A 54,359-nucleotide genomic window follows, 5' to 3' on the forward strand; every position below is an offset into this window, starting at 1 on the left:
TCGTCTGAGCTGGCTCATCCCACTTGAGTCGCCCGTACATCGACTTGTACGAGTGGTTGCCCTGGTGGCAGGCGGGGCGCAGCTCGTTCGGGAGGTCGTACTCGTTGCGGTCGAGCAGGTACTGCATGCGCTCGCGATTCGGTCCTTTCGCCTGAGGTGGGCGATCCATCGGATCATCGCTCACGATGTCGACGAGGTCGCCGATCGCCCACCGTAAGTCTCGGCGGGTGTCCGATCCGATGGATTCGAAAAGTGACGTCGGGAGAACGCGACCTTCCGCGGCGATGGCAAGCAGGATGTGGCGACGACGACTCTGCGCGACCCCCAACGCGTCGAGATCTACGACGGCTTCAGCTACCTCGTAGCCCAGGTTGGTGAGATGCCGCGTCGCTCGTGCAACAACACCTTCGCCGTCATGTCGGTCGTTCCGTACGGCGGGCACGTTTTCGATGAGGACGACGGTCGGCCGGAGCACCTCTGCGGCGCGAACCATGCGAAGGTACAGAGCGTTCTTGTCGTCGACGCGCCGCGTGTGGTTGTTGAGATTGCTGTGCCCCTGGCAAGGAGGTCCGCCTAGAAGGACATCGATGGCACCGGCAGATGCTTTCGTCCGCTTCTCGGTGAGCGTGATCGGGGCGCCGAGCTCGCCGTCGAAGAACGCCTCGACCGGTTCGGACTCCACCTGCTCAGCGAATGGGAAGTTCCGACTGTAGACCTCGGCGGCGAGCGGCTCGAAGTCGACCGCGAGCGCGATCTCCAGCTTTCGTTCGTTCGCGGCCGCGGCCTGTGCCGCGCCCAACGTAAGCCCACCACACCCGGCGAACAGGTCGACGATACGAAGCGGTTCAGATCCTGCATCGAACGGTGGTCTCGTGCGAACGCGAAGTCGGTGGGAGGGAGTGACAGAAGGCATCTCGTGAATCACTCTAGTAATGCGGACGACACGGCACGGGAGTGTCGTGTCGCGCCGATACGATGACGATTCCGGCACCGCAGAGAAAGCCCGATCGTCACATGCCCAACGTCGTCTGGACGAATCTCAAAGGCCCCGACCACGACCGGCGCGTCCGCGCGAAGATCTACTCGTTCCTCGACAAGCTGCGTGCCGACGACACGTCGTCCGGACTTCACATCGAGAAGATGCAGGGCGCCGCCGACCCGCGGGCTCGCACCGGCCGGGTCGATCAAGGTCTTCGGGCGGTGCTCTACCGGCTGGACTCGGCTGGAGAGCGCACCTACGTCTACATCGGCACGTTCGAGCACGACAAGGGCAGCGAGTATGCGAGAACCAGGGTTCTCGACTACAACCCGGTGAACGGCATTGCCGAACTGATCACGGCCTCCGTCCCGGACGTCGCGCCTCACCTCGTCCAGTCGGCCACTGCTCCCGTTGCGCCAAGCGAGGACGTGCCGACCTCGTTTCTGGAGGGACGGGGTTACCTGCGCTCCGGCCTTGTCGACGAACTGGGATTCGACGACGTTGCCGCTGACTTGCTGTTCAGCGCCGCGGACGCCGAAGCCGTGCTCGCGATCGGTGAATCATTCGAGAACGCGTGGCAGCGGTCGGCCGCCCTCGGGCTCGCGGTCGGCGACTCCGTGGAGAAGATCCGCGAGGACCTCGCGATTACGGAATTGCCGGACGAATCGGCCGACGAATCCTCTGACGATCGCATCCTGCGTGCGCTTCAGCATCCCTCCTCAAAGATGCAGTTCACGTTCGTCGAAGATGACGACGCGTTGCGAGCGGTCATCGAGGGCGGTGACTTCGATGCCTGGCGCGTGTTCCTGCACCCTGAACAGCAGAAGTACGCCACTGGTGACTGGGGCGGACCGTTCCGACTGAGCGGCGGGGCAGGGACGGGAAAGACGGTTGTGCTCCTGCACCGCGCGAAACACCTGGCCCGGCTCGAGCCTTCCTCGTCGATCGTGCTCACGACCTATACGCGGGCACTCGCGGAGAACATGAAGCGTGATCTCGATCGTCTCGATTCCGAGATCCCGAAGTCCGACCGTCTTGGCGAGCCAGGCGTGCATGTGCGAGGGCTCGATCAGTTGGTGACCGCTGTTCGAGCCCGTGCTGGACGGACCTTCGGTGCCGCAGCCGTCGCAGTGTTCGGAGAGGTGCGCGATCGGATCATCGACACGATCGGGAACTTGGAAGGCTGGGCAACAGCCATCACCGCGGCTAAACCGGACCTTCCGGCCGAAGTCGCGACCCCGGCCTTCTTCGAAGCTGAATACCTGCAAGTCGTCCTGCCCGTGCGCATCACGATGCAGGACGAGTATCTCGAGGTGCGGCGACTCGGCAGGAGGACGGCCCTCGACGCTGCCAAGCGCGCCGAGGTGTGGCGCGTGATCGAGGCGTATCGTGAGCACTCGCGAACCGCGGGAACAATCACCTGGGCCGAACAGGCAGCGATCGCGGCCGCATGGCTTGATACCTACGGTGCGCAGGCGGGCGCGTTGGTGGATCATCTCCTCGTCGACGAGGGACAGGACCTCACCCCGGCGCACTGGCAGTTCGTTCGTGCGCTCGTGCGCGTTGCTCGGAACGACCTCTTCGTGGCTGAGGATACGCACCAGCGCATCTATGGGCCGTCCATAGTGCTCGCTCGGTACGGCATTCGAATCGTCGGACGCTCTCGAAGGATGACGCTCAACTACCGCACCACTGCGGAGAACCTGCGTTATGCCGTGAGCGTACTCGATGGCGGGGAGTACATCGACGGCGAGAGCGTCGAGGAGGGATCGGCCGGCTACCGGTCTGCGCGCCGCGGGCCCAGGCCGGAGACGTTCGAGGCGCAGACGAGCGCTGAGCATCTCGAGTTCGTCGCACGGCGGATCGACTCTTGGGTCGAAGCGGGTGTCGACCCGGCGACCATCGCCGTCCTCACGCGCACCAACGAGCTCACCACATTTGTGCGGGACGGGCTCGCTGCGCACGGCGTCGCAGTCAACGTCATCAAGTCCGCTCAGCGTGGGGGAGACCGTCCCGTCGCCCTGACGATGCACACCTCGAAGGGGATGGAGTTCAGCCGGGTCATCCTGTTCGACATCTCCGAGGGGGCGGTGCCGCTCGGTGGGTCAGCCGTGCTTGGCGACGACGAGCGGGAGGACGCGCTGCTTCGCGAGCGGTCGCTGTTGTACGTGGCGGCCTCACGGGCACGCGACGTGTTGGTCGTTACGTGGTGCGGGCGACCCTCACATCTCCTTGCCGTTAGCGAGACCGGTTCATGAACGACGATCATGTACTCCGCGCGATCGAGACCGCGATCGACAGGGTCGGGGTAGTGCGTTTCTTCTGGAGATGCTCGTGCGGCCGACGAAGTCCGGGCGCCTCCAGTGCAAAGATCGCACGTTTGGGTTTCGAATCCCATCGGCGAGCGATCGGCGCGAACTGGGCGGACTACCGTTCACGCCGGGATCAGGAATCCTGAGCAGAAGGCAGGGAACCGTCTGCCGGCGAAGCTGTCCGCCGACGGAACGAACCAATTCACCTGGTCCCAAGCCCGTCGCCGCATGAATCTCAAGCGGACGTCCCATGTACGAGGCTCCAAGTCCACTGGCGGCCTGAATTGCAATGCACGCAGGCACTTTCTGTGGAACGTCTGGCGAGTTAAGCATTTAAGTTCTACTCTTGACCCATGCGCGGAGGCTTGGAGCGCTGGAAGAGGGGTGTCGGATCGCAAGGGGTTCGACAAGCAATCGCGTACGCTTTCGAGGGGTCGTGCGACTCTCACCTCCGCACGGCGGCCGGCGTCGAGGCGCTTGCCACCTACGGTGCTGCCGACCCCGCCTGGGTCACTCGATTCACCGTCGAAGCCGGCGTCATCACCCCCGACACCCTCGATGGGCAGCAACTTCGGCGCTGGGTTGACGGCCGCGATCCGGCGACGGATGAGCGTCGAGGCCGAGACCTCACCTCGCCCGACGCCGACCTGATCCTCGACGGCACGATCAACGCTCCGAAGTCATACAGCATCGCGGCGATGATCGAGCCCGACCTCGCTCGAGAGTTCGAAGCCCTGCAAGATCGGTTGCGCGATCGCATCATCAAGACCTGGCTGAGCGAGCTCAACGCACGCCGCGGTGCTGGCGGCAGCATCCGCGAATCTCTACATCGCGTCGAGGTGGTCGAGCTGCAGCATCGGCGATCGCGGGCGCTCGACCCGCACATCCATCGGCACCTGTGGCTGAACGTCAAGGTGCTGGGGGCGGACGGAAAATGGTCGAACGTCGACTCCCGCGTCGCGATGAAGATGCAGACGGTCATTAACGCCGAGGGCGAGCTTGCGGCGCGGACGGATCCACAGTGGGTCAGCGCGCTCGCGCGGCACGGATTCACGCTCAACGTCGATGGCGAGATCGCGGAGCTCACGCACGCGGTGCGCCCGCTCTCGCGCCGGTCGACTCAGATCGAGGCCAACCGGGCGGTGCTTCTCGCTGCGTGGCGCGGCGATCATCCGGGACTCGAGCCGAGCCCGGACGAGCTGCACCGCATCGACAGGCTGGCATGGGCGAAGGCGCGTCCGAACAAGCCCGGCGACATCGATGAAGCGACGTGGGAGCGGCTCATCGCCGACGAACTGGTCGCGATCGACGACACGATTATGCATGTGCGCGACGAGGTCGCGCTGAGGTCCACATCGGTTGACGATCTGGACCTGGGACTGCTTGCCGCTGAGGCAGTGGTCGAGGCCGATGCCCGGTCGGCCAGTTGCGGCGGGCGCTTCAGCCTGTTCGACATCCGGGCCGGCGCGACGCGGGCGGTCTCAGCATCCGGAGTCGCTACTGCACGCGAGGATCTGCAAGCGGTCATCGACGACGTCATCGATCGTGCGCTCGAACAGACGGTCGACCTGCTCGAAGGGGAGGCGGAGCGCCCCGCCCACATCAAGGGTTACATGGCCTCAGTCACCGCTGCGGCCAAGGTCGACCTGGCCGCCCGCTTCGACGCGCTCACCCAAGCTGGCGTCCGCGTCGAAGACGAGGAGATCGCGGATGCCGCATCCGCAGTCCTGACCGCTGGCATTGAGCTTGAGGATCGCCAGGTTGAAGCGGTGGGAGCGATCGCTGGTACGGATCGTCTGGTGTCAGTGACTGGGCCGGCGGGCGCGGGGAAGACGACGATGCTGCGCGTGGCGAAAGCGGCGCTAGCGCGCCAGGGACGCCGCATGGTGGTGGTCGCACCCACCAAGAAGGCTGCATCGGTGGCCGCACGCGAGATCGGTACATCGGCCTCGAGCCTGCACGCGCTTCTCGGTGATCACGGGTTCCGATGGGGGCGCGACGCCGCCGGTGCCGAGGTCTGGACGCGGCTGGCTGTCGGCGAGATCGACCCCACAAGCGGGATCGCCTACGCGGGTCCGCACCGATATCCGCTTGTCGCGGGGGATCGGATCGTGGTCGACGAAGCCGGAATGGTCGACCTCCACACGGCCAACGCTCTCGCCACGATTGCGGCCGAGTCCGGCGCCGGCATCGCGATGGTCGGCGATCACCTCCAAGCTCGCCCGGTCGGGCACTCCGGCGCGATGGCGACGATGACTCGTCGCGCGACCGCCGTTGTCGAGTTGACCGCTGTGCACCGCTTCAGTGATCCGGGTTACGCGGCGCTCACGCTTCGCATGCGGGAACCGGCATCCAAGGATGCGGCGCTCGAAGTCGCGACAGAACTCGCCCATCGCGATCAGGTGCACCGCGTGTCGGATCACGTGCAGGCGCGCGACGTGATGGTGGAGTCATACTTCCGCTGGGCTGCCGGGCTCCGGCGGGTCGCGCTGGTGACGAGCACCAACGAAGAGGCGGATGCGATCAACGAAGCGATCCAGCAGCGTAGGGTCGACCGCGGAGAGCTCACGCTGACACGGATCGCTGTCGGGCGAGGCGAGCAGCGGCTACTTGAGGGCGACACCGTTCAGACAAGGAAGAACGATCGCGCGACGGGTGTCGAGAACCGTGCGCTGTGGGTTGTGCGGCGGATCAGCGCTGACGGGGTTGAACTGGCGAGCGTGAACGACTCCGTTGACGTTCGCGTAGTCAGCCGCGACTACGCCGCTGATCATGTCCATCTCGCGTACGCGTCAACCGTGCACGGCATCCAGGGAGAGACAACGGATGCCTCGATCGTCGGCCCCGGAGTGGATGCTGCTGGTCTCTACGTCGGGATGACCAGAGGTCGAACGCACAACGAGGCAATCGCGGTCGCGCGAACGGATGCGGCGGCAACGCAGCAGATCGCGGAGAGCATGATGCGCGGCGTCCCGGAGGTCAGCATCGACGACTCGGTCCGCGCGGCGAGGAGCGAACTCGGTCGCGCGGCCCGGCCAGCCGCGCCAGACGTCGGCGACGACCTGCGTCAATTGAACAAGTGGATGCACGCGACGAGGCGAACGCTCCTTAGGCTCGACAGTCAGATCGCGGGCAACGACGCAAGCGCCCACGGCCGCCATGCTGACGGCTCGGCCGAGAGGAATCTCGTTGAGGCACGAGATGCACTTCGTGATTGGTACGAGTCTGCCTCGCGACGGCATGAGGATTTGCTCCGGCGTCACCGTGGCCTAGACGGCGACGCGGTTTCCCGCGCATACTTCGAGGACACCGCCGCTCCGAGCGCCTCACCCAACGCGAGTCGTGCTTCGCTGCGGGGGTTGTGAACCCAGCCCGCAAGGCCGAATTCACAATCGGAGCGAGTGGCAAGATGATCCGTATCTGATCCTCGAGCAGCGGTGCAGTTCGGTAGACGCGGAGCCTCCAGGGTTTCTGGCAGAGTTGACGTCGCACCTTGAGACCCGGCGTATCGACTGCGTGGCAAGTCATCTCGGTGAGGTCGGGCCGAGTTCGAGTCTGTCCTGAGCGACGATGGTCGAGGCCTCTTGGCGAACGCGATGAATCTGGGGAGATTCGATGACGAGCGAAACGGAGCGCCCGCTCCACTACATCCAACTCAAGAGTCGCCGCCGGCAGGAGCAGGACAGTCGCTCATGACCACCAGTGCGCAACCCGAGTATCACAAGATGCCGCGCGAGCTTCGCGGTGCACCCCTGGACGCTGTTCGCCGCCTGGCACTGCGTGACAGACAAGACCGCGAGGCGAAAGATGCTAACGAGTGGTACTGGGTCCTGCGCTTCAATCACACTCTTTACCGGACGGTCCACTGGAGCGTATTCCTCGGCTCCGAATGGCGTTACCCAGCAGACCTTACTCGTGACGAGATTGAGAAGCTATCGCGCGACGACCTGGCAGTTCTCGCGCTGAGCGAGAGCGCGGCAGGACGCAGAGTTGCTGCGCAGAATGCGGCGACGCCGCCATCGTCTCTGGCAATGCTCGCAAGAGATCGCGAACAGGCCGTCTACAGAGCAGCAGGCCACAACTCCTCGACACCCGCCGAGGCGATCGCGGACATGCGCAACCGAAACCGCGCCGACGACGTTAGCTCGCACAGACTTCGATTCCTCTGGGCGGAGCTCCCCACGTATGAGCGCATCGACCAGAAGAGTGCGATCGACGTCGCCCGCGGCTACCACGGAGACGAGCTTCGAGTTGCGCTGGCACGTCGCGGTTACGACGACGGAGGGGCGCTGACTGAGCTCGCGGGGTCGTACTCCCTCCCGGCCGAAGCGGCTTCGCTGCTCGTGGACCACCCGTCGGACTCCGTCCGGGCCGCACTCGCCAGGAACGAGGCACCCAGCGTGACCGCCTCGATGCTCGACAGCTTGTCCGACGACCGATCCAGGGACATCCAGCTTGCGGTCATCGAGAATCCCAACACCCCGGAGGCAGCCCTCAAACGGATGATCAAGGATTGGAAGTTGAGGTCGGCTGTTATCGCGCGCGGAAATCTGAGCACTCAGCTACTGATCGAACTTGAGAAGGACGATTCGACGCGACGGGACGTAATCGATCGCCTCGACAACAATCCGATGGGCTGGGGAAGGAGCCAGTACGGTACGCCACCGGACGACTTCGTTGAGCTCCTACGCACATGGGCACACTCTCCCAACCAGCACACGCGCATCGCTGTCTCCCGAAACGCCGCGACACCCCTGGAGGTACTCGAGGAGCTTTGTGGCGATGAGACACTCGCCGAGCATGTCGCGAGCGGGTTCGGGACAATTCTTGCGAACAACCATTGGTCGGATGGCTACCAATTGGGCAAGGTCGGCTGGTACAAGCGGTACCTCAGCGACACGGACCTGGCGTTCATGGCCGCTTCCCCAAGTCCGATATTGCGCGGAGCGCGAGCCGGGCGTCACGGAGATAACCCGACGGTACTGGATCAGCTCGCACAGGATTCGGAGCCGTCTGTCCGCGCGGCGGTGGCCAGGAGCGAATGGGTCGGATTCCCACAGCTTGTGGTACTCGCCGACGACGATGACGAGAGCGTTCAGTCGGCGGCTGCGCAATCCATTCGAGATCTACTGCGCAAGGATCAGGAGCCGGACGAGGAGTGGTCCGGAGAGTGGCTTCGCGATCAGACGAACTTCGCCGCCTACTTTCCGACAGGGCACGATGGGCGGGTTGACATGTCGTTGATGCGGCGCGTGTTCCTCGCGGGTGAGCCGAGCTGGATGTGCTCTTCTGCCAAACTCGACCGTCTAGCTCACTCAAAGAGCGCTGTCGTCCGGGCGGCTGTCGCAGCGTTCCAAGACAGTTACGAACCTCGCGGCATACTCAGTTACTCCCTTAGTGCGGACACCATGTTCGGGTTGCTTTCCGATCCAGATGAGACCGTTCGTATCGCCGCCTATGGCAACGCTGGGAGTTCTGCGGTTGCTGTCGCGCGCCGTGAGGACATCCCAGAGCAGGCGGTTCTTGAGTACGCACGCTCCTCCAGTGACGCAGTGCGCTCGGCGATCGCCTCGAACAGCGCTGCGCCCGCCCCCGTGCTCGCGAACCTCGCGCGCGACCGCTCGGCCGAAGTTCGTGTGGCCGTTGCGATGAACCGGGCCACACCACCGGCAGCGCTTGTGGCGCTTACGCGAGATGACGACGAGGACGTCCTGCTAGGCCTCCTCAGCAACCCCAATACGCCGACAAGATTCGTTGAAGAGCAAGCTGATCGCACCGGCGACTATGGCGAATGGGAGCGGCATCGCAGGATCGCTGCCAATTCGAGTTCGCCGACCGATGTACTCCGCAGGCTTGCATACAGCAAGCGAGCAGATGTCCGACAACTCATCGCCCAGCACCCGGCTGTGCCGGCAGACACGCTGGAGATTCTGGCCTTCGATGAGGTTGCGCAGGTGCGTGACGCCGCGTCGCGACCGGACGACTCGGCGAATGGCCGAACTGAATGAGCGACTACTGGGTGACAATCGGCCTCGCCGCCCTTATCGGGGTCGCCATCGGTGCGATCGTCAGCGTCTGGACCGTCACCCGGAACATCAAGCACAAGTCCGTCATTGAAGAGCGCCAGAAGTGGCGAGACGCGCTGCGGGAGCTTATTCCGCGTCTCGTAGACGCCGCTGGTCAGGACGACCGCGACAGGGTGCGCAACTCGATCATCCTGCGACTCAATCCGCATCAAGACCAGCCGGCGACGCTCGTCGTCGACCATTATGTGGAGAATCCATCTCGTCAGACTGGTTCGCTCGTAGTTGCCCACTTTCAGGATCTGCTGAAGCGAGATTGGGAGCGCGCCAAGATCGAAGCGAGCTTCTTTCCTTTCTGGGCGACGTCAAGAGCTGATCTTCGAGTTCGTCGCCAGGTTGCCGCCTCGCGTCGGCGAACACCACAGTCAGGCGATGTGACATAGGAAAGGAAGTGCGGCGCAGGAGTACGATGACTCCCACGCCGCTCTCCTGTTGCGATGGGTCAGCGGACAACTCCGGCGCCGGTGGAAGAGACCGGCTCGGCTACTGGCCCCGTGGCGGATCGATCCGCAGCGGGGCCGCTAGCTTTTGGGGCGCGGTCGACCTGGACGGTCGCGAACTTCAGCGACGCGCCGATGTTGTCGGCGACGATGTCGCGGGTCTCGCGGGTGTTGCCGGTCTCCTTGTCGGTGTAGGTGCCGAATCGAAGGTCGCCGGCGACGATCACGCTGTCGCCCTTGCGGAGCGATGTGGCGACGTGACGGGACTGCTGATTGAACACCACGACGCGGTGGAACACCGTGCCTACGTCCTCCCAGCGGTTCGTCGTCTCGTTGAGACGGCGGTCGTTGACGGCGACGGTGAAGCGGGCGTACTCGTTACCCGACTCGCTGGCGCCGTGCTCGGGGTCACCGGTGAGGTTGCCCTCGATGGTGACAGGGATTCTCGTGGTCATCCTTCTTCCTTCCGTTCGGAGACGCCGCGGCGCCTCACCCGGCGTGAGCCTGATTGGCCCACGCGTCCCATTCCTGATCGTCGACCGCGTTCGTCCACGAGCGGGGCTTGTACGGGCTGTGACCACGTGAGCATCCGCCGGCGTACGCGTTCCTGAGACGAGGCATCGCCAGGCTGAGGCGTTCATGCCACCCGATCGGTCCGAATCCGGCGTCAGAAGAATCGAACGCGACGCCGTGCGCGATGTGCAGCGCCGAGAGTTCCTCGACGAGGTCACCGTGCTTGAACCAGCACACCGGCACGATCGATTCCGAGATCTGGTATCGCACGGTGAACCACTCCACCCACTCGCGCAACGAATCCCATGCCGCACGAGCGTCAGAATCGGGCAACGTCCGCCAGTTGATGATGCGGGCGCCGATCGGCTCCGATGGGCCCGACCGGATGTCGGGATGGAAGTCACTCATCTCCTGAGCCATCAGGTCATCGAGGTCTGGCGGGTCGTCGTAGTCGGTCATGACGCAGTCCCGTTGAGCGCCTGGAGTTTGCGGCGGAGCGCATTCAGAGCGATCTCGGATGCTGCGCGACGGGTGCGATGGCGCGACAGCACCGCGTCGCGATCGATGAGTCGGTGCAGCAATTCGTGGCAGTAGGGATGCATCGGCACGAGGTCTGCGTGACGCTCGCGTGCGACCCAGTGGCCGTCCTCGGTCTGGTACACGCCTGCATAGTCGAGATGATGCAGTTCGAGTGCCCGCCTGCTCGCCGGTCGATCGCAGCCGGCGCAGGTGAGGGGATGCGTAGTCAGGGACTGCGCCGCGAACCACTCGTCGCGACGCGCGAACCACGCGCGTGAGCGAAGGAAGGCCGACCGGTAAGCCTTCGCGTGCAGAGGCTTTCGTCGGTTCGTCATTCTTCGCTCACCGCCTCGGCGCGCTCGGTGAAGGGCGGCGGAGCGATCGTCGCGCGACGAGCCTCCTCGAACGTCGTCTGCTGCTCCCGCTCGGTCTCGCGCTTGCCGGTCTGGATCGCGCGGGCGTCGCGGCGCTCGTCCCACCCGGCGAGGTCGAGAAGCACGCTGCGCCGGTTGCGATAGGCGAGGAGACCTGCGCTGGGCGGGAGCCGGCGGATCTCGTCGACCGACATCAGCGGGCGACGCTCATGGTGCTCGCTGGTCGAGTATCCGGCATCCCGAGTCGACCACGAGCGCTGCTCACGTCGCGTTTCACGCATACCGAGGAGCGACTCGACGTCGCGCAGGTGGTCGACGTGGCTCGCGCCGCCGAGGAGTACCTTCGCGGTCGCAGCGGCCCAGATTGTGTCCGCCTCAGCACGAGACCACGACGTCTCAGCCTGGGACAACGCCTGCAGCACGATGAAGGTGCAGATCCCGCGGCCGCCGCCGTCTGCCATGATTCGCGGCAGGCTGCCCCAGCGGAACATGTTCGCGATCTCGTCGAGGATGAGCCCGAGCGGGTGGGCGAGGCGTGCACCCGGCGAGGCGAGTGCCCGGTTGCGGGCAACCTCAACGATGTCGTCGAGTACCGCGCCGAGCCATCCACCCATCGCTGATGCGCCCGCCGACGAGCCGATCAAGTACAGCGTGTTGGCGGAATCCAGGAACGCGCCGGGTACCAGCTCGAGGTCGCCGGGCCGAGGTGAGAGCGCGTCACGGATCTGTGGAACGGCGAGCGGTGCGACCGCACCGCTGACTCCGAACCAGATCGACGACACGAGCTTCTCGTCCCCGGCGATTGTCGCACCTAGGCTGTCGCCCCAGCCGGGTGCGCCGTCGGCCTTGAGGATGTTGACTGCGTCGCGGGTCTGCGCCGGGCTCGTTCCCCAGTCGTAGAGCTCGGCGATCGACTTGCCGCCCACGGCGGCCGCGTGGAGAAGTCGACCCAGTACGACGCCCGCTGCCTGTGCCCACTCGCCGTTTGTGCTTGAGGCGCCGAGCGCGGTGCCGGTGATGATCGCGTTGCCGCGCTGCATCGCGACCATCGGGTCTTCGCAGCCTGCGATTGGGGAGATACGAAGTGGCTGCCTCGCGCCCGACAACCTCTGAGGATCGAACACGTGAACATCGCCGCGCGTCTGCCGCATCCGCATCGTCGCAGTGAGATTGTCGTTCGTCGTCGAGGTGGTGATGAGTGGTCCAGACCAGTCGACGATTGCGGAGATCAGTACCCTGTACCCCTTGCCGGAGCGGGGTGGACCTTCGAGCGCGACGGAGTCTTCGATCGAGACGTACACGTCCTGCCCGCGCGACTTCCCGACGCGCCATCCCACGTCGGTCGGGGTCGGCTTGGTGAGGTCGGGGCGAAGATGCTTCGCTCGGCGGAGGACGGCCTTTGCGGAGAGATGATCGCGGACTTCGGTCGACGTGGCGAACCCGGGGCGAGCTCGCAGATCGGCGAGGAATCCGCGGTCGGATTCGCGGTACCTCCGCAGGGCAACGAGCCCCCACGCCACGAGCGCGCCGACAACGACGATCACCGCGATGTCTACGACACGGATCCAGACGACCGGCATCACGCATCCCGCAGGCGACGAGTACTCCGACGGGTCGCCGGTGATCGCGAGAGCGAGTCCCGCGAAGAGGTGCTCCGGCGTCGGGCGGGCGCCGCACACCAGTTGCGTGAGCGCTTCCGCCAGGAAGCCGAATGCAAGCGAGAGGACCACTGCCACCGCGACGAGGACGGCGATGGCCTTTCCGAGCATGCCCTGATTCATCGCACTCACAACCCCTCGGCTGTCGCCGCCGCTGCTGCGAACCACGCATCGCAAGTGCGTCGTCGGAGGGAGTCGAAGCGCAGCTGGCCCGCTTTGAGTGCAGGATCGAACGGGATGACGTGAACCGCTCGGACGTGGCCGGCGAAGCCATCCGCGATCCGGCGAGCCTCGGCCGGCGCGGGCTCGGACTGCGTGACGATCACAACCGCCCGCTGTGCGAGGACGCTCGACCGCTCGTCGCGTCCACGCAACGCGTCAAGCAGCAGCGCGGCCGATTCAGCCGACTCCGGTGTCGCAAGCGTCGGGATGACGAGTTGGTACGAGTTGTCGACCATGCGGAGCCAGCGCTCGGCCGATTCGTCGTTGCCGGAGTCGAAGATGACGAGCCGGTAGAACCGGGCGGCGACCTGCATCAGAAGGTCGAACTCCGCTGCCGCGATCCGCTGATCGGTGGCGAGCAACTCCGGGTTCGAGCGCAGCACGTCATACCGATCTGTGGCTTGGTGGTGCACGAACCGCGTGATGTCGGAGACCCCCGCCCCGAGCGTCAACAGACGAGATGCCTCGGGCAGCAGGTCGCGGAGTGTGGTGTCGTACACCCCTTGCTCGGTGCGCCAACCGAGCGTGCCTCGAGTGTCGTTGTTGTCCCACGCGAGCACGTTCCCGCCGCCCTCGCGCGCGTAGACGGCGGAGAGCATCGCGGTGGTCATCGTCTTGCCGACACCACCCTTGCCGTTCGCGATAGCGATGGTGCGGCATCCCGCCCACTGCCTTGAGACGACGGATGCCCACTCGGCGCGGTGACGATCCGCGGCCGACGGTCGAACCGTGATTCCGATGCGTCGTGCCACGCCGCGCCAGCCCGTCGATGCCGTGGGTGCGGTCGTCGGCATCTCGAGGAACGACGGACGAGCGGGCGGCTCCGCAGCCTGTGCGGTCGGGGTCTCCGTTGCAGCCGGCTGCGGAGCCTGTTCGCTCACCTCCTCTCGATACGTCTGGGTGCGCCCGCTGGGTCGGTCGGGCGGGTTGGATGCCGGCGCCGGCGGCTCGAGGGGCGTCACCTGCCCGTCGGGTGCGACGAGGAGTCGGTGCTTGCCGTGGTCGCCCGAGGTGATCAGTTCGAGCGGGGCACCTGAGCGGCGAGCCTCGCTGGTCGCGCGTCGGACGATCGCGTGGCGAACGTCGTCGTCGGTTTCGGCCTGGATCTCTTCGCCGTAGCCGTCGTGCGTGATGAACGTGATGTGTCGCCCAGTCACGTCGGCGTATGCGCGAGGGTGGCTGATGATGGTGCTCATGCTCACTGCTCCTCGGTGTTCTCGCGGGGGTTGGCGGTGAGCCATCCCTCTATTCCGGTGTCGGTGTCTCGTGCGTCCGGCCACAGGGCGTCGAGCGTCGTGGCGTCAATGACTGGGAGTTCGGCGTCATCGCGGTCAGCGGCGGTAACGGCGTCGTCGGTGGCGAAGAGTCGGTACTCCCACTCGGTCGACGTGGCGAAGCAGTCGACGAGGTAGGCGTACTGGCCGACGTAGGCGACAAACTCGCCCTTGCGCAGGTGTCGAGCCATCTCGACATGCGGCGCCGGCAGATTGAGGCGTGTTCGAAGCGCCGCTTGCTCCTGGTGGTTCACACGGAAGATGAACTTGTTCTCGATGTCTCCGACGATCGAGTACGCGAGCGACCGCTCGAGCGAGCCCTCATCGCCCACGGCGTCGAGGTCGCCCATCTTGTGCAGGATGACGATGTTGCTGATGCCGTAGTGGCGCGAGAGCTTGAGCCATTGCTGGAACATCTGCAATGACGACAGCGAGGTCATGTCGCGCCAACCCTCTTCGCGCACCACGTAGCGTGTGCGCTGAGCTGCGCGGTCGGAGATCACGGCTTGGATCCAGGCGGTGGAGCACACCTGGGTGAGTTGCGCCGCGAGGTCGCCGCGGGCGAAGAGCTCGGAGGTGTCGGTGACCACGATCGGAGCGGCCTGGTCGAACTCGACCGTCGACTCGTCCTCGAAGAGACCCGCAAGGTCTCCTTCGACGAAGCGGCGCAAAACGAATCGCGGCTGGATCGCGCCGTCGGCGGCGTGGAAGTCAGCGCTCGTGTCCCTCGCGATCGACCCGAGTTCCTCGTACACGCCCCGGAGCGTTGGACGATCGGCGGTGCGATCGATGCAGCGGTCGAGCGCGTCGAGAAGCGCGGCGTGTTCGACCGCGGACAGACGCGAGCCCAACGTCATCTCGATGAGAGAGATGAGCGTGTTGATCCGGCGCTGTTTGACCATTTGCTCGTGCTGCTCGTCCGTCGCGTCGGTACGGCGCGGTCCGCGGTCGAGCGGGTTGAGCCTGGTGCCGGTGCCACCGCCGAGGCGGATCACGCGACCACCCGGAATGGCTTCGGCGACGGCGACCCACTCGCCCTTCGGATCGGACGGAACGACGACCTGGTGCCCGAACGCGATGGACCGAGTGACGAGGGTCTTCACTGTCGCGGACTTGCCGCCTCGGTATGCACCGAGCACGAGGATGTTCGTCGAGAACGTGCCGCGCTCGGACTCGTCGACGTAGGTCTCCCAGGGCGAAAAGTGCCAGAGTGCGTCGGCGTTGAGGTCGACCCCGAGGATCGGCCCGCGGTGGCCGAGTCCAGAGTCGGCTACAAACGGGTAGATCCCTGCGATGTGCTGAGAGGTCGCTTGATGCGCGGGGATCCAGGCCCTTGCGAGGTTCCAGTACCCGCCGTTGATGAGGCCGGGACCGAACGGACCGGGGACACCGGCCTCAGGCAGGCCGCGGTCGCGACGCGACGTGCGCGCCGGCATCTGGTCCTGGCGGGCTCGGCTAATCTCCCGCTGCAGGTCGCGCCTCTCACGCCGCGTGAGTTCGACGGGAGTGAAGGATGCCGCGTGCCGCACCATCACTTCATCCCCATCCCGATCGGCAGCGCGTTGACCATCAGCGCCTCGGCCTGCTGGCAGTAAAGGATCTGCGCCTCCATGCCTGCGCGGGAGAGCGCGTTGCGCATGCCGGCGATCGCCTGGTCGAGGCGTTCCTCATCAGGTGCGGTGACCGTGAGATAAGCGCCGTACTGGAACTCGCCGTGGCCTCGAGCGATCTCCTGCTCGCGCTGTTCGAGAGCACGCCAGTCTGCAGCATCCGCCGCCGACCCGTCTGCACCCCGCTTCGCGCGGAGGGACTCGTTGCCGCGCCACACCTTCTTTTCGTCGCGGATGCGCTTCAGCGCCTTCGACACGGGCACCGGAGTCAAGACGATCGAGAAGATATGGGTGATCGCTTCACCGGTATGCGGATGCCGCGCGAACACGACCGGCGACAGGAAGCCGACGGGGGAGTCTGAGCGCGGCCACTCGTGGATCCACATCGTCGTGTGCATGCCAGAGTCGGTCATGACGATGCCATTGCGGCCCTTCGGCTCCTCGAGGTACATCGGACCGATCGCAGCCGGATCAACACCCGCAACCTTCTCGGGCCGGTTCTGAACGATCGGTGCGAACTCGGGGTCGAACGACAGTCGACCCAGGGCGGCGACGTCGCGCGGCGAAAGCCAGCGGCGCACCGTGATCTTCGCGGACGTCAGGGCATCGGCCAGGTTGCCAGCCTCGATTTGCGCGAGAGTGACGATCGCTTCCTTGCCGCCACCGAGTGCCTTGAGTTGTGAACCGAGCGAGACCAGGTCGAGCGTGAGCACGATGTAGTTGCGGTGCGCCACCTCGAAACGCTCGGAGCGATCCATGACGTCTTGGTAGTTTTGCGCGACAGGGGAATCGGGGTTGAGCTTGCGAAGGCGTTGCACCTTCTCGTAGTGCTCGCGGGCCGCGCGGATCGTCGTGGGCAGTGTGCGCTCCTGCAGGGTGATCCGCTTGACGCCTGGTCGCTGCGTGAAGGGCCCCAGTACCCGGTCGAATTGCTCGGCGAGATCGAAACGCTCGGGCAGATCCTGCATGAGGAATCCCTGTACTTCGAGTTCGGCGATCACCGACACCGAACGATCGCGCGGGTTGTATGTCGCTGCGACGTTGTTGACGTCCCAGAGTTGAATCGACGCGCGAGTGCCCGGAAGGTTGAGGGTTCCGGTCATCCGTGGCCGCTCAGGGCGGAACTTCTCCGTCGTCGCGCCCGTCGCGTGGCGGAGTTGCTTCATGAACCACAGCCCCGCCATCCGCGGGGCGGAGACGCCTTGGATGCTAGTGAGGGCAGTGACACCGAACGCCAAGTAGATCGGTGCGCCGTAGAGCAGACCGGGCGGCCCGAAGCGGTTCACGAAGATGAGCAGGACGAGAGCGGCCGCGGTGACGAACGCGAGTTGCCACGGGTCCATGCCCATGACGACGCCTTGCCGCGACCGGCGCGGCAGACGCACGGGGCGCGCGTACTCGGGAGTGCTGGTCATGACGAACTCCGATCAGGCTTGGGGGTCTGGGGAGGCTGTGGTGATCGAGGCGATGAGGTAGAGGTCGGGGGAGTCGGGGTCTCCGCTGCGCGCTGTGGTGTCGTAGTTGACGTCGTGCGCGTCTGAGACAGCGTCGATGCGCCGCGCGGAGTGGTGGGCGTCGACCGGGTTGTCGCGGGCTTCGGTGACGGAGCGGTCGATCCCGGTCGACTACCCGCAGGGCGGATGCCCGAGGGGAGCGCGCCGAGGCGGGTCGGTATCCGCGCGGCGGAGCGAGCTGCGCCCGCGGCCATTCGTCCGCCGTGGGAGCCGAGGCGTGATCCAACCCCGTCAGCAGCGACAGCGCCCGCGAAACTGAACAGGCCGAAAAGTGCGAACGGAGCGAAAGCGACGAGGACGAGGCCGATGATCAGTGGCCACGACTGCGGATTCCAGATGGTCTTCACCGATGCGAGGCCGTTGATGATCAGCGTGACGAATCCGATCGTCAGCGGCCCGGTGAGAAGCAGCACCACGACAGCCGACGCGTAGCGCACGACCCACTGCGGCCCGATCCCGCGCACAGGGAACAGCATCCATGCCACCGGCCCGACCATAATCAGCGCCGCGAGCACGATGTTGCGGAACGCGAACACGAGCATGAGGAGCAGCATCCCGAGCATGAGCATGAAGTGGATGAGGAACGCGAAGAAGTAGTTCGCCTGACCGCCCGCCCACATGACCGACTGGAGTGTGGAGTAGAGGGCATCGCGGCCGTCGCCGGTGAGGATGTACCAGGTCATGTCGTCGACGGCGTTGAGGAGATGACCGGTGAGCCACAGGGTGATCGGCACGGCGGGGATCGCGATGAACGAGCGAACGAGGGCGCCGACGAGCTCTTCGCGGTCGCCCGAGACGACGGCGGCGGCGATCGCCCAGACCATTGCACCGAAGGTGATGATGAGGATCGCCCATTGCCAGAACGACCATTGATCGAGCGCGGCGCTCCACAGGAGGGTGGACGTGTCGAAGCGCATGTTGTCGGCGACGGAGAACATCATCCCGGTCGCAGCGAGGGCCATGCCGCGGCCGGCATTCTCGAACGTCACGCAGACGGCATCGCCGATGCTGCAGCCGTATTTCACCTCAAGCGCGCGGCCACCGTCAGCTTGAATCGCCCGCGCATGCCCCTCGAAGGTGGTGCAGACCGTGTTCTTCTCTCCTGCGATGTTGACGCCGATGAAGCACTGCTGCGCGGTGACGCTGTTCGGGTCCATTGGCGTGCACGTGACCTGGTCGACTGCGCCCTGGCAATCGACGGGGTAGGCGGGTGCCGACCATGGTTCGCCGCTGACAGCAGCCATCGGCATCGGGGCTGCGGCATCCGTCACCGTCGCGTGCGCGGCGGTTCCTGAACCGAGCGCGAGCGCGATCCCGACGGCGAAGCCGAGGCGGAGAACTCGGACGAGGTTCATCAGAATCCGAAGTCGAAGTTCACGAACCAGGCGAAGAGACCGGATGCCGCGCCCAGCACCGCGGCAGCGATGAAGATCCAGAGGATGTTCTCACCCGCCCACGTGCGGACCCGATCGGATGCCAAACCGCGGAACGCGAGAGCGGCTCCCGCGATGATCAACATGATCAGAACGACGAGCATCGCTCCCGCCAGAATGTAGGACGCGATGACCTGGAAGCCCTGAAAGAACGGGGCCGAGAAGTCCGGCTGAATATCGGGAATATCGACATCCATCGGTGCGGCGTAGGTGTTCATGATCGTTCTCCTTCGCGGTGACTACTTCAGTGGCAGGCCGAGTGCGGCCATGAAGGGCTCGGGAGGTATCGGGTTACCTGATCTGCGGACTTCGAAATGGAGGTGGCAGCCGAAGGACTTGCCAGTGTTGCCTTCGGCGCCGATGGGTGTGCCGGCGGTGATGTCGTCGCCGACGGAGACGCGGAGCGATTCCCACTGCATGTGGCCGTACAGCGTGACCACGTCGTCGCCGTGATCGATCCGGACGGTGTTGCCGTAGCCCTGATACGAGCCGGCGGTGATGACGCGCCCTGGGCCGGCGGCGAAGACCCTGGCCCCGCATCCCTGCGCCATGTCATAGCCCTGGTGATTCACCGAGCAGTAGCCGCATCCGACGACCGGGTTGTGGCCGAAGCCACGACCCTTGGAATAGCCGCCCGCGAGCGGGTAACTCCAGTCGCCGATGACAGCCGGCGCGGCATCCGTCTTCGTCTCGGTTGTGCTCGCGGCCGCGCCCATGATCGCGAAGGGCACCGCAATGAGCGGGGTGACAAGGAACCCCGCAATGAGAAGGACGCCGACGAGTGCCCCTGTCAGGATCTTCCGACCAGTCCTCGTGTTGAGGGCTGCTGCGGCGATCACCGGGGCTCCCATGTCAGGGCTCCAAGGGCTCCGTGAAGTAGCGAACCACCTTGCAGTCGCCTGCATGCTGGTCTGAATTGGCCGTCGGCACGGATGCCGCGCCGCAGAGCACCTGCACGCTCACGCGCACCTGCTCGTCGTACGACGTCTCGCCACCGGAGCTGTCCGAGCGAGTGAAAGTGAGGGTCACGTCGGACGTGCCGATCGACATGTCACCTGACACATCGTCGGGCACCGGGACGTACGCGACCTCGCCCGTCGGTACTGCCGAGACGCGGCCATCCTCGCCAGCGAGTGAGTCCCACTCCTCCTGTGGCAGCACGACGCCCGTCCGGAGTTCGACCTGCGAATCCTCCATCGAGGACAGCTGATCTGCTTCCGATGTGTAACGCGTGTCGGGTGTGAACCAGCTGTCGAGGTAACCGAGCCATTCCTCGCGGGTGCTGAGGGTGGTGTCGAAGGTAGAGGCTGCGGCCAGGGCAGCGGCGATGTAGGTATCGGCATCCGTGGTGATCGGCTCGGGTGTCCAGCCACGGTCAGCAGCCGACGGATCCACGGACGTACCGGCGGGCTTGCTGGACTCTGTCGGCATAGGTGTGCTCGACGAGGTTGGCCCGCTTGTCGGAGTGGGATCTGGTTGCGCGAGGATGGCGCTCACGATGATCGCGACAATTCCGGCGATAAGGACAAGTCCGCCGATGATCGCCCACGCGACACCGCGTCGTCCTGAACTGTCGCTCATCATCATCGGTCAGCCCTCCTGATCCTTCAGGACAGCCACCGTGCACGGACGATTCTGCTCGCGCGACGGTCGCCGTGACCGCATCCTAGACACGCGATGCGCTCGCGGAAAAGGAATCGACGCAAGGTTGTGGATAACTCTGGTGCCGCTGTCTCCTGTGGAGGAGTGGACCGATGCTTCCCCGGGGACCGCGTAGTTTATTAGCTGGATCAGGATGTTGTCTGTCGACCGAACGGGGGACACTGTCGAAGGCACATTTGCTGTGCGCAGTCCAAGAAGTACCCGACGGATTGACATGCCCACACGGTATACGAGTGTGGAGGGAAAGTAAACAACTAAATTGGATGCTTTGCTGGACTTCCCGGCGGCCACTGCGACACAATGGCGACATGCCACGTCTCGCGCAACCAGCGGGCTCTGAAGATGCTCACGACCCGATCGCGCTATTGGGCAATCTCGTCAAAGCGGCGATCCTCCGCTATCTGCGTTCTAACCCTGATGTGACGGTTGGGCCGATCTGCGACGCGCTGGATCTGGGGCCGACGACGATACAGCCCCGGCTCAATGAGCTCGAGGCGGCCGGCCTCGTGATCGCTGACCCGCCCAGCGTTGCGGGGGAGTCCCGAAAGGGCGTCTGGGTCAAATACAGCGTGAACAACGAGGCCGTGACCGACCTCTACCTGCGTCTCGGGATGGCGATCGGCGAGTTCTGAGCCGTCGAGTGTCGGTGGCCGGCGGTATGCCTGGGGTTAGCCCTGGGAGGTGGTCGCGGTGGAGATCTTGACCTGGGTGCTGGTTGCTGGCCTTGTCCTCGTTGCGATTGCTGCCGTCTGGTTGAAACGGCGCGCTCGCCGCGCCTACGTGATCGATCATGTTCGAGTAGAGATGCACCCTGCCTGCGTCGTGGAAGACCGCGTTGTTGAGCAGGTGTGGCGATCCGCTCTCTCGATGACGAATCAGTCACGTCGGCCGCGCGCTGTCCCGACCTTCGCCGAGCGGTCTACCGTGCGCGCCGGTCGACGTGAGTATCTCGCGAGCGTCTACTTCGATGCAGACGACCTCGAGATCAACCCGCGCGCGGTTGCGCTGGCATGGATCGAGTACGTGCTGCCGATGGATGCGGTACCCGGTCGGGCTCGCCTTGCGCTCCTAGGAGCATATCGACGGCCTAAGTCGTTGGCCTTTGCGGCTCCTCGAGAGAACGACGTGAGGCGGTCTGTGGTCGGGCGCGGGAAGGCGGGTCCCGAACTTCGAGCAACATGACCTGTGCAGCGACTCGGGTGGGACCTATGTCGGCACTCATCACTACGTGCCCCCGGAGGGATTCGAACCCCCGACCCGCTCCTTAGGACGGAGTGGCTCTTCCACTGAGCTACGGAGGCCAGCGTCTTCATCTTACCTGTGGGTGTTTGCCTGGATGAATGCCGCTAGCGTCGCCCGCGAGATGTACTTGCCGGATCCCACTTGGGTGTGCTCGATGACCCCATCTTTCATCAGCGCATGCAACGTCCCGTAGGAGATGCCAAGTTCGCTCGCCGCGTCTTTCAGCTTGAGCAGCATCGGCCCCGACGCCGACAGTTGGCGCTGATCGGTGGTACCCGGCTCAGGCTGCAATTCGACCACCTGGACGTCGGTGGCCTTCGTCTCCCACCGACCGGCGAATGCCCATGAGGTGGTCAACTCGTCCTTTACCTTCTTCGCCGCGGATTCTTCATCGGCGGCTCGAATCCACAACTCGGCCACTTCGACCTTCGTCACCACCACCTTGAACCGCATGGTCCCTCCTGCGAACGAAGGCCCCGGGGTTGCCCCCAGGGCCCGAGCAGCTCCGTCCTTTGAGCATCGTACGCCCCAAATGCGCCAGTGCGCGGCCTCCCTTGGCGTCTCTCTCGACCTGAGGGATGCCAGGCCATTTGGTTGGGCCCCGGGGCGGGGGGTAAATCCGATGCGCGCCAGAGTTGATCGGATGGTTTGTGCCAGGCGTTTTGATGTCGGAGGCGGCAGGGCATATCCCAGCGGATGCGGCGAGTCGACCGGCGCCTACCTTCGCCGATACGATGCGGGAACGCGCATGCGACAGCCAGGAAGTCTCGACAACTCGATCAGGGGAGGCGCAGTGCCCGGTGACCTCGACATTGAGGCCGCAGTACGTCGTATTCGCGAGCACGCCGACCACGGCACAGAACACTTCGTTGCGCGACCCGATGCGGACGCCGCTCCTGAGACCGTTGTTGAGGGCGCGATCTATCGGTATCCCGAGGTGTCTGCGGATGGCGAGACCGAGGTCGCCTTGACGATTTACGTCGGAATTGGTGAACTCGGAGCGACTCTCTGGCGCCAGGAGGCGTTGACGTTGGAGCGAATCGGCAATCTAGGGCATGGGGCTCTTCCCACGATGCTTGACAGTGGCTACCTTGCGGCCACAGCTGATGAGCCCGGAGTTGCCTTCATTCGCACTCGAGCCGTGTTGCCGACGGTCGATATCGACGGAAACCCGGTCGATCTCGCACAGTTTCTCCTTGATCGGCCAAGCGACGCGGTGAAGCACTTGTGGTTGCTGGCGGATGCGCTAGCGGCTATTCATGATTGCCGAATCATTCACCGGAACTTGTGGTCCGGAGCCGTCGAGTACGAACTCGTCGGTGCGTCAGCTCAGTCCGAAGACTCGGAGGTTCAGGCGAGGGGACTACGGGTTCAGCTCGCGCGGTTCGAGATGAGCGGCATGTTCTCGAACCTCCTGCGATCGTGGCGGCCAGGTCGGGTTGGGCCGACTGAGGTGCGGAACTTCCTAAGGGCGCAGCCGCCCCGTAGCCGAATCTTCGCGTCGCCTGAACGGCTGAGGTTCATCTTTGGCACTGAGGCCTCCAGCGAGCAGGACTTCGCCGGCGACGTGTTCGGCCTCGGGATGATCGCCGTGGAGTGGCTCCTAGGTCCCGAGACGCTCGGGGATGAGGGGGACTTCGGCTCACTGGAGTCGCTACTCGTAGCTCAGGACCGCATTCGAACCGCGGTTGGTGCCAGCAATCTTCCGAGCGAACTGAGGTCGCTCCTATTGCGCATGATCGATGCCACCCCGCCAAGGCCCACTGCATTCGATGTCGTTCGCGAACTCGGCCGCGTCTACGATGCCGCGCTCGTCGATTTCCAGTCCGGGACCGGACTGGCGGAGCCCTATCTCGTGGCGTACCAGCCCGGAGAGCACCGATCCGACAAAACCCTCAAGGAGTGGGGCTACTTGTCGGAGTCCACTTCGACGCAGTCGGGAGAGGCCGAACTCGCCGAACTCATCAAATTCGACATGCGGGGGGCGCGACTTCTCCGCTCGGAGGATGGAGCGAGCCCATTCGTAAACGACGGCCGACCTGATAGAGCCAAGAGCGCGAAGACGGTGATCGAGGGTCGACGTTTCGTTTGGTTCCTCGACACAATGTTCAAGCAGCAGGGGCTCCAGAAGCGAACGTTGTACCCGGAGATCCAGATCGTCCGCTATGTGGTCGACAAAGGGTTCATGCCGAGGTCGTTGGAGACGTTCATTACCAGCCACATGTCGAGGGTGCTTCCCGAGGTCGAGGCAGTGAGCTTCAATCTCGCCAAGCCCGTACACGATGCGAAGGTGAAGGGGCGGTTGTCTTGGCTTCCGCTCCTCGCCAGTCTGCAGGTCGAGGCGCCGTCTGAGGACGCACTCCTCCACAGGCGCCAAGCTATGGAGTGGTACGTCGACTATCAAGCAGCGATACTCCGTAGCAGGGAGTATGCCTACGAAGTTATCGACGATTCCGTTCCGAGTCGCCCCCAGATCGTCGCGAATCATCCCGAGGAGCAAGATCGCGCAAGGCGATCGTTTGATTCCTTGACCAGGATGCTCCTGGACGACCCGGAACGCCCGTCTCTTAGCGATTTCATCAGGAGCCAGGAGGCGGAGCAAGTCTCGACGATCGAAGTTCGGATTGCTGAAGAAGGTTCTCGCCTACGTGATGGGATGCGCGCCACCGTCGACTCTGTCCGAGGGACGACAATCGTGCTCCGCGCTGATCGGCCGATTCCCCAGCGAGGCTGGATCATGGTCGCAGGAGATCGTGCGTCATCCTCACAGGTGCGCGCGCAGCGTGACGCCGTTGATGAGCTATCTCGCCGGCGCGACCTCCTAACGCAGCTCTCAAGTCCTACTAGCGCTCCGCGGGGCCGACCGCGGTGGGATGTCACTGCATCGGGCAAGCTGGTCGGCGAGGGCGCCAGCGTCGTTCGAGAAATGCTTGCGCACGAGACGTTCTTCGTTCTCCAGGGTCCGCCAGGAACCGGAAAGACGACGATTACGGCACAAGCGGTCGCGGCCTTTCTCCGGAGAGAACGAGGAGCTCGGGTGCTCGTGTCGGCGCAATCCCACGATGCGCTCGACAACCTCGCAGAGCGCATTCTCGACACGCTCGGACTCGAGTCGAACGGCTCCAACCGGACCCACACAGCGCTGCGCGTGGCCAGTCAATTCGGCGAGTCTCGAGTCTCCGCACGCGTGAGCGAGTACCTGGAGCGGGCAGCCGTGGAAGCGTTCGTAGTGTCGATCAAGCGGCTCGTTCGAAACTGGCTAAGCCAGCGTCAAGCAGAGCACGCTGACCTGGTTCCTATCCTGAAGGAGTGGCTCTCGACGATCGATGGGGTTGGACTCGACCTTCGACTCCGACTACGTCGCGGCGCGAATCTGGTTTTCGCAACCACCGGCGCTTCGACCGAAGGCAACTTGGTCACGCGCGGTTCAAACGAACCGTTCGACTGGGTGATCGTCGAAGAAGCTGCCCGCGCCTGGCCGTCCGAACTGGCGTTGCCACTCACGCGAGGCACTAGATGGACGCTTGTCGGCGACCAGGCGCAAATCGGCGCGTACGGCCGATCCGACGTCGAGCGCTTGCTGCATCGTCTCGAACACGACCCTGACCCGGACCTGCAAGCACTCTTCGAACGCCGGGTCGACCTCGCCGAGGGGTTCGACATCTTCGGCGGATTCTTCACCGTGCCGGGTGACCACAGCTGGCGTCACACTCTCCACGAGCAGTACCGCATGGACGAGCGGATTGCCGAGGTTGTCTCTTCTGCGTTCTACCAAGCATCGGGCGGCCTCGAGTCGCCGCGCCGGCGGCGACCGCATGAACTGCGCCACCCAGAGTGGCTTCGCGATGAGGCGCTCGTCTGGATCGACAGCGAGAATCGCAATAGGGCCACACCATACTGGCGAAACGATGCGGAGGCCAGGGACGTCGCGTCAATCGTGAGACTGCTCATCCCCGACCTTCAAAGACATGGGAAGAGCCTTGCGATCCTCACTCCATATCGGGAACAAGTCGAACTGCTACAGGCATCGACCGCCGAACATGCGCAACTTGTTTCCACTATTGACGCCTTCCAGGGTCGTGAAGCTGACGTTGTCATCGCTTCGATGGTCCGAGATCACGTGAGCGATAGGGATGCGCCGTCCGCGAGTGCGGGCCACGTCGCAGACTCCGGCCGCGCGAACGTTCTCATGTCGCGGGCGCGATCTCTACTGATCATCATCGGGAATCTCGATCTTTATGAGAACCATGCTGGACCCGAATGGCAGCAGATCATCGCGACCACGCGATCCCAAGGACGAATTGTGAGCCTTCCTGAGGCGGAATTGGCATGAGCGAGATCGTGGTCTATGCCCAAGCCGCCGTGATTGACGTCCGCATCGAGCTTGCTCCGGTTCACGCAACTGCCGAGTTGGAGCGGCTGGTGATGCGAGCGATCGCAGCAGGAATCGATGAGCTGGATGCCCTCGCGGACGTATTCGGGGTGACCCCCAGGATCATGGCGGATCTCCTCGGCGATCTCTGGACCAGCGGGCAAATCACCGTTGACCTCGGGGTCGACCGGGAAGCGATTGCACTTTCAGCCGCCGGCCGTCAGCACCTTGGGCGGGCCGACAATCCAGAAAGCGCGCACAGAACCGTCGCCGTGAGCTCGGTGCTGTTGGAGAAACTCACTGGACGTGTACTCGGTGAGCGCGATGGGACCTTCGCCCGCGATCGCCGACTCATCGTCCCCCCCATGGACGATGATCGGGACGTTCGGCAAGTGCGAGTATCCGAACTCGAAGAGGCTGTGCGACGAAATCTTGAGCCTCGCGGCGGTTCTATCGAGTTCTTCAACGAGCAACGGATAACGAAAGTTCGACCGGTGCCAAAGCAACTTGGAGCACCGGTTCGGCACAGGTACGTGCCAATACGACTCGCTGTTTGGCGCGACGGCGAGTCGCTGAGAGTGCGGCTCCCAGACGATCCCTTCATAGGTCTTGAGATCCGTGAGCGCGCAGCTGGGCGACTACAGAACGTCATCGCCTCGAACCCCGACAGCGAGTTTGTTCGCGCACTTCATTCGTACGCATCGAAGCAAGCCGACCGCGTAAGAACGGCTCCGGAGCTTGCCGCCGAGCTGATCCGCTCGACCGACGGTCTCGCCTCCGTCGACCCCGGGTTGAGGCAGAGCACACACGACCGGCTGTCGGCGATCGCGCGCACGCTCACTGACTACATCGCGAGTCTCGTTGACCGTGAGATGGATGTCGAGGTCGTTGAGAACGACGACGACCACCTGAACGCCATGCAACGGCTATTAGATGCAGCGCAAGTGCAAATCGTGATGGCGCTGCCTCACGTGCGAGTCAAGGGCCTTGCGAAGCTCCGGCCCGCCCTAGAGCGCGCGGTTGCACGCGGGGTTCGCATATTCGTCATCTGGGGCCTCGAGGCGGGCGAAGACGAACTGGCCAAAGATGTGAAGCAGGAACTCTATGCCATCGCGCGGCACGGCAAGCAAGGAGGCAACGTTCGATTCGCAGGCACACCAGCAAGCATCCATGCCAAGGTATTGATCGCCGACGACCGCGGCGCGCTGGTGACCAGCAAGAACTACCTTTCCGAGTCGCGCTTTGCTGAAGTCGGGGTTGTCGTTTGGGCACGCGACGATCGGCCTTCCCCTGCTATTGAGGAGTTGCTCAGTTGGGCTAGTGGAGTCCTTCCCAATTTCGAGCTCGCGCGACAACTGCTGACGTCGGCAGAGGATTTTGCAGTCCGGGATGGCGCGCTCGACTACACCCGACCAGTAACCCCAACCTTCTCGCAGGAACTCCTGAGACAGGACGCGGAGAGCGCCGCCGTGCGGTTGTGGGGGGCGGCGTGGCGTGCGGCCGCAATCGAAATCGCTCGGGGCCTGACTCGCACGAGGCCTGTCGTTCGTCCCTTGCGCGACGGCGAGCACCACGACCTCGTGCGTGACCTCCTGTCCACGGTCAAGCACCGGATGGTCGTGACGTCGCACCGAGTCTCGGGACCCGTAATCGCCAGGGATCTCGCATCCCGAGCCCTATCCACGACCAAGCATGGGGTAAGCGTCGAGCTGATGTTTGGTGAGTACGCAGCGGACACGTCACAGGCGGACCTCGACGATTTGGTGGGCGAGGGCGGGAACGCGGAGGGCGCGTTCCTCCACATCCGAGCCAGGAACCATGCCAAGGTGCTCATCGCTGACGACATCGCTGTCGTCGGGAGCTTCAATTACCTCGCGTTCAGTGGCAAGTCACGGCGCCGTATGAGCAGTGAGGTGAGTCTCGAAATCGTCTCGCCTCAGATTGCCGACGAAGTCGCCTCGATTCTTGGCGCACTTACAGCGAGTTCTCCTCGACGTGAGCAAGTCGCCGAACCACCTAGCTCAGCCGCGACGCTCGAGGAGGCTCGGCAACTCGTAGGCATCCTGGAGTCGGCAGAGTCGGACGTACACGACGTTGTCGACCATGCCCGGCGCGCCGGCGTTGAGGAAACACTTGCAGCCATTCGTGGCGCCGGAGATCCGGTTGCGTGTGAACGCCTGCTGCTGGCCCTGGTGGCAACGGAGACTGAGGCGCCCCACGCCGATTGGCTGTGGGATCTCACCGAGTTGCATGCGAGTCGGGGTGATTGGCGGATCGCCGCCATCTTCCGCCAGGCGATCCTCGACGCAGAAGCCGAGCCGCGAGCCGCCCTGTTCGACGCGCTCGCAAGCGATTCAGAGGATCTCGCTGTAGTCGCGGACTCGCTGAGCGGCGAGTTGACAGCTGCCGAACTAGAAGCGTTCACCGCCCACCTTGTAGCGTGGCATCTCCTGGACGGAAACACAGACCTCACCGCGGTCCTGAACCTGCTCCGCGTCGAGGGTCCTCCGACGATGAAGACTCTGATTGGCGCGGCGCTTACACACGCGCGCGACTTTGGAGCGGTCGACGTCGCTGCATTGAGAGTCCATGAGACACGTGTTGACCGAACGGCCCGAGTCGACGATGGGTGGGGTGAGCTCGAGCACGCGGTCATGAGCCTCCGAAACGTTGACTACCGTGTTCAAGCTGGCAAGCTCACGATCGACTTCGCGTTCAGTGACGGCGAGGAGTTGTGGGAACTCGAGTCGATCGTTGAGCGGCGCGACGTGGGGCAACTCGGGGACTGGATCTACTCTCACGAGCCGGATGATCAGCGCTGGGTTGACCAAACAGCCAAGAGAGCGGGCGCGCCGCCGATTGTCGGCGGTCTTCGAACACGGTTCGCGACACGGCGGCGAGCAATTCGCGCCGCCGCGCACAGCCTCCTCGATACCCTCGGGACCCAACTAAGTGCGTCGCGCGTGTTGCTCCCGGGGGAGCGAGAATCTCTCGACGCGATCTCGACGATCGCGACAGCCCTCGACGTGTCGGACTCTCCACCCACACTCGTGACCACGATTCGCGCGCGCGCTCTCTCACGCCTCGTCTGGCCTGCGGAGCCGCCGCACGACGGACGCACTCCGGAATGGCGCACGCCGCGACTGAGATCGGTGTCCGATGCGCGGCCGATTCAACGCGCCGCCATCGTTGCGCGCGACTTGTTCGAAGTTCGCGTCGCCGAGGACGCGCTACAAGTTCTGCTGGCCGATCCGGACTTGTCGGCGGCTACCGAGTTCATCGACGCAACGACGAATTCGGGACACGCGGATGGACGGGCGCTTGATCGCATGCGGCGGCTGTTCGAGATCGAGCGCGACCGTCGGATTGAAGCGTTCGATGCCCGAACTGCTCACGCTGCCTCACTTGCTGAGCGCCTCGGCGAGGACTTGCCGCCGGCGGTGGAACGGCGTCGGCCCGGTACCGACTTTGGACCTGACCTGGAGGCAGCGTTGAGCACCGCGGAGTCGACCCTGGCTCGCATCCAGCAGGAATTTTCGGAGCGCATTCGTGCAGAAGTGACAACGCGAGCGGACGTCGACGCGTCCGCGGCCGCATACATCGAGGAGCTCATCGAAGCCGGCGAATATGCGAGTGCACGCGACGCTGTGTCGCACCCCGCAGGCCTTCCGTCTTCGGACGGTACGCCTCCTCCCCCCTTCCGCTGGCACAGTTGGCGTCTACACGAACTCGTCTACCGCTTGACTCATGACGACGAACGGCCATCTGGATTCGATGCGTTCATTCCAACGGAGGATGACGCCGCCGGCTGGCAAGTCATCGATGCACTTAAGCAACTGGCCGCGGGAGACGAGGGCGCCGAGCAAGCCTACGTATCGGCGGTACAAGCGCTGGTACGGCCGGATGCCCCCGCACCGCGACTAACCGCTGGCGTCGCCGGAGCCACGGTGCGATTCCAGCTACCTGTGCCACACAGCACACCATCGATCAGCTGGAGCAACGAGTCATCGGTGACGGTCGCCGTCGGGGACTCGCGAACGTCGGCGCTCTTTCGCCTCGCAACAGACCTGGAATGGAATGCCGAGGGGCCAGTCATTGGCGTCGGTGACATACTGACGCTGCTCAACGCACCCGAGCCGACCTCGCGTGTCGACGTCCGGCAGCGAAGACTCCTAAGGCTTGTGGCATCGCGACTGCCGTTCGACCAAGTGCTCGATCGCGCGGCGCGGAGTCCGGGCGCACCTCCGATCGGTCCAGAGAATCTCCGACGACTTCTGTACGTGCTCGGCGTGGACGTTGGCCGGGTGGAGCGCGACGCACTGGTGGAGATGCTTGGCGATCACCCGTTCGTCCTTTGGCGGATCGTGGAGAAGGTCAAGGCGGAGTCCGCCGGATCGATTTCCTTCAGGGAACGACGCGCGAATCCAGGATTTGACAAGTGGATCGCAGATGCGGTGCTCGAAGACCTGGGGTCAGCGTCGAGCATTGTGGTCCTCGGCACAGTCGCGGAATACGGCGAGCGCGCCGGACTAACCCGTGAGGACCTTGAGCAGATGCTCGCAATCCTGGTCGAGGAAAGCTGGGGCGGCGAAAAGGTTCCGACGGACCTGAGTCTGTTCGACATTGACGCAGAACTTGCCCGCTTGTCAGATCAGCGTTACATCGAACCGGATGCCGAGGGGCGCTACCGGATGGTGGCGAAAGCGCCTTGGTACGCGCTGCGGAGGACCCTCCTCGACGACTCGTGGTTCGGCGACGACGTGGGACTGACGTGGTTCGCACACCACGTCCAGAAGCTGGTCCGTACCGCGCTGTCAGACTACCGGCGACGTATTGACGAGACCTTGCTCCGACAACTGCTCCACAACATGCGGGGAACGATAGTGGAGAACGGATTCGCGGACGATCGTGAAGTGCGGGTGGGTCTGGACGATCTCCGCGACCCCGAGTGGCCAGTGAACGTCGCCAATCTGCTTAAGGTTGTCGCGCGCAACTTCGGCGGCGTTCGCGGGATCGAGTTGTTCCTGCCTGATGTCGACGAAGATCTTCGTGTGAGCGGGCCGTATGCACAGCTTGCGGTTGTGCTGCAGGACGCACTCCACAACTCGGTCCAGTCCATTCGCCGTGCATCCCGGGGTGCGCCAGAGGGGTTTGTCAGAGTCGAAGTCGCCGACGTGGGGAGCGATGTCGCGTTCACCGTTCGAGACTCCGGCCCCGGGTTTAGCCGCGAGGTCATAGACGCCTTCGCTAGAGGCGAGGTCGTTTCATCGCCACGGGGCGCAGATCACGGCCATGGAATGAACGCATACCGCTGGTTCGAGTCGGACATGAGTCGTGTCGAACTCGCTAATGACCCTGAGGGTGGCGCGGTCGTAAGGTTCGTCGTCTCGCGGTGGGTGGCTGACTGATGTCGGCGACGGCGCGATCAGCGCGTCATCGACACCACTGCTCGTAGAACTCGCTCGAGAGGCGCCTCAAGCGTCTGAGCTCCCGTCGTGCGAGAGCGTCGACGAGATAGCCGAACTCCCTCTCCATCCGCGACGACTGAGCCTTGCGCTCCGCCGCGGTCGCGCGTTCAGAGGCGATTCGCAGCCTCGCTCGCCGAGCGAGCGCTTCATTTCGCTGCGCGTAGTGGTCGAGCATCAAGCTCTGGGAGTTGAGGAACCCGATCGCGGTCGAGACGATCTCATCCACGGCGCTCGTGTCTGAAGATGATCCCTTCGCGACAAAGGCCCAAAGATCATACTTCAGCGACGTGTGTTCATCGTCGCGCCTCCCGGGCCGCGCCCAACTCATCCCAAGCACCGGAACCACCGTCGCGCTGCTCTTGATGCGATCGGCCACAGTCAACCCGAGGAACTGGTCGTCGTTCCCGCCGAGGTGGAAGTCGACTAAGACGACGTCGAAAGTCTCGAGCTCCTCTTCAACTTCGAGGAATTGCTCGAAAGAGTCCGCCACCAGGACTTCGATCTCGCCTCGATAACCCCCACGAAGCCCTTGCGCAAGCTCCGGCCCGAGCAGGTCCTCGACAACAAGAGCGCGCTTCGGCCGCAACGCTGCTAGCGACCGCATCTCTTCCTTGAGATCGACGACATCGAGAAGCAGCGGCGATCGTGCGACGCCTGTGGGTAGGTCGCCTGACCACAGGTCGAGTGACGCCCGCGCGCCCTCCGCTGATCGACTGTCGCGAGCTTCCCCGGCAAGGGACGTGAACCGCGTGATGTCGAGGTCTATGCCACTCGCTTCGAGGCGGTAGCCACGATCACGTTTGGTCTCGATCGGAATGTGTTGAGCACGCAGTCGTGAAATCTGCTTCTGGAGGGCCTCGTCGCTGGGCGACCACCCCAGCCGCTCTGTAATTTCCCAGCGCCGAAGAAACTCGGGCCACGCTGATGCGAGGCATGCAACTAGAAGGTGCGCGATATCGCCGGTCGTGACGGCGTTGATCCCGGGTCCGGTGACTCTCGCTTCGCCCCCGAGGACGACAACGGTCAGCGCGCGTGGACCCCCCGCCACCGGTTCCGGCAAACCTGACATCGCGCTGACACTAACACCATGCGAAGCACGAGTGCGTCAGGGACGCCACTCCTGTCGGGTCAGGTGGCCGAAGTCATCGTTGCACCGGGCGCACGACACCGTGTCTGCCACAGCCACGAACCAACCTCAGGAGATCCAGTGACTCAGACCTACGACATCCGCATCCCGCTCACCCGACGACCGATGAAGAGCCGGCGAGGTATCGGCACGATCGGCCAGCAGCACAAGACCCTCTGCCCGTCCACGGGCAAGACGCGGTACCGGGACCGTGCAACCGCACGCGAAGCGCTCGACAGCTGCCGGTGGCAGCGCGCGTGGGAGCTCGCCTCGTACCAGGTCAGCTCGCGAACCGAGACCCGGATCTACAGGTGCCCTGATCCCGCGTGTCATGGGGGCTACCACCTGACCTCGATGGGCACGTGGCACGAGAAGGCCGCCTGACCGTGGCGACCAACGAGATGTGGCCCGCGCAGATGACCGACGGGGTGAAAAGCGCGGCGTCCCACGCGCGCGTATCAACCACGCTCGACGGCCCAATGATCGCGGCGGTGGCAGGTCTGGCTCTGGTCGGGGCCGGCCTGGGCATCCTGCTGCAGGTCCCCGCCGTACGCGAGGCATGGGGCCGCGCCCTCACGAACCCGAGCGTACGTCGCGCGTTCCTCGCCGAGGTCGAGATCGTGTTGCGTCGGTGCGGCGGCGCGTAGGGACCTCGTCGACATGCGCAAGGCTCCCTTCTCTCCATGTGTCCGCCTGAGTCGATCAGACCCGGCACTCGGCAGGGTGAGCGGTTCGATCCGGGTCCACGAGAGGGGGTGATCCACGTGGCCAGTCACTGCTCCTACTACGACGGTTCCGACCGCGGGGACTCGTCCTTCCGCGCCGCGAGCGACGCCCGTCTGCACCACCACTCCAGGGGTGAGCACGCCTTCGGCGGCTGGGAGAAAGTCAACGACGGCGACGGCGAGTTCTGGGTGTGCGAGACCGACTGATCGGCCCACTCTTACCCCGTCCAGCGCAGCCCCCGCGCTGGGCGGGGTCACTCGTTCAAGCGCACAATGCAGACAACGGCATCGGCACGCGAACCGTCCGTGCTCGCCGCAGTCGGGTTGCGTGCCCTTCGACGACGACCCCCACGAGTTAACACCGCGCGGACACGCCGTCCGAACAGTTGCTGCTTGGTGGGCAAAGACGCGTCAGTGGATCGGCGAACCTGACATCTCACTGACGCGAGCGCGGCGGGCGCATGACGGAGTCAGCCTTGCAGCGATCCGGCGTCGGGTGCGGTCGCGGATCGTATTGCTCGACCCGTTCGTGCACGAGCGATCGGCCCAACGAAAGGAACTGCCGACAGTGTCCAACCTTGAGATGCGAGAGTTCGAGTTCGAACTCCTTTCGCCGCCCAACCAGGTCCGCCGCGAGCCGCGGGACGCACGGATCCCGATCCGCGACCTCGTCACGTCCGGGATCGGCCTGGGGCCGATCCCGTTCACGAAGATCATCAAGACGAACACGATGGTGCACGAGAGCAACCGGCTCGGCGCGGCGGGGGTTGACATCCTGACGCCTGCTGAGAAGCTCACGCGGACCCCTCCGCTCCGCAAGGCACTCGACGGGCTGGAGCGTGTCTCGCGAGGCCCGGGCGAGTCGCTGGTCAACGAGATCAAGAGTCTCTTCGCCCGCATCAACCTCATCGACGACATGATCGAGCAGGCCGAGATCCTACCGGTCACCGGGCCGAACGGTGAGCGACTCGACCCGTCCGAGGCGGAGGTGCGCCACGATGCTCAACGAGATGTCGTTGCGAGCGAGACGGAGAGCGGCTCGAAGAAGCACTTGATCCGCCGGCGGCGCACGAAGGCCAAGGAGATCGGGCTCCTCATGATCGACTACCCGGTCTTCCTCCTCGCGATGTTCAGCCTTCTGAACGTCAGCGTCCGGCTCCTGTTCGTCGGCGACGGCCCCACGATCATCATGGCGGTGACTGCTGCGATCTTCGCGCTGCTCGGAACGCTCCTCTTCGCGTACCTGATGCGTGCCATGGGCCACCGGCACCGTCGCTTCAAGAACGCAGACGGCGGCGTGAGCGCGCTTGGGGCCACCAAGCACCGCATCTTCGTGGAGCAGATCATCACGATCGCCATCACGGCTGCTGCTGCCGCTGTCATGGCCATGCGGATCGTGAGCGATGGCGTCGAAGCGGAGGCTCCGCTCACGCTGACCGTCGTTCTCGCCGCGTTGTTCGCGGTGCTCGTCGGGGTGTCGGGGTACGTCAACTACATGTCGGAGTTCGAGAACGGCTCCGAGGAGGTAGATCGCGTCCAGCATCTCGCGGCACAGCTCGCGCGACGCACTGCCTCGATCAACAGGCTCGCCACGCAGCGATCGCTGCTGATCGAGGAGGCGGGCGCGAGGATCGCCCGGCTTCACCGCCTTCTCACCAAGGCTGAGGAACGAGCGATCAAGACCGTGACCACGTGTAGTGCAGAGAAGGCGATCACGATCGCGCGTTCGTACCACGGCAGCACCACCGCGGTGCCAACGCCTTCTCTGGCCAGCTCGACGTTCTCCGTCGCGAAGGAGCAGGCCGTGCAGCTCGCTGCACACCACGCCACCATCAAGTCGCGCATTAAGGACTGATGACGGTGGGGATGAAGGACGCCTTCAGGCGCGGAAGTGCCGTCGCCGGGATCGTCGGCGCGCTCGCAGGGAGCACGAACGGTGCGGTGCTGCACAGCACGGCTCCGGAGCTCACCAAGCAGTACGGGAAGTACGCGAGGCACGTGCGGCTCCCCGAGACAGGGCGCGCCATCGGGCGGGAGCTCGACCGCGCCACGCGCGACAAGGCCGCCCGCGAGCGCGGGAACGCGCTCATGACCAAGAAGAACATGAAGAAGCTCAAGTAGAGCCCGTCAAGCACGCTGGCCCGCGGACACCCTGTCCGCGGGCCAGCGATGCGTCGCTTCCGACCTTCCCTGACATCACGCTGACTTGTGTGGTCAAAGAGCGGCGCGGATGTCAGCCGCGCGCACGGGGGACGTCTGCTGAGACCGAACACTCTATTGCCCAACGCGAACCATCGACGCGAGTAACCGCACCATCCCACGGAGGATCAGGATGCCCCACACCACTCCCAGCCGCCTCGTGGCGGCCGCCACTGCGATCATCGCTGTGGCCGCACTGCTCACCGGATGCAGCTCCGTCACTCGTCCCCCTGCGCTGACGATCGCAGCGACCGCAACAAGCGCCGAGTTCGCCCCCCAGATCGACGCCGTCCGTGACCAGGTGATCGAGCACGCCCAGGACGCACTGTTGCCGGGCGACGGCATCGTCAACGTCGTCGGTCCTGACTCGATCGAGGAGATCGATTTGACCCCGATGAGGGGTGACGACGTCGAGTACGACGCCGTGAAGGCCGCGAAGAAGCTCGAAGAGAACCTCGAGGTGCTCACGGGCGCTGTTGGTGATCTCGCCGCCACCGCCGAGGGGCTTGATTCGATCGGTCTCCTCGATCGCGCACTCAGCTTGACCCCCGCCAACGGCACGGTCGTTCTGATCACGAGCGGCCTGTCCACGGTGGCGCCCCTTGACCTGACTCAGGCTGGTGACTGGATCTCCAACCCCGGGGCGCTCGTTGATGCCACGGATCTCGCAAGTCTGCCCACCGCCACCGGCCGTCACCTGCTGTTCGTCGGACTCGGGCAGGCCTACTCGGACAGCGGTCAACCCTCGGCCGGTCCCGCGGCGCGGGCGGCGCTCACCTCGATCTACTTAGGCATCTGCGCACGCATGGACGCGCTGAGTTGCAGGGCGCTCCCGAGCGTTGCCGGGTCGAGTGCCCCGCTCGCCGTCAACGACGTCCCTCTCCTAGAGTTCGACCCCGTCGCGACCGCGTGCGTGAGAACGTTGACGGTCGATGCATCGTTCGCGTTCGGCGGCGATAGCGCTGTGCTTGAACCCGCCGCGGATGCGATCCTCGGCCCCATCGCGGATGCTCTCGCGGAGTGTGCCACAACCGGTGCCATCGACGCGACTGGTTACAGTGCCGATGTGGACTGTGACCACGACCCGACTGATGCCGCTGGCCTTGAGTTCAACCGCGCGCATGCTGTGCTCATCCGCCTTGAGCAGCTCGGCGCGCCTCGCGGGTCGATCGGCGACGCGGCCGCTGGGGGCCATCTGATCGATGACTGTCCCGCCGGACACTTCGTGGAGGACCTCGGTCGCAGCAACCGAGTCGTGGTTCTCACGGCCCGCGACTGAGCGGAACGGAGCGGGTCCACAACTGCCATCTCGCTGGCGCTCCGGCCCTTGTCTGCTCATCCGACGATCGCCGGCGAGCCGCGCGATGCGCTCGCAGATATCGGCATCCGAATCCCATGAGCGGGAAGCCGCTTCGTTTCCGTACTGATTCGAACGAGAGAGTCGCGCGCACCGCAAACGAGTCTCGCGCGCACCGCAACAAGTCCGGCCTATCGGAGGGGCTCGACGAGGTCGCGATACACGGCGCCATCGCGAATATATCTGTTGAATGGCAGAGTGAATCTGCAAGAATAAGGTCGAGGTGTGGCATGGGAAGCATTGAGCACTACGACACGGCCTCTGGCCGCCGCTATCGCGTGCGCTACCGGCGTCCCGATCATCGTCAGGCGGCAAAGCGCGGTTTTCGCACTAAGCGTGACGCTGAGCGGTACCTGATCTCGGTCGAGTCGCAGATGCTGACGGGCGACTTCATCGACCCCGCGAGCTCTCGCGTGACGGTCGGCGAGCTCGCGCCCGACTGGCTTGACGTCAAGCGCATGAAGCTGAAGCCGTCGAGCTACAAGCTGCTCGACGATGCCTGGCGCGTCTATGTGGAGCCTCGGTGGGGCTCAGTGCAGCTGGGAGCAATCGCCCACTCCGATGTGCAGAAGTGGATCACGGAAGTGAGCGCGGGGACGGCCCCCACCGTCCGCCGCTATCACGTCAGGACAGCCGAACAGGGCAACCGGCCGAAGAGCGCAACAGTCGTGATTCGTGCCTACGGCGTTCTCGCAGCCGTGCTCGACGTGGCAGTGAAGGACCGCCGCATCCCGCGTAATCCGGCTCGCGGTGTTGACCTGCCGCGGAAGGGCAAGAAGCGGCACGTGTACCTGAGCCACGAGGAGATCGACTCCCTCGCCCGCGCCGCCGGCCCGGACCACGCGACCATCGTCTTCGTGGCCGGCTACACAGGGCTGCGCTGGGGTGAACTCTCCGCGCTACGGGTCCGCGATCTCGACCTCGAGCGTCGCCGGCTATCGGTCAACGAGAACGCCGTGCGCGTCGGGTCGGAGCTGCACGTCGGGTCTCCGAAGACGCACGAACTGCGTTCGGTGGGGTTCCCGAACTTCCTGGCCGAACCCCTCGGCGAACTCGCCAGCGGCAAGGAACCGCGCGCCCTCCTCTTCGGTGATGGGGACGACCACATCCAACGCCCTCGATCGTCCGGTGCATCACGCTCGTGGTTCATGCGCGCGCTCAGCGACGCCGGCCTGCCCCGAATGACGGTGCACGATCTGCGACACACCGCAGCATCCCTTGCCATCGCGTCCGGAGCGAACGTCAAGGCAGTCCAGCGAATGCTCGGGCACGCCTCGGCGGCTATGACGCTCGATGTCTACGCCGACCTCTTCGATGACGATGTGGACGCCGTCTCGGCCGCCCTCGACCGGGCCCGTACGACGGCGCTTGTGTCCAAACCGCGTCCAGGAGCCCCGTCTGACGAAGTCTGAAGGGCCGCGATCACTTGAAAAAACGGGGATCGCGGCCCTTTCACCTTGGACGCGACGGCGGGAGTCGAACCCGCAACGCTCCCGGTTATGAGCCGGTGCCCGGGACCGCCCGGATCGCCGCGATGACCCCACGCTAGACGTGATGTGCATGGATCGCCTGTGAGTGTCGGAGCGTGTCGGGCGATGACGAAATGCGACGCAACGCGAGCCTGTCGGCCACCCGCGGCCGAGGCATCCGTCAGTGTCCGTCGTGGGTGACGACGGGGAGCACGGTGCCGTCGGCGTCGAGGAGCGCGGCGCCCTGACAGACGCCGAGCGCCGGCACCACGACGAGCGTCACCAGCGCCGCCGCCCCGACGAGACCCCACAGGTTCGAGCGCGGGGACGGATGCCGCATGCCCCGCACGACCCCGCAGGCTACTGTGACGCCGAGCGCCAGCATCAGCGCCACCGCGAGGATGCTCGCGCGCCCTGGCGCAGTTGCGAGCAGCGCCACCGCGACGCTCGTCCCGACGAACAGCCCGACCACCGCAACTCGCGGCGCCGGTGTCCGAGCGAGCCAAAGCCCGGCCGCGCCCCACCCCAGCGCACCCAGCCCTGCCGCCACCGACAGGGCGCCGAGCACCCGCGACAGCGCGTCGGCCTGCACCGCCACGATCGCCGCCGCGCCCAGCCCGACGGCGACGAGCCCGAAGCCCCACGCAGCGACGGGCACCCACGACGGGGCGCGGCTGACGCGCCCCGTCGTGGACCCCCGAACCATGATCACGCGGTCGCGACCTGCGACGTGCGCTCCGCGGCCAGCCCCACGCCGAGCAGCACGATGGCGCTGGCGAGGTGCAGGAAGTGGTCGGGCGCGTTGAGCGCGAGGATGTTCGCCGGCGTGCCGACGAGGAAGAAGCCGACGACACCCAGCAGCAGGTACGCGGCGCCGACCGTGATGTTCACGATCTTGGCCGGGCGTGCGCCGGCGATGCCGGCGATCAGCAGAGCCGCTCCGATGAGCAGGTGCGCCACGTTGTGCAGCGGATTGACCTCGAAGATGCCCAGGAGCAGCCCGCCCTCGGTCGCGATGAAGCTCACGGGACCGGTGACGAAGAACCCGAGAAGGCCGACGAGGAGGTAGACGGCGCCGAAGACCGTGGCGACGATGCGATTCGGTGACGAGCCCATGAGAGACCTCTCTTTCCCAGCGGCGATCTGCCGTGCTGTGAAAGGTCTTCGTCGCGGGTGGGGAAACGGATGGGATGCGGCGGGCACGGGGCTGCGCGCTGGTCCCAGGCGTTTCGTCTCCCTTCGCTCGCTCAACAACCGGGCGTTCTCCTTCGTGCGACGCCGCGGAAGCAGTTCCCAACAATCGACCGGCTGCAGAGGAGGGGGGTGCCGGCGCCCGGCCCAGATCACCCCTCCCGTCAGGAGCGCGCAGCGGGGACTCAAGTGGGCCAAGGCGCCACCCGAGTCCCCGCGGACGCAACCGGCCTCAGCCCGCCATGACCCGGGCGTGAAGGGCCTGTACGGCGTAGCGCGCCGACCAGAAGGCGCCGTGCTGCCAGGCGGAGATCTCCGACATCCAGTCACCCGCGAAGTACACGTTGCCGGCGCCGGTCTGGAGCTTCTTGAAGCCCGCGGAGCTCGTGTTGGGGAACGCCCACGCCCCCTCGATGTACGGCACCCGATGCCAGGCGATGGAGAAGGACTGCTCGAGCTCGGTGCGGTACTTCTCCCCGTGGATCTTCACACCCTGGGCCACCGCACGGGCCTCGCGGTCGCGGGGGCTCAGCGTTGCGTAGGTGCGGGCGGCGTTGCCGGTGTTGTAGTAGCCGACGACGAGACCCTTCTTCTCCCCGTACCCGGACGACGGGTACCAGATGTGCTGCAGGTCCATGTCGGTCTCGGTGATCCCGCCGTAGATGCGGTGGTCGTTCTCCCACCACCGCGAGCGGTACTGCAGGCCGATCTTGCCCGCCGGCGATGCAGCCGAGAACTCACCGAGCGCAGCGTCGATCTCGGATCCCCAGTTCGACTTCCACTTCCGCATGAGGTGCGCCGGCGCGCTCACGATCGCGAAGTCCGCCTCGATGACGCGCTGGGGGCCGTTCGGCGGCTGGTACGTCACAGACACGCCGGACGCCGTGTTCTCGATGGCGCTGACCGGGGACTGAAGGAGCACGTTCTGCTTGCCTATCGCCCTCACGAAGTAGTCGTAGATCGAGTCCATGCCGCCCGTCGGCTGGAACATCAGCATCGCCTGCTCCCAGTTGATCTCGAACGGGAAGTAGTTGCCCATCCTCGTTCCGAGGACCTCCGAGATCGTGCCAGGCCCAGGCAGGGGAGTCCCGTGCTCGTTCCAGGCGGACGGGTAGACGGAGTAACCGCGGTTGGAACCGCCCTTATAGGTGCCGTCAGCCTGGAGAGAGCCCCAGCGGCTGAGGAAGTCGCGCAGCCGCTCCTTGTCGGTCGCCGTGAGCTTCTGATCGAGCGCGCCCTGGTCGGTGGCATGCCGGAGGAGCTCGGAGGTGTAGCCGAACCAGTCGGCCTTGGCGGTGCGGTAGCGGGTGGGGTTTCCCGGAGTCGAGCCGGAGTTCTCGTTGTAGAGGTAGGCGTCGGCGTTCGCGTTGGTGAAGACTTCGAAGGGCACGCCGAGCTCGCGGATGTAGTCCATGGTGACCATCCACTGCGCGATGCGTCCCGCGCCGGCATTCATGTAGATGCCCTTGTCCCAGTTCGCGGTCTGCGTGTTGCCGTCGAGGTCGGTCTCCTTGTCGCCCGGTCGGAGGGTGAGGGTCCGCCCACCCGCACGGTGGCGTGCCTCGAGAACCGTGACCTTGTAGCCGGCCTTCTGGAGCTCGTACGCGGAGGCGAGCCCCGCAGGGCCGCCGCCCACGATGACGACCTTCTTCGAAGAGCGTCCCGTCAGGGTGAAATCGCTTCCGCTGGGCGGCGTCCACGCCATCTGGGCGGCCTGAGCCTCGGTCGGCGCGAGGCCGAGCGCACCCATCGTCGCGAAGAGCACGCCGGCGCTGGAGCCCGCGCCCACGGCGTGCAGGAAGCTGCGGCGGGAGACGCCGGCCGTTTTCAGAGTTTCCACGTAATACCCTCTCGATCTCGCGCACCGCCCCGCGAGACGACAGCCGCCTGCGAGGTCTGATCAGCGCTTCATGTGCGCCCGTGGGCAATATGTCAGGCCGGTGAATCGCGGCCATTTCCTCGCGTTGCAGCGATGTAAACGCCGGTGGTTCCGGCATGTCACCGCGCCGCCGGAATGTCTCACCCGGTGTCACAGTGGGGACTTTCCGATGACATCCACGGGAAACAAGTGAATGCGAGGCTTCAGCGCCATGACGCAGGCGCCGACACGGCTCGTGCACTGCCTGGAATCCGAGGAGACGTCCCCATGAAGACCCGCACCAAGGTTGTACTCGCCGTGGCCATCACCGCCGGCATCGCCGTCCCCAGCACCGCGGTGGCTGCCGACGGGCTGTTCAGCCCGAAGCCGACGGAGGCATTCACCTTCGTCACCGGCGACACCCCGTCGATCGCCGACGGCGTTGCCATCGGCAAGAATGTCGCCTGGTACAAGTCGTCCGGCCTCGGACCCTCTGCTCTCAACACCGCTTCCGGCGTCTCGGCCGAGGCCCGCTACATCCCCGCTGACGTGTTCCCTGGCGGTGTGCTGCCCGCGGGCGTGACGATCACGGAGGCGCAGTCGATCAACGTGCTGATGAGGATCGGCGAGAACCTGAAGAAGGCGGGCCTGTCGTATGAGGACGTGACCTCGATGCGCGTGTTCCTTCAGAACCCCGCCGGCGAGCAGGCGGCTGACTTCGCCGGCTGGAACCGCGGCTACCGTCAGTTCTTCGCGAACACGAACCTCGCCACCGGGCAGACCCTGCAGGTTCAGCTCGGCTCCGCGGTCGGCGCGCCGAAGGTCGTGAACCCTGCACGTCCGTCCCGGTTCACGATCGAGGTCGAGAACCTGCCGGTCAACGGGTGGCTGGTCGAAGTCGAGGTCGACGCCGTCTACCCCCAGTGAACCGAATGAGCGCCCGAGGTGTGACACCTCGGGCGCTCGTCTGTTGCGGAGACGGCGGCAACCGTCGCGCGCACCCGTCCTGCCTGGCGCTCGCTGTGTAGCGTGAGGAACACCGCCGAGAGGGGGACGGATGCCGTCGACGATCGCGTCTTTCCCGCTGCTGGGCATCGTCCTGGCCATCGCCTCGGCGGCCGCCCTTGCCCTGGGCAACATGATGCAGGCGCGCGGAGTGCGACGCGGCGGAACCGGACCCTTCGGCGCGAGGCAGTTCTTCGCGCTGCTGCGCAACGGACCCTGGGTGATGGGTGCGGTCCTGATCGGGGCCGCGGTCCTGCTCCAGCTCGCGAGCCTGACGTTCGCACCGCTCATCGTCGTGCAGCCGGTCGGCGTCGTCGCGCTCGTCTTCGCCTCGCTGCTCACGGCCCGCGCGACGCACACCAGGCCTTCCGGCAAAGAGATGCGCGCCATCGCGACCAGCGTCGTCGGGGTGGGGGCCTTCGTCACCGTCGCCGCGCTGGTGAGCACCCAGCGCACGATCCAGGATCGCCAGCTCGTCGCCATCCTGCTGACGCTTGCGGTCGTGCTGGGCGTCGCGATCGTCGTGGTCATCGTTCAGCGTGGACGCCCCGTGCCCGCCGTGCTGATCGTCATCGCCGCCGGAGTGTTCTCGGGTTTCGTCGCGACGCTCGGCAAGACCGTGATCCTGCGGGTTCAGACCGTCCTCACCGAGGGGGACTACCGCTTCGACTCCTCGAACCTGCTGACGCTGGCCTGCCTCGTCGGCATCGCGATTTCAGGAGGTCTGTCGATCTACCTTGTCCAGCGGGCTCACACCGTCAACTCGCCCGAAGTCGTCGTCGGTGGGCTCACGGTCATCGATCCCTTCGTCGCCGTCGTGCTCGGCATCACGATCCTCGGCGAGGCGACCGGGGCGCCGGTCTGGTCGCTGCTCCTGCTCGCCGCCGCCGGGGCTGTCGCGGTCTGGGGCGTGATCGATCTCGCCCGGGCGCAGCAGGCGAGCGCGAGGGACGCGCCGCTCGAGGGTTGAGGGGTGTGGGATGCTGCGGCCGCGGGTTGCTCGTCGGTCCGGGCCGTTTCGTCTCGCTTCGCTCGCTCAACGACCGCGGGCGGGACGGGGCTGCATCCGAATGACCGCCTTCGCGGGAACAACTCTTCATACGGCGGCGACCCGGCCGCTCGGAGAAGGAGGAACACCGTGCGAAGGAAGATTCTCGCCGGCATCGCTGTCGGCATCGTCGCCGCATTCAGCGTCGGCGTCCCCGCGACCGCATCCACCAGCACCAATGCCGTGCTCTCGGTTCTGCACGGCATCCCTGACACGCCCGTCGACGTCTACGTCAACGGCGACCTCACGCTCGACGACTTCCAGCCGGGCGACCTCGCCGGGCCGCTGGACCTGCCCGCCGGCGCCTACGAGGTCGCGCTCACGGCGCCCGACGCCGCTGATGCCAGCTCGCCGGTGCTCGGCCCGGTGACGCTGACGCTCGAGGGCGGCAACAACTACACCGCCGTCGCCCACCTCAGCGAGTCCGGCGACCCGACGGTCACGCCATACGTCAACGACACGTCGCCCACAGCGGCGGGGGAGGGGCGCCTGACCGTGCGGCACGACGCGGCCGCGCCCGCCGTCGACGTGCTCGCGGGCGGAACGGCCGTGATCGAGGGGCTCGCCAACCCCGAGGAGGCATCGCTGAACCTGCCCGCCGGAACGATCGAGGCCTCCGTGGCGGCCGCGGGCACGACGGATCCCGTCCTCGGCCCGGCACCCGTCGAGGTGCAGGAGGGCGTGCTCACCATCGCGTACGCGTGGGGCAGCCTCGAGGACGACAACCTCGAACTCGCCGTGCAGACGATCACGGGCCTGCACTCGGCCCCGGACGGCGTGAACTCGGGCACGGGCGGCCAGCTCGCGCAGCGCGACATGTTCCAGCAGTGGATGTGGGCGCTCGGCGGCATCGCGGTCGCCGTTGTGGTCGCAGCATCCGGTCTCGTCGTCGCACGCAGCCGGGCACAGCGCTGAACGAACACGACATGGGCAGGGCGGTCGCAGGGGTCGGAGCTTCCCTGGCGATCGCCCTCGCGCTGACGGCGTGCGGCTCGCCCCCACGGGCCGCGCCGTCGGCGCCGGCACCCTCTGCGACGGCGTCGGCGCTCCCCACGCCCGCCGTCGAGGTGCCGGTCGCGGCGGCCACCCCTTCTGCTGCCAGGCGGCCCGTGCCGCCGGTGAGGGTGGTCGCCGCCTCGATCGATGTCGACGTGCCGGTGGTGCCGGTCGGTGTCGAGGACGGAGGCTTCATGGAGTTGCCGCCCGACCCCGCGATCGGCGGGTGGTACCGGTTCGGCGCCGACCCCACAGCATCCGACGGCAATGTCGTGATCTCGGCGCACGTCGACTCGCCGCAGTACCCGATCGGCCCGTTCAGCCGGCTGCGCGACCTCCCGGTGGGTGAGGTCGTGGAAGTGACGGATGCCGCGGGCGCGACGCACCGGTACACCGTGCAGTCCGTCACCTACTACCCGAAGGCCGAGCTGCCGGTGGAAGAGCTCTTCGCCCGATCGGGCACGCGCAGCCTGGTGCTGATCACGTGCGGTGGACTGTTCGACTCCCGCACGGGCCGCTACGCGGATAACGTGGTCGCGATCGCGACCCCGATCACGTGAGCCGGCGAGGGCGCCGGAGCAGCAGAGGGGAACCAGCGTGGACGACGAGGAAGAGCGCGAGCTGTGCGGCCGTTTCGCCGCCGGTGACGAGCGCGCCCTCGAGCAGATCTACCGGCGCTGGTCGCCGATCGTGTTCACGCTCGCGCTGCGCGTGCTCGGAGACAGAGGGGACGCCGAGGACGTGACGCAGAAGACGTTCGTCTCGGCGTGGACTTCGCGCGCCTCGTACGATCCGGCCAAGGGACGGCTGTCGACGTGGCTCGTCACGATCACGCGCCGCCGCATCGCCGACACGCTCGACGCGCGCCGGCGCGTGCGCGAGCTGCAGGAGAAGCTGCAGCGGTTCGCCGTCACCGACGAGCCGCTGTCGTCCGACATCGACCTCGGCGACCGGCTGCTGCTCGCCGACGAGATCGACCGCCTCGAGCCCGACGCGCAGCGCGTGGTGCGCCTGGCGTTCTACGACGACCTCACCCATCAGCAGATCGCCACGCGCCTCGACATGCCGCTCGGTACCGTGAAGAGTCACATCCGCCGAAGTCTCACCCGCCTGCGCGACCGATTGGAGGTGCCTCATGTCGCATCTTGATCCCGAGCGCCTCGCGCTGGTCGCCATCGGAGAACCGCTGACGGATGCTGAGCAGCACCACCTCGCGACGTGCGACGCGTGCTCCCTCGAGCTGGCGGAGCTCGAGCACACCGTGGCGGTCGGCCGCTCCACCGTGAGCCTGGGGGAGCTCGAAGCTCCGCCGGAGCGGGTCTGGGACCGCATCCTCGACGAGGTCCGGTCGCCCCAGTCGCCGGTCGCCCCGCCGAGCGCGAGCGTCGGCCCTGGCGCTGCGCCCGCGGTCGAGGCATCCGTCGCTCCCGCCGCTGTGCCCGCGGATGAGCAGGCGAAGCCGCGGCGCGTCTCGAAGCGCGGACGGATGCTGTTCGCCTTGGCCGCGAGCATCGCCGCCGTTCTGGCCGTCGTCGGCGTGTGGAACCTCGTCCGCCCGCCGCAGTCGATCGAGCTCGCGTCGGCGACCCTGGACGCCTTCCCCGCTCACCCCGGCGCCGCCGGCACGGCGGAGGTGACCGAGCTCTCCGACGGGGAGCGCACCCTGACCGTGAGCCTGGACGATTTCGATGAAAGCGAGGGGTTCCGCGAGGTGTGGCTCATCACGGCGGATGCCTCGGACCTGGTGAGCCTCGGCGAGCTCGACGGGAAGAAGGGGACGTTCGTCGTCCCGGCGGACGTCGACCTGCGCGACTTCGTGCTCGTCGACATCTCGCAGGAGCCCCTCGACGGCGATCCCACCCACTCCGGCGACTCGATCGTGCGTGGGGAGCTCGAGTTCAGCTGACTCGGGGCCGGGCTCGGCGCCCTCGCGCCGGGAACGAACTGCGGGCCGCTGCATCCGTCCCCGCTGCTTCGGGCGAATACCTCTACGGCGCCTTCCGATCGGAAGTGCCGGGCATCGCATCGTCCAGCCCTGCGGCATCAACCTGCGCGACGAGACCCCTGCGCTCGCCCCACGTCGCCTAGCGCGCCCACGCACAGCACGTAGAGACTGGTGTTGCGCAGCCCGCGCCGGTGACAGGAGGCATGATGCACGCTGTGGTGGTGTTCGAGTCCCTGTGGGGGAACACAGAGCAACTCGCACGCGAGATCGCCGAGGGAATCGGAGTCGAGTCCGCCGACGTGATCGACGCCGTCTCGGCTCCCGCCGTGCTCGAGTCCGACGTGGATCTTCTCGTCGTCGGCGGCCCGACGCATGCGTTCTCCATGTCGACGGAGAAGACGCGTGAGGCAGCCAAGCAGCAAGGGGCGGAGAGCATACCGGCCCGAGGCATCCGTGAGTGGATCGCGTCGCTGTCGTCGCCGGATCGCGATATTCGCGTCGCGACGTTCGACACGCGGGTCACCAACCCGCGTCTGCCCGGATCGGCGGCGAAGAAGGCGATGAAACGACTCGTCGGCTTGGGCTTCCGGCCCGTCGCGAAGCCGGAGACGTTCGGAGTACACGGCTACAGCGGCCCCGTCACGGATGGGGAGCTGCAGCGCGCACGTGGGTGGGGCGAGCAGCTCGCCGACGCGGCCCGCTGAAGGCGGAGCTCCTCCTGGCGGTCCCGGGCGTGGATGGGATGCCGCGGGCCCAGGCTGCTCTTCTGCTCGAGGCGCTTCGTCTCGCTTCGCTCGCTCAACGACCGGGGTCAGGGCAACGGGCCTGCACTCAGGCTGAAACCGTGAGCGCGGAGTCGATCGGCCAGGTGGTCGCCCATCGCGACCATCGGCGTCAGCACGCCGGCTCGATCGCCGAGGTCGTCCAGGGCGAGGCTCAGCGCCGACTCGGCGAGCATCACGCCGGTTCCGCCGTAGCCGGGATCGTAGGGCGCGGCGACGCGAGTCCGCACCGGTTCGCCCTCGACCGGGTACACGTCGACGTCGAGCGCGAAGCGTCCGTGCTCGATCGCCTCTGCGCCGGGTCCGCTCCCGGGGGACGGGAGCACCCGGCCGAGAACCGCCCGCGTCGGTGGGAATGCCATCGCGCCCACGAGGCCCGCTGTTCCCAGGGCGATCGCCCCTGCCCGCACGAAGCCGGCCGGGCCGCGCCCCGTGGACACGACCTCGCGGTACTGCATCAGCTGGCCGTAGCTCCATCCGGTCAGGTAGTTGCTGCGCTGCACGATCTGCTGGTTGTAGGACCCCATGACGAACGGCGCCTGCCAGGCTCCCCGCACCTTGCCCCAGCCGCTGCCGGCATGGCCGGGCAGGCGCACCGACGGCCCAGGAGTGAGCGCGTAGGGGCTCGCGAGGAGGCGGCGGGCCGCAGCATCCGTCTTCGCCTCCTTCATCTGCTGGCGGAGCGAGTCGATCGTGCCGCCGCTGATGCCTCCGCGCAGTGACCGCACTGTCAATGTCGCGGCGACGATGGGCACACCGCCGGCGGCGGCGTGGGCGAGCCCGAGGCCGAGGTCGGACGGGATCGAGTCGAAGCCGCAGGAGTGCACGATCTTGGCCCCGGTGGACTCGGCGACGGCGTGGTTGCGCTCGATGCTGCGTGCGACGAAGATGCTCTCGCCCGACAGGTCGGCGTACGAGGTGCCGGCGCGGGCGCACGCCGCCGCGACGCCCGCGCCGTAGCGCAGGTACGGGCCGACGGTCGTGGCGATGACGGAAGCGGATGCTGCGACCCGGGCGACGGCGGTGTCATCCGAGGTGTCGACCTGGAGGGTCGGCCAGTCGACGCCGAGCTCGCGTTCGACCTCGTCGAGGCGTGCGGTGGATCGCCCCGCGATGGCGATCCGCACGCCGTCCGGCGCCGACCGGGCGAGGTGCCGCGCGGTGTACCTGCCGACGAAGCCCGATGCGCCGAGCAGGACGAGGTCGTGGTCGCGGTCGTTCGTCCTCATGCAATGGGAGCGTAGGCGCGGAGGCGGGCGACGAACACCCGGTTGCGCGGGTGTACGCGGTCAGTCCCGACCGCGGTGAGCGGGCGGCCGGTAAGCGATTCTGGTGCATGGGACGGGTGCAGGCGGGTCGAGCCGAGCGCTCCTGAGAGGCTGGTGTGCATTTCTGTGGGGTGGATGAAGACGGCCGTAGGCTCCGGTCATGGGGACTCGTTCCGATGAAGCACCGAGGTGGGTGAAGGCGCTCGTGTGGTCTCTGGCGATCGCGTTCGCCATCGTCGGAGTCGTGCTGTCCGTTGTGCTGAGCAGCGTCTGGCCGCTGGTCGTGTTTTTCGGCCTCGCCGTGCCGATGATCCCGATGGGGTCGTTCCGCCCCCGCCGAGACGGCTCGCGCGTGGGTTGAGGTCAGCTCGGCCGTGCGCCGCATGTCCGGGTCCTATGCGTCCGGGCCGCGCTTGTCCAGACCCACCTGGCGTCGCACAGCACTGGCAGGCTGGGGCCATGCGAGAAGGAGATGCGATGAAGCAGCGCACGCTGGCAGGGCGACAGGTTTCGGCGATCGGGCTCGGCGCCATGCCGCTGTCGATGAACAACGACAAGGTGTATCCGTCGTTCGAGGATGCGGTGGCCACCGTGCACGCCGCGCTCGACGCCGGCGTCACGCTCATCGACACGGCTGACATCTACGCGCCGGACGGCGAGGAGATGGGGCACAACGAGCGCATCGTCGCCGAGGCTCTGCGCACGTGGGACGGCGACGCGTCGGGCATCTTCGTCGCGACCAAGGGCGGGATCACGCTCGGCGAAGACGGCTCCAAGGGGCGCGACGGTTCGGAGGCGTATCTGCGCTCGGCGGCCGAGAAGTCGCTCGAGATCCTCGGCGTCGACCAGATCGAGCTCTACCAGTACCACCGGCCCGACCGGTGGCTCGTCTACGGCGACATCATCGCGGGGCTGAAGGCGCTGCAGGACGACGGCCTCGTCCGCGCGATCGGGATCTCGAACGCGAGCGTCGAGGAGATCCAGATCGCGATCGATGTGCTCGGCGAAGGGAACCTCGCCAGCGTGCAGAACGAGTTCTCGCCGAAGCATCCAGGGAGCATCGACGAACTGCGCTTCTGCGGGGAGCGCGACATCGCGTTCCTGCCGTGGAGCCCGCTGGGCGGCACCGGCGGGGGAGCGCGCCGGGTCGGCGACCGCTTCTCGGCGTTCCGCGACGTCGGCGAGGCGCACGGCGTCAGCCCGCAGCAGGCGGTGCTCGCGTGGGAACTGGCGCTGGGCCCGCACGTCATTCCGATTCCGGGAGCGCGGCGCGCAGCATCCATCACCGACTCGGCTCAGGCGGCGAACCTCGAACTCAGCGCGGACGAGGTCACGCGGCTGTCGGAGTCGGTGGGGATCTTCGACGACTGATTCAGCCGGGCTGCGGGCCGAAGCGGGAGACCAGGCGGATGAGCGTCGGCAGTCCGCGGGAGGTCGCGCGGTCGCCGGTGAGGCGCTCGAGCACCGGGGTGGCGTTGCCCTGGCCGTCGACGTCGTTGCGGACGAGCGCCCAGCCGGGCCCGGCGTCGACGATCTCGCAACGGGCCCGAGTGGTGAGAGCGAGCGCGTCGGGGGCTTGCGCGTCGACCGTGCCGCCGCGGTGAAGCGTGAACTCGTGCCCGTGCGGGTCGAGGGCGGCGTGGCGGTCGACGATCGCGACCAGTTCGGCCAGCGGGATCCAGAGGATGTCGCGCCCGTGGCCCGATCGAACGGCGATCGCCTCTGCGGCGCTCGCGACCGCTTCCGCAGCCTCGTCGGAGTCGAAGACGATGGTGCCGTTGCTCTGGAAGGGCTGAACGTCGGGGCAGCCCGCATCGGCGAAGCCGGCGACGATGTCGGCCGTGGACGGGTGACCGCGCTGACCCTGGTTGACGTTCCGCATGAAGGCGACGCAGCGCATACGCCGAGGGTAACGGGGGCTTGTCCTGTGTCGGAGATACGCCGTAGGGTCGCAGGCGTGTCACTCGTGAACGATGTCGTGCGCGCGTCTCTCCGCGCCGTCAACCCAAGGAGCCGATGCTCGGCGACTCGCTGAGTGTTGCGGTCGACGCTGTCGGCCGCCCTTGTTCGATTCACTGCCCGTGCGGATGCCCCGCGCGGCTGACACGAGAGACGGCACGATGATGCACGAATCCCTCTGGAGCGCCCAGCGCTTTCGCGAGTTCCTGACTCTCCTCCGCGGCGGAATGCTCGCCGCGCCTATCGACGACGAGGAGCGCGACGAGTTCCTGGCCCAGGCTCGTGTACGGGTGGTCCCGGACGTGCAGCGGCGCCTGCTCGCGGAGATCGGCTCCACCGTCGACGGAGATGGACTCGCCGTCATCGCGTTCGAACTGCTCGAAGACTGCGCGTGGGACAACCGGCGTACGTGGCTTCTCGCCAGCTCGGATCCCTGGCGCTACCTCGCCGAGCTCGTCGCGCGTGAGGTGACGGGCGCGTACGGCGAGGTGGTGCGCCGCGCCGGAGATGACGACGAGCTCGCCGGGATTCTGAGCGCCAGCACGCGGCCCGAGCTGGAAGCGGGGACGGAGGAGTAAGCGTCAGCGGCCGGCGGCGATCTCCTGCGTGCCGATCACCGACAGCAGCTGCAGCCGCTCGTGGCTCGGAGTGCCGGGCGTCGCGGTCAGCACGAGGAGCGTCTGGCCCTGCTCGGGGTCGATGAGGAACTGGCACTGCATGTCCATCACGCCGACCTCGGGATGCTGCAAGCGCTTCTCGCGCGCGTGGGTCGAGCGCACCTCGTGCTCCGCCCACAGCTCGGCGAACTCCGGGCTCTCCTGCAGCAGCGCCCTGACCATCGCGCCGGCGCGCGAGTCGGCGCCGAACTTCGCGTAGGCGGTGCGGATGTCCGCGGCGAACGCGCGCGAGTGCATCGGGTGGTCCTCGGTCGGGTAGACGTTGCGCGCCGACGGATCCGTGAACCAGCGATACCCGACGCTGCGCGCAAACCCCTCGAATCGGGTCTCGTCGCCGAAGAGCGCCCGGGCGGCGGGCGTCTGCGCGAGGGTCTCGCCGAGCTCGGTCATCACCTGCGCGGGCGTGTCGGCGAGGCGGTCGAGGATGCGCATGAGGCCGGGTGAGACGTGTTCGCTGCGCAGCGTTCGCGCCGGCGCGGTATGGCCGGCGAGCCGGAACAGGTGGTCGCGCTCGTCGAGCGTCAGCCGCAGCCCGCGGGCGATCGCGGCGAGCATCTGCTCCGACGGCTGCGGGCCCCGGGCCTGCTCGAGCCGGCTGTAGTAGTCGGTCGACATGTCGCAGAGCACCGCGACCTCCTCGCGCCGAAGCCCCGCCGTGCGGCGCCGAGAACCGCGGCGCAGCCCGACGTCTTCAGGCTGCAGCGCCTCGCGGCGGCGACGCAGGAAGTCGGCCAGCTGTGCTCGGTCCATCACCTGAGTCTGCGGCATCCGTCATTCCTCATCCAGGGAGCGGCGATCCCACCGTCCGCGCTGCGTTGCGCTTCGCCACCGCTGCAGTTTCCTGCGACCGCTACGTCGATCTGTGCAGCGGCCGCAGGAAAGTGCAGCATTCCTGGCCCAGGAGTCATCGCGGATTCAGCGCCCGGGGGTCGTGACCCGCACGCCGGTGAGCTGCTCGGAGAGCTCCCACACGCGCCGGCCGTCGGCCGCGCTCTGCAGCCGCGAGTACACCGGCTGCTCCGCCGGGAGGCCGCCCAGGTGGCGGAAGCCCTTCGGTCCGTAGAGGTGACCGCCGCGGGCATCCGGGCTGGTCGCCGCGTAGACCGCCGACAGCGCTGCCGACGACGGAGTGCCGACCAGGATGCCGCGACGCGACAGCGCCCGGATCAGCTTCACCGCCGTCGTGTCGTCGGGCCGCCCCAGGCCCGGCTGCGCCGACAGCAGGTTCGTCGGCGTGATGCCGGGATGCGAGAGGGCGCTGCGGATGCCCCAGCCCGCGGCATCCGATCTGCGCTGCAGCTCCATCGCGAACAGGCCGAACGCGATCTTCGACGAGCTGTACGCCTTCATCGGGTCGTAGCCGTGCTCCCAGTTCGGATCGTCCCAGTTCACAGCGCCCTGATCGGCGGCGATGCTCACCTGGCTGGTGACGTGCGCCCTCGCCTCGATGAGGAGTGGGAGCAGCTGCGCGACGAGCGCGAAGTGGCCGAGATGGTTCGTCGCGAGCTGCAGCTCGAAGCCGTCGGCGGTGACCTGGCGGGTCGGCGGGTTCATCACGCCGGCGTTCGCGATGAGGAGGTCGACGGGGCGGCCGTCGGCGTTCAGCTGCGCGGTGAGGGCTCCGATCGAGTCGCGCGAGGAGAGATCGAGCGGGAGGACACGGATGCTGCCGCTCCTGGTCCGCTGTCGGATCTGGGTGGCGGCGGCCTCGCCCTTCTGCAGGTTGCGGACGGGCATGAGGATGTCGGCACCGGCACGGGCGAGACGCGCGGCGATCTCGAGGCCGACGCCGTCGCTCGCGCCGGTGACGAGGGCGAGCTTGCCGGTGAGATCGGGCACGGTGATGTCGAGGGGCTTGGGCATGAGGGGCTCCTATCGGGTGGGTGCTTCTCATGCTGGGCGCGGGAGCGGCGGGGATTCAGGGCGCGGTCATCCGGGGACTGGGGATCCGTGGATGTCGGCCGGACTCGCTAGGCTTCGGCGCGCGAGATGTCGGCGAGCCACGCCCGCAGGTGCTCGACCACGAACGCGTGGTCTTCGGCCTGCGGGAGGCCCGAGACGCCGACCGTGCCGACGACGCCGACTCCCTCGATCGTGATCGGGAACACCCCGCCGTGCGCGGCGTACCGGGTCGTGTCGAGCCGGCCGTCGGTGTCGAAGTCGCCGCCGGCGGCGCGGAACGACAGGCCGACGCCGAACGACGAGCGTCCGTAGCGGCGGGCGACGCGCGTCTTGCGGTCGAGCCAGCCGTCATTGTCGGCGCTCGAACCCGGCAGCGCGGTGTGGAACACCCGCGCCTCGCCGAGCATGATGCCGATCACGATCGGCAGGCCCAGAGCCGCCGCCTCTTCACGCATGCGGGAGCCGAGAGTCCAGGCATCCGTCACATCGAAGCGGGGGAGCACCACCTCAGCCTCGTCGGCTTCGACGCGGGCGAGCTGGGCGGCGATGTCGTCGGTCATGAGATGAACGTACCCAGTCGGCCGCGTTCCTCCCCAGGTGGTGGTGATTCCTGGGGGTTCGAGGTTATCCACAGAATTGTGGGTGACCTGGGGTTTTGGGAGGGTGTGGATGTCGGTGGCCCTCGACAGAATGGGGTCATGAACTTCCCGCTCGCCGACCTCCGGGGCGTCGCTGATCTGCTCGGCGAGACGCTCGGTGCGGCGCTGGGGGGTGGGGCGCAGCGGGGGCTGTCGCACGGTGAGCTGGTCGACGCGTTGAGGGTGGTGGAGCGGTTGGGGCGGATCACGGATGCGGCGCGGCTCGCGCTGGCCGGTGAGGTCGGGCGGCGTGCCGATTCGGAGTTCGGCGACGAGGCCATCACGGCGCGGTTCGGGTGCGGGTCGGCGCAGGAACTCGTGGAACGGGCGACCCTGGTGTCGGCGGCGACCGCGCGGGCCCGGCTGCGGGACGCGAAGGCGGTCACCGGCCGGTTGACGTTGACCGGGCAGAGTCGTCCGGCGCCGTTGGAGCACGCCCGGGCCGCGTTGGAGGCGGGGCGGCTCAGCGCGGATGCGCTGACCACGATCGTCGACGCGCTGCGGCCGCTGCTGGGCCGGTGCCCGGTAGAGCAGATCGA

The 54,359-nt window shown here is 66.3% G+C and carries 47 protein-coding genes, 2 tRNA genes and 1 pseudogene (1 of these 50 only partly in view); 26 read left to right on the forward strand and 24 right to left on the reverse strand.

The features are described 5' to 3' along the window. Nucleotides 1–913, reverse strand: the 5' portion of a protein-coding gene (locus tag ACFQ7C_RS15030) for a DNA cytosine methyltransferase (protein WP_378902739.1). It extends 263 nt beyond the left edge of the window; only the first 913 of its 1,176 coding nucleotides appear in the window; the start codon lies at nt 911–913; its stop codon lies beyond the left edge, outside the window. Between the two features lie 101 nt (nt 914–1,014). Here ACFQ7C_RS15030 and ACFQ7C_RS15035 point away from each other — a divergent pair, with 101 nt between their 5' ends. The 4 genes from ACFQ7C_RS15035 to ACFQ7C_RS15050 all read left to right on the forward strand — a co-directional run bounded on the left by ACFQ7C_RS15035 (nt 1,015) and on the right by ACFQ7C_RS15050 (nt 9,757). After that, nucleotides 1,015–3,237 carry a 3'-5' exonuclease gene (locus ACFQ7C_RS15035; protein WP_378902742.1) on the forward strand — a complete coding sequence of 741 codons (2,223 nt, stop codon included), beginning with the start codon at nt 1,015–1,017 and terminating at the stop codon, nt 3,235–3,237. A 407-nt stretch (nt 3,238–3,644) separates the two neighbouring features. Next, nucleotides 3,645–6,656: a MobF family relaxase gene (gene mobF / locus ACFQ7C_RS15040; RefSeq protein ID WP_378902744.1), complete on the forward strand. Its 3,012-nt coding sequence runs from the start codon at nt 3,645–3,647 to the stop codon at nt 6,654–6,656. A 327-nt stretch (nt 6,657–6,983) separates the two neighbouring features. After that, the gene (locus ACFQ7C_RS15045; protein WP_378902747.1) at nt 6,984–9,299 is read left to right on the forward strand and encodes a hypothetical protein; all 2,316 of its coding nucleotides are present in this window, start codon (nt 6,984–6,986) and stop codon (nt 9,297–9,299) included. Then, entirely contained in the window at nt 9,296–9,757 is a 462-nt protein-coding gene (locus tag ACFQ7C_RS15050) for a hypothetical protein (RefSeq protein WP_378902750.1), read from the forward strand. Before ACFQ7C_RS15045 ends, ACFQ7C_RS15050 begins: the two co-directional genes overlap by 4 nt. A 59-nt stretch (nt 9,758–9,816) precedes the next feature. Here the strand turns inward: ACFQ7C_RS15050 and ACFQ7C_RS15055 are convergent, their stop codons facing one another. From ACFQ7C_RS15055 to ACFQ7C_RS15105, 11 genes are all read right to left on the reverse strand, one after another. After that, a complete protein-coding gene (locus ACFQ7C_RS15055) occupies nt 9,817–10,269 on the reverse strand; it encodes a single-stranded DNA-binding protein (protein WP_378902753.1) in 453 nt (150 codons plus the stop codon). Between the two features lie 34 nt (nt 10,270–10,303). Beyond that, complete coding sequence (locus ACFQ7C_RS15060; protein WP_378902756.1) at nt 10,304–10,786, reverse strand: hypothetical protein; 483 nt, start codon at nt 10,784–10,786, stop codon at nt 10,304–10,306. Further along, nucleotides 10,783–10,989 carry a hypothetical protein gene (locus tag ACFQ7C_RS15065; protein WP_378902759.1) on the reverse strand — a complete coding sequence of 69 codons (207 nt, stop codon included), beginning with the start codon at nt 10,987–10,989 and terminating at the stop codon, nt 10,783–10,785. The genes ACFQ7C_RS15060 and ACFQ7C_RS15065 overlap by 4 nt, the downstream gene beginning before the upstream one ends. 188 nt (nt 10,990–11,177) lie before the next feature. After that, nucleotides 11,178–12,989 carry a type IV secretory system conjugative DNA transfer family protein gene (locus tag ACFQ7C_RS15070; protein ID WP_378902762.1) on the reverse strand — a complete coding sequence of 604 codons (1,812 nt, stop codon included), beginning with the start codon at nt 12,987–12,989 and terminating at the stop codon, nt 11,178–11,180. Nucleotides 12,990–13,006: 17 nt separating this feature from the next. Further along, nucleotides 13,007–14,296, reverse strand: coding sequence for an AAA family ATPase (locus ACFQ7C_RS15075; RefSeq protein WP_378902764.1), 1,290 nt, complete (start codon nt 14,294–14,296; stop codon nt 13,007–13,009). A 2-nt stretch (nt 14,297–14,298) separates the two neighbouring features. Continuing rightward, nucleotides 14,299–15,906 carry a hypothetical protein gene (locus ACFQ7C_RS15080; RefSeq protein WP_378902766.1) on the reverse strand — a complete coding sequence of 536 codons (1,608 nt, stop codon included), beginning with the start codon at nt 15,904–15,906 and terminating at the stop codon, nt 14,299–14,301. After that, a complete protein-coding gene (locus ACFQ7C_RS15085) occupies nt 15,906–17,399 on the reverse strand; it encodes an SCO6880 family protein (RefSeq protein WP_378902769.1) in 1,494 nt (497 codons plus the stop codon). Before ACFQ7C_RS15085 ends, ACFQ7C_RS15080 begins: the two co-directional genes overlap by 1 nt. Further along, entirely contained in the window at nt 17,396–18,853 is a 1,458-nt protein-coding gene (locus tag ACFQ7C_RS15090) for a hypothetical protein (RefSeq protein ID WP_378902771.1), read from the reverse strand. The genes ACFQ7C_RS15085 and ACFQ7C_RS15090 overlap by 4 nt, the downstream gene beginning before the upstream one ends. Further along, complete coding sequence (locus ACFQ7C_RS15095; RefSeq protein WP_378902774.1) at nt 18,853–19,149, reverse strand: hypothetical protein; 297 nt, start codon at nt 19,147–19,149, stop codon at nt 18,853–18,855. The genes ACFQ7C_RS15090 and ACFQ7C_RS15095 overlap by 1 nt, the downstream gene beginning before the upstream one ends. A gap of 21 nt (nt 19,150–19,170) precedes the next feature. After that, nucleotides 19,171–19,770, reverse strand: coding sequence for a M23 family metallopeptidase (locus ACFQ7C_RS15100; RefSeq protein WP_378902777.1), 600 nt, complete (start codon nt 19,768–19,770; stop codon nt 19,171–19,173). Nucleotides 19,771–19,783: 13 nt separating this feature from the next. Then, nucleotides 19,784–20,518, reverse strand: coding sequence for a hypothetical protein (locus tag ACFQ7C_RS15105; RefSeq protein WP_378902780.1), 735 nt, complete (start codon nt 20,516–20,518; stop codon nt 19,784–19,786). 383 nt (nt 20,519–20,901) lie between these two features. On the opposite strand from ACFQ7C_RS15105, the gene ACFQ7C_RS15110 reads away from it, so the two are divergent. Both ACFQ7C_RS15110 and ACFQ7C_RS15115 read left to right on the forward strand, forming a co-directional pair. Beyond that, nucleotides 20,902–21,225 carry a helix-turn-helix transcriptional regulator gene (locus ACFQ7C_RS15110; RefSeq protein ID WP_349426561.1) on the forward strand — a complete coding sequence of 108 codons (324 nt, stop codon included), beginning with the start codon at nt 20,902–20,904 and terminating at the stop codon, nt 21,223–21,225. 58 nt (nt 21,226–21,283) lie between these two features. Further along, complete coding sequence (locus ACFQ7C_RS15115; protein WP_378902783.1) at nt 21,284–21,775, forward strand: hypothetical protein; 492 nt, start codon at nt 21,284–21,286, stop codon at nt 21,773–21,775. A 47-nt stretch (nt 21,776–21,822) separates the two neighbouring features. Here the strand turns inward: ACFQ7C_RS15115 and ACFQ7C_RS15120 are convergent. Together ACFQ7C_RS15120 and ACFQ7C_RS15125 are read right to left on the reverse strand one after the other, a co-directional pair. Next, nucleotides 21,823–21,894 (reverse strand) — tRNA-Arg (locus ACFQ7C_RS15120). 13 nt (nt 21,895–21,907) lie between these two features. Beyond that, on the reverse strand, nt 21,908–22,288 hold the full coding sequence (locus ACFQ7C_RS15125; protein ID WP_378902785.1) for a helix-turn-helix domain-containing protein: 381 nt from the start codon (nt 22,286–22,288) through the stop codon (nt 21,908–21,910). A 340-nt stretch (nt 22,289–22,628) separates the two neighbouring features. On the opposite strand from ACFQ7C_RS15125, the gene ACFQ7C_RS15130 reads away from it, so the two are divergent. Together ACFQ7C_RS15130 and ACFQ7C_RS15135 are read left to right on the forward strand one after the other, a co-directional pair. Beyond that, on the forward strand, nt 22,629–26,168 hold the full coding sequence (locus tag ACFQ7C_RS15130) for an AAA domain-containing protein (RefSeq protein ID WP_378902788.1): 3,540 nt from the start codon (nt 22,629–22,631) through the stop codon (nt 26,166–26,168). Next, on the forward strand, nt 26,165–31,615 hold the full coding sequence (locus tag ACFQ7C_RS15135; RefSeq protein ID WP_378902791.1) for an ATP-binding protein: 5,451 nt from the start codon (nt 26,165–26,167) through the stop codon (nt 31,613–31,615). The genes ACFQ7C_RS15130 and ACFQ7C_RS15135 overlap by 4 nt, the downstream gene beginning before the upstream one ends. 25 nt (nt 31,616–31,640) lie before the next feature. Here the strand turns inward: ACFQ7C_RS15135 and ACFQ7C_RS15140 are convergent, their stop codons facing one another. Next, nucleotides 31,641–32,744 carry a hypothetical protein gene (locus ACFQ7C_RS15140; RefSeq protein WP_378902794.1) on the reverse strand — a complete coding sequence of 368 codons (1,104 nt, stop codon included), beginning with the start codon at nt 32,742–32,744 and terminating at the stop codon, nt 31,641–31,643. Between the two features lie 138 nt (nt 32,745–32,882). Between ACFQ7C_RS15140 and ACFQ7C_RS15145 the strand changes: the two genes are divergently transcribed. From ACFQ7C_RS15145 to ACFQ7C_RS15175, 7 genes are all read left to right on the forward strand, one after another. Then, the gene (locus tag ACFQ7C_RS15145; RefSeq protein WP_378902797.1) at nt 32,883–33,185 is read left to right on the forward strand and encodes a hypothetical protein; all 303 of its coding nucleotides are present in this window, start codon (nt 32,883–32,885) and stop codon (nt 33,183–33,185) included. A gap of 2 nt (nt 33,186–33,187) precedes the next feature. Continuing rightward, nucleotides 33,188–33,448 carry a hypothetical protein gene (locus ACFQ7C_RS15150; protein WP_378902800.1) on the forward strand — a complete coding sequence of 87 codons (261 nt, stop codon included), beginning with the start codon at nt 33,188–33,190 and terminating at the stop codon, nt 33,446–33,448. A gap of 117 nt (nt 33,449–33,565) precedes the next feature. After that, nucleotides 33,566–33,733: a hypothetical protein gene (locus tag ACFQ7C_RS15155; RefSeq protein ID WP_378902803.1), complete on the forward strand. Its 168-nt coding sequence runs from the start codon at nt 33,566–33,568 to the stop codon at nt 33,731–33,733. A gap of 361 nt (nt 33,734–34,094) precedes the next feature. Further along, on the forward strand, nt 34,095–35,381 hold the full coding sequence (locus ACFQ7C_RS15160; RefSeq protein ID WP_378902806.1) for a hypothetical protein: 1,287 nt from the start codon (nt 34,095–34,097) through the stop codon (nt 35,379–35,381). A gap of 11 nt (nt 35,382–35,392) precedes the next feature. Further along, a complete protein-coding gene (locus ACFQ7C_RS15165) occupies nt 35,393–35,647 on the forward strand; it encodes a hypothetical protein (RefSeq protein ID WP_378902809.1) in 255 nt (84 codons plus the stop codon). Nucleotides 35,648–35,858: 211 nt separating this feature from the next. Next, on the forward strand, nt 35,859–37,004 hold the full coding sequence (locus ACFQ7C_RS15170; RefSeq protein ID WP_378902812.1) for a hypothetical protein: 1,146 nt from the start codon (nt 35,859–35,861) through the stop codon (nt 37,002–37,004). A 308-nt stretch (nt 37,005–37,312) separates the two neighbouring features. Further along, a complete protein-coding gene (locus tag ACFQ7C_RS15175) occupies nt 37,313–38,494 on the forward strand; it encodes a tyrosine-type recombinase/integrase (protein ID WP_378902815.1) in 1,182 nt (393 codons plus the stop codon). A 46-nt stretch (nt 38,495–38,540) separates the two neighbouring features. Here the strand turns inward: ACFQ7C_RS15175 and ACFQ7C_RS15180 are convergent. From ACFQ7C_RS15180 to ACFQ7C_RS15195, 4 genes are all read right to left on the reverse strand, one after another. Beyond that, nucleotides 38,541–38,616 (reverse strand) — tRNA-Met (locus ACFQ7C_RS15180). 116 nt (nt 38,617–38,732) lie between these two features. Then, complete coding sequence (locus tag ACFQ7C_RS15185) at nt 38,733–39,257, reverse strand: hypothetical protein (protein ID WP_378902817.1); 525 nt, start codon at nt 39,255–39,257, stop codon at nt 38,733–38,735. A 2-nt stretch (nt 39,258–39,259) separates the two neighbouring features. Next, a complete protein-coding gene (locus ACFQ7C_RS15190; protein WP_378902820.1) occupies nt 39,260–39,667 on the reverse strand; it encodes a DUF4383 domain-containing protein in 408 nt (135 codons plus the stop codon). Nucleotides 39,668–39,974: 307 nt separating this feature from the next. Further along, on the reverse strand, nt 39,975–41,582 hold the full coding sequence (locus ACFQ7C_RS15195) for an FAD-dependent oxidoreductase (RefSeq protein ID WP_378902823.1): 1,608 nt from the start codon (nt 41,580–41,582) through the stop codon (nt 39,975–39,977). A gap of 306 nt (nt 41,583–41,888) precedes the next feature. Here ACFQ7C_RS15195 and ACFQ7C_RS15200 point away from each other — a divergent pair, with 306 nt between their 5' ends. From ACFQ7C_RS15200 to ACFQ7C_RS15230, 7 genes are all read left to right on the forward strand, one after another. Then, nucleotides 41,889–42,527, forward strand: a complete 639-nt coding sequence (locus tag ACFQ7C_RS15200) for a Rid family hydrolase (RefSeq protein ID WP_378902826.1) — start codon at nt 41,889–41,891, stop codon at nt 42,525–42,527. Between the two features lie 130 nt (nt 42,528–42,657). Further along, complete coding sequence (locus ACFQ7C_RS15205) at nt 42,658–43,575, forward strand: DMT family transporter (RefSeq protein WP_378902829.1); 918 nt, start codon at nt 42,658–42,660, stop codon at nt 43,573–43,575. Between the two features lie 168 nt (nt 43,576–43,743). Beyond that, the gene (locus ACFQ7C_RS15210; protein ID WP_378902832.1) at nt 43,744–44,568 is read left to right on the forward strand and encodes a DUF4397 domain-containing protein; all 825 of its coding nucleotides are present in this window, start codon (nt 43,744–43,746) and stop codon (nt 44,566–44,568) included. Between the two features lie 11 nt (nt 44,569–44,579). After that, complete coding sequence (locus ACFQ7C_RS15215) at nt 44,580–45,209, forward strand: class F sortase (RefSeq protein ID WP_378902835.1); 630 nt, start codon at nt 44,580–44,582, stop codon at nt 45,207–45,209. Between the two features lie 37 nt (nt 45,210–45,246). After that, nucleotides 45,247–45,798 carry an RNA polymerase sigma factor gene (locus ACFQ7C_RS15220; protein ID WP_378902838.1) on the forward strand — a complete coding sequence of 184 codons (552 nt, stop codon included), beginning with the start codon at nt 45,247–45,249 and terminating at the stop codon, nt 45,796–45,798. Beyond that, nucleotides 45,785–46,555, forward strand: a complete 771-nt coding sequence (locus ACFQ7C_RS15225) for an anti-sigma factor (protein WP_378902841.1) — start codon at nt 45,785–45,787, stop codon at nt 46,553–46,555. The genes ACFQ7C_RS15220 and ACFQ7C_RS15225 overlap by 14 nt, the downstream gene beginning before the upstream one ends. A gap of 242 nt (nt 46,556–46,797) precedes the next feature. Continuing rightward, entirely contained in the window at nt 46,798–47,298 is a 501-nt protein-coding gene (locus ACFQ7C_RS15230; RefSeq protein ID WP_378902844.1) for a flavodoxin family protein, read from the forward strand. Between the two features lie 107 nt (nt 47,299–47,405). Here the strand turns inward: ACFQ7C_RS15230 and ACFQ7C_RS15235 are convergent, their stop codons facing one another. After that, complete coding sequence (locus tag ACFQ7C_RS15235) at nt 47,406–48,605, reverse strand: saccharopine dehydrogenase family protein (protein WP_378902847.1); 1,200 nt, start codon at nt 48,603–48,605, stop codon at nt 47,406–47,408. 199 nt (nt 48,606–48,804) lie between these two features. Between ACFQ7C_RS15235 and ACFQ7C_RS15240 the strand changes: the two genes are divergently transcribed. Next, on the forward strand, nt 48,805–49,005 hold the full coding sequence (locus ACFQ7C_RS15240) for a hypothetical protein (RefSeq protein WP_378902850.1): 201 nt from the start codon (nt 48,805–48,807) through the stop codon (nt 49,003–49,005). 116 nt (nt 49,006–49,121) lie between these two features. Beyond that, on the forward strand, nt 49,122–50,015 hold the full coding sequence (locus tag ACFQ7C_RS15245; protein WP_378902853.1) for an aldo/keto reductase: 894 nt from the start codon (nt 49,122–49,124) through the stop codon (nt 50,013–50,015). A gap of 1 nt (nt 50,016) precedes the next feature. On the opposite strand, the gene ACFQ7C_RS15250 is transcribed toward ACFQ7C_RS15245, so the two are convergent. After that, nucleotides 50,017–50,544, reverse strand: coding sequence for a DUF1697 domain-containing protein (locus ACFQ7C_RS15250; RefSeq protein ID WP_378902856.1), 528 nt, complete (start codon nt 50,542–50,544; stop codon nt 50,017–50,019). 220 nt (nt 50,545–50,764) lie between these two features. Here ACFQ7C_RS15250 and ACFQ7C_RS15255 point away from each other — a divergent pair, with 220 nt between their 5' ends. Continuing rightward, nucleotides 50,765–51,181 (forward strand): hypothetical protein, encoded by a 417-nt coding sequence (locus tag ACFQ7C_RS15255; RefSeq protein ID WP_378902859.1) that lies wholly within the window; start codon nt 50,765–50,767, stop codon nt 51,179–51,181. A 3-nt stretch (nt 51,182–51,184) separates the two neighbouring features. Here ACFQ7C_RS15255 and ACFQ7C_RS15260 read toward each other — a convergent pair whose 3' ends face one another. From ACFQ7C_RS15260 to ACFQ7C_RS15270, 3 genes are all read right to left on the reverse strand, one after another. Then, the gene (locus tag ACFQ7C_RS15260) at nt 51,185–52,030 is read right to left on the reverse strand and encodes a helix-turn-helix transcriptional regulator (RefSeq protein WP_378902862.1); all 846 of its coding nucleotides are present in this window, start codon (nt 52,028–52,030) and stop codon (nt 51,185–51,187) included. Nucleotides 52,031–52,195: 165 nt separating this feature from the next. Further along, nucleotides 52,196–53,143: an SDR family oxidoreductase gene (locus tag ACFQ7C_RS15265; RefSeq protein ID WP_378902865.1), complete on the reverse strand. Its 948-nt coding sequence runs from the start codon at nt 53,141–53,143 to the stop codon at nt 52,196–52,198. A 107-nt stretch (nt 53,144–53,250) separates the two neighbouring features. Further along, nucleotides 53,251–53,742: a heme-degrading domain-containing protein gene (locus ACFQ7C_RS15270; protein ID WP_378902867.1), complete on the reverse strand. Its 492-nt coding sequence runs from the start codon at nt 53,740–53,742 to the stop codon at nt 53,251–53,253. Nucleotides 53,743–53,880: 138 nt separating this feature from the next. Here ACFQ7C_RS15270 and ACFQ7C_RS15275 point away from each other — a divergent pair. Further along, a pseudogene (locus ACFQ7C_RS15275) lies at nt 53,881–54,359 on the forward strand (hypothetical protein); the annotation flags it as partial.

It is taken from the genome of Microbacterium sp. NPDC056569 (genome assembly GCF_042793475.1).
GTDB lineage: Bacteria > Actinomycetota > Actinomycetes > Actinomycetales > Microbacteriaceae > Microbacterium.

Bases quoted from the DNA above. Each gene is read 5' to 3' on its own strand.
- ACFQ7C_RS15035 (WP_378902742.1), top strand. From the start codon at position 1,015: ATGCCCAACGTCGTCTGGACGAATCTCAAAGGCCCCGACCACGACCGG.
- mobF (WP_378902744.1), top strand. From the start codon at position 3,645: ATGCGCGGAGGCTTGGAGCGCTGGAAGAGGGGTGTCGGATCGCAAGGG.
- ACFQ7C_RS15045 (WP_378902747.1), top strand. From the start codon at position 6,984: ATGACCACCAGTGCGCAACCCGAGTATCACAAGATGCCGCGCGAGCTT.
- ACFQ7C_RS15050 (WP_378902750.1), top strand. From the start codon at position 9,296: ATGAGCGACTACTGGGTGACAATCGGCCTCGCCGCCCTTATCGGGGTC.
- ACFQ7C_RS15055 (WP_378902753.1), bottom strand. From the start codon at position 10,269: ATGACCACGAGAATCCCTGTCACCATCGAGGGCAACCTCACCGGTGAC.
- ACFQ7C_RS15060 (WP_378902756.1), bottom strand. From the start codon at position 10,786: ATGACCGACTACGACGACCCGCCAGACCTCGATGACCTGATGGCTCAG.
- ACFQ7C_RS15070 (WP_378902762.1), bottom strand. From the start codon at position 12,989: ATGCTCGGAAAGGCCATCGCCGTCCTCGTCGCGGTGGCAGTGGTCCTC.
- ACFQ7C_RS15075 (WP_378902764.1), bottom strand. From the start codon at position 14,296: ATGAGCACCATCATCAGCCACCCTCGCGCATACGCCGACGTGACTGGG.
- ACFQ7C_RS15080 (WP_378902766.1), bottom strand. From the start codon at position 15,906: ATGGTGCGGCACGCGGCATCCTTCACTCCCGTCGAACTCACGCGGCGT.
- ACFQ7C_RS15085 (WP_378902769.1), bottom strand. From the start codon at position 17,399: ATGACCAGCACTCCCGAGTACGCGCGCCCCGTGCGTCTGCCGCGCCGG.
- ACFQ7C_RS15090 (WP_378902771.1), bottom strand. From the start codon at position 18,853: ATGAACCTCGTCCGAGTTCTCCGCCTCGGCTTCGCCGTCGGGATCGCG.
- ACFQ7C_RS15095 (WP_378902774.1), bottom strand. From the start codon at position 19,149: ATGAACACCTACGCCGCACCGATGGATGTCGATATTCCCGATATTCAG.
- ACFQ7C_RS15105 (WP_378902780.1), bottom strand. From the start codon at position 20,518: ATGATGATGAGCGACAGTTCAGGACGACGCGGTGTCGCGTGGGCGATC.
- ACFQ7C_RS15110 (WP_349426561.1), top strand. From the start codon at position 20,902: ATGCCACGTCTCGCGCAACCAGCGGGCTCTGAAGATGCTCACGACCCG.
- ACFQ7C_RS15125 (WP_378902785.1), bottom strand. From the start codon at position 22,288: ATGCGGTTCAAGGTGGTGGTGACGAAGGTCGAAGTGGCCGAGTTGTGG.
- ACFQ7C_RS15135 (WP_378902791.1), top strand. From the start codon at position 26,165: ATGAGCGAGATCGTGGTCTATGCCCAAGCCGCCGTGATTGACGTCCGC.
- ACFQ7C_RS15140 (WP_378902794.1), bottom strand. From the start codon at position 32,744: ATGTCAGGTTTGCCGGAACCGGTGGCGGGGGGTCCACGCGCGCTGACC.
- ACFQ7C_RS15165 (WP_378902809.1), top strand. From the start codon at position 35,393: ATGAAGGACGCCTTCAGGCGCGGAAGTGCCGTCGCCGGGATCGTCGGC.
- ACFQ7C_RS15170 (WP_378902812.1), top strand. From the start codon at position 35,859: ATGCCCCACACCACTCCCAGCCGCCTCGTGGCGGCCGCCACTGCGATC.
- ACFQ7C_RS15175 (WP_378902815.1), top strand. From the start codon at position 37,313: ATGGGAAGCATTGAGCACTACGACACGGCCTCTGGCCGCCGCTATCGC.
- ACFQ7C_RS15185 (WP_378902817.1), bottom strand. From the start codon at position 39,257: ATGGTTCGGGGGTCCACGACGGGGCGCGTCAGCCGCGCCCCGTCGTGG.
- ACFQ7C_RS15190 (WP_378902820.1), bottom strand. From the start codon at position 39,667: ATGGGCTCGTCACCGAATCGCATCGTCGCCACGGTCTTCGGCGCCGTC.
- ACFQ7C_RS15200 (WP_378902826.1), top strand. From the start codon at position 41,889: ATGAAGACCCGCACCAAGGTTGTACTCGCCGTGGCCATCACCGCCGGC.
- ACFQ7C_RS15205 (WP_378902829.1), top strand. From the start codon at position 42,658: ATGCCGTCGACGATCGCGTCTTTCCCGCTGCTGGGCATCGTCCTGGCC.
- ACFQ7C_RS15215 (WP_378902835.1), top strand. From the start codon at position 44,580: ATGGGCAGGGCGGTCGCAGGGGTCGGAGCTTCCCTGGCGATCGCCCTC.
- ACFQ7C_RS15225 (WP_378902841.1), top strand. From the start codon at position 45,785: ATGTCGCATCTTGATCCCGAGCGCCTCGCGCTGGTCGCCATCGGAGAA.
- ACFQ7C_RS15230 (WP_378902844.1), top strand. From the start codon at position 46,798: ATGATGCACGCTGTGGTGGTGTTCGAGTCCCTGTGGGGGAACACAGAG.
- ACFQ7C_RS15235 (WP_378902847.1), bottom strand. From the start codon at position 48,605: ATGAGGACGAACGACCGCGACCACGACCTCGTCCTGCTCGGCGCATCG.
- ACFQ7C_RS15240 (WP_378902850.1), top strand. From the start codon at position 48,805: ATGGGGACTCGTTCCGATGAAGCACCGAGGTGGGTGAAGGCGCTCGTG.
- ACFQ7C_RS15245 (WP_378902853.1), top strand. From the start codon at position 49,122: ATGAAGCAGCGCACGCTGGCAGGGCGACAGGTTTCGGCGATCGGGCTC.
- ACFQ7C_RS15250 (WP_378902856.1), bottom strand. From the start codon at position 50,544: ATGCGCTGCGTCGCCTTCATGCGGAACGTCAACCAGGGTCAGCGCGGT.
- ACFQ7C_RS15255 (WP_378902859.1), top strand. From the start codon at position 50,765: ATGATGCACGAATCCCTCTGGAGCGCCCAGCGCTTTCGCGAGTTCCTG.
- ACFQ7C_RS15260 (WP_378902862.1), bottom strand. From the start codon at position 52,030: ATGGACCGAGCACAGCTGGCCGACTTCCTGCGTCGCCGCCGCGAGGCG.
- ACFQ7C_RS15265 (WP_378902865.1), bottom strand. From the start codon at position 53,143: ATGCCCAAGCCCCTCGACATCACCGTGCCCGATCTCACCGGCAAGCTC.
- ACFQ7C_RS15270 (WP_378902867.1), bottom strand. From the start codon at position 53,742: ATGACCGACGACATCGCCGCCCAGCTCGCCCGCGTCGAAGCCGACGAG.